Genomic DNA, 55,837 nt, shown 5'->3' on the forward strand with positions numbered 1-55,837 from the left:
TCAAGTTCCAGGACTTCATCCGCTCCCAGAAGCGGCGGCCCGACAACGGCCTGCGCGACAACGACATGCAGTGGGACTTCTGGACGCTGTCCCCGGAGTCCGCGCACATGGTCACGTGGCTGATGGGCGACCGCGGCATCCCCAAGACGTACCGCAACATGAACGGCTACGGCTCCCACACCTACATGTGGAACAACGTGGACGGCGAGCGGTTCTGGATCAAGTACCACTTCAAGACCGACCAGGGCATCGACTTCCTCACCCAGGAGGAGGCCGACCACCTCGCCGGAGTCGACCCCGACGTGCACCGGCGCGATCTGTACGAGGCGATCGAGCGCGGCGAGCATCCCTCGTGGACGCTGTACGTGCAGATCATGCCGTTCGAGGACGCGGCCGATTACCGCTTCAACCCGTTCGACCTGACCAAGGTGTGGCCGCACGGTGACTACCCGCTGATCGAGGTCGGCCGGATGACGCTCAACCAGAACCCCGACAACTACTTCATCCACATCGAGCAGGCGGCGTTCGAGCCCAGCAACCTGATCCCCGGCGTCAGCGTGTCACCGGACAAGATGCTGCTCGGCCGGATCTTCTCCTACCCGGACACCCACCGGTACCGCATCGGTCCGAACTACGCGCAGCTCCCGCCGAACCGTCCGCACGTGCCGGTGCACTCCTACGCCAAGGACGGCCCGATGCGGTTCGACCCCGCGCGAGTGGCCGCCCCCTACACACCCAACTCCAAGGGCGGACCGGCCGTCGACCCCGAGCAGTTCGACCCGGCAGCCGGCTGGGCATCCGCAGGCGAGATGGTCCGCAACGCGTACACCCTGCACCGGGAGGACGACGACTGGGGCCAGCCGGGCACGATGGTCCGACAGGTGCTGGACGACGCGGCCCGGGATCGGCTCGTCTCCAACGTCAGCGGACACCTGAAGCAGGGGGTGTCCCGGCCGGTTCTCGACCGGGCCCTGCAGTACTGGCGGAACATCGACAAGGAGATCGGCGACAGGATCGCCCACAGCGTCGACCGGAGCTGAACCTACGAGATCGCCTATTGCCCATCCCCCGGATCCACCGGATCCAGTGAGACGTCGTCCGTCGGCTTCGTCGTCGGTGGCTAGGTTGGAGTCTTCGAATTTAGGCGGGGTAGTCAGGACGCGACGACGGCTGGGGTGGTCTGTGAACGCGTTTCTCAACGCATGGATCCTTCCGACAGGCAAAGGGGATCTTCCCGCGCCGTACGGCCGCCCCCGCAGCGAGGACAAGACAGAGGCCGCTCACCACGAACAGTGCCACCACGGTGGGCGCAATCCAGGCGGGAACAAGGTTGATGACACCGTGGTCCGTGTGGCGGACCTGGCGGACGGGAAGAAGGGAGACGGCCTCACCATTGTCCCCGAACACCGAGACCACGCCGAACATGTTGATCAGCCAAGCAGCACTCGCAAGGAGCACTGCCACTTCCAGCAGGGCTCCGTAGGCCTCGCTCATCAGTAGAGCTCGCTTGGTCCACGAGATGATGATGACCTTTGCGGTCAGAAGACCGATGGCCAGGACGGTAGTGGCCAAGACGACGACAAGAATGCGGCGTCTCCCTTCATCGAGCAGACCGGGCTCCCGCTGCAGCAGCACGGCCCCGCGGTGCACTTTGGGGAGGTCACCTCCCCTAGCAGCTCGGTGGCCCGGCGGTGGGGTGCCACCCGGCTGAGCACCGGCAAGGTGGTCTGGTTCGAGCTGAACCGGGGCTGAGGACGAGAACGACAACGGGTTGGTCCCAGCGGTGCGGGGACCAGCCCGTTGTCGAAACCCGTCAGACCATGCAGCTGGTTCAGATGCTCAGGACTGCTGCCGGGCAAGGCGTTCGGCGGCACGCTTCCGTGACGGCTGGAGTGGGTCGACGCCGGAACCGGCGCCCTCGCCGGGAGTCCAGTCCCAGCCTCGGATCTTCTCCGCGACCTCCGTCAGCCTGCCGTCACCGGGCTCGACGTCTATGTAGAACAACGCCTCGTCCGGTCGCTTGTCGTCGCCGCCCCACCGGACCACGCCGTCGCACTCGGCGAGGATGTCCCGGATCACCACCGTCTGGTGCGGGAAGAAACCACCCCGCACCCCGGAGGGGTAGAAACCGGGCCGGATCTGCACCGCCGTGCCGGAGGCCTGGTTCGACTCGGCCAGGCCCTTGCGTACCTTCGAGGGGTGGCGCCAGCCGGTGAGGTCGTCCCGGCGCAGTTCGTCGATCTCGTAGTGGAAGCGGCGGATCACATGGACAAGGACGGTTTCGACGTCGCCCATGCGGACCTGAACGCCGTCGACGGGAGTGCCCGGGACGGGTCTTGTGTAGATGTGGCCGCGGTCGTCCGCGATCTTTTCCATCTCCCACCCGTTTGCCGAAGGGATGCCGCTCAGGACTCGCTTGTTGCGTTCCTGCGCTCGTCGTATCGCCTCGCGAAGCTTGTCCGGTTCGGGTGTCCTGGTCGCCGCGTGAACGGGAGGTGTCAATGCCGCTGCGGCGACGGCTGCGCCGGCGGCCACGAAGACGGCACGGCGCAATGCCGTACGACGGGAGATATTCACAGTCACGCAGTTCTCTCCTTGTAGTGGATGTGGGAGCGCGCAGCGAATGCGGTGAGAGCAACAGCGGTCACTGCGGACATTCCTGCCACGGGGTTCACGTAGCCGGGAACAGCGGCTTCGTACGTCCTCCCGCCCTTGACGTGGCACCCGAAGTGCAAGGGGATGAACGAGGTTTCATATCGGTCAATGACAACCTCGGACCTTTTTTCGGGGCCACCCAACACCTGTGTACAGGCGGCGGCTTGAGCGCTTTCGTCCAGCAACAGAAGGTGCAGAACGCCCCATGTGTACATGCCGATCGTCACGACCCACGCCAGGACCGCCGCGCCCTTGAGCAGGCTGCCCAGGGTCTGTTTTGCGGCGGCTCGGATCAACGTCACGACCGCGTAGATTGCAAGCCCCGGTGTGGCGATGAGTCCGGCCAGCGCCAGCAGAAGCACAGCAACGGGGTTGTGGCCTGCGTATGGTTCGTCTCCCGACATGCGTGCAGCCTGTCACGAATTCCGGGCGATGGAGTTGTACTTCTCCATGACCTGATACAGCGCCAAGCGCTGCTTCGCGTGCGCCTTCGCCTCGTCGTTCGTGCCCTGGTATCGCCGCAGAACCTCGTAGATCTCGTTCTCAGTGTAATCCAGGCGCATCGGGCGCAGCGTCGTCTCATTGTTCCCGCTGCCCGGCGCTCCGTCGGCGTTCCAGAGATGGATCAGTGGCACGACCGACAGGGCAAACTGGTTGTCGTCCCGGCACTTGCGCCACGTGCTGTAGAGACTGTCGTCATTGACCGGGTCGATGACGCTGCCGGTGACATATCCCTTTCCAACGGCGTGGTTCCATGCCCGTACCGCCGTGATGCCGAAGATCTGGCAGATACCGGTGGAGGTGTCCTTGAACTTTCCGGTCGTCTCATAGGCCGTGATGACGGCCAGGTCCGCGCTTTCGTCGATCACGTCGACGTGCCTCATCTCCCAGTAGGCGGAAGTCTGGATGAGGGCCTTGCGCATGTTGTAGCGGTAGGCGAGCAGGGTGATGTCTGAGTCGTAGTCGACAACGGTCGTCTGGAAGCACTTCCAGTGCTGCCACTTCCTCGTGCCGCCGTCGTTGGGGAACCCGATCGACTCCATGTACTTGCCGACGTCCGTCATCATGGCTTGCACGAGATCCGGATCGAGGCTGGCGTCAGGAACGACGCCCCTGGGCTGGTTGAAGGATCCCTGACCGGTGTCGCGGCCGGATGCGATGTTGACGTCGATGTTGATCGCTCCGCTTCCGGAGCCGACGGTCTTGGTGACGATCTGGTCGTAGGCCCAGTTCTCAGGGAGCGGGTAGCCGAAGTTCCCCGAGAACCCGGCGGACATGTCGGACACGAACGATGCCGAGGCGTGGCCCGCGTCCGAAACACGCGTACACACGTTACGAGGGCCGTAGACGCCGATGCCGTAACGGCTGCCGTCGTCGCGTATCGCGTCCTCGATGCCCTTGAAGTGGGGCAGGACGTTATCGGTGACTTCGTAGTCGTAGGCGTCGAAGTCGACAGCGAAGAAGATCCTCGTTCCCGACTTGAACCCATGGTCGAGGGCAGCGTTGATCGCTGCCTGACCCGCAGCACGCCCCAGAGGGTAGCTGAAGTCGTCGGCGCCGCGGCCGAAGGTCTGGTAGATGGGGAAGCACCGCAGGCCGTGGTCGGCGATGGTCTGGAGCTCACCGGGCTGGATCTCCTTCTCGGGGACCGTGCCGCCGCCGGGGACCGGGTTGGTCAGATAGCGGCCGACGTAGGTGATGCCCTCGGCCTTGAGGGTCTGTGCCCGCTCCGGGGTGATCTTGGTTACGCCGTCGCAGGCCGCACCCTTGCGGGTCTGGTCGCCGAAGGAGACGAGGAGGGAGGCCCAGGTGGAGTAGTCGCCCAATCCCGTCACGGGGAGCTTGACGAACGACTGGAACGAACGGACCGCGTCGGCGAGGGAGGCGGTGAAGGTGCTGGCGAAGGAGACGGGCCGCTGGTTGAGCAGCATGCCGGCGGTGAACAACTGCACCCAGGTACCGGACGATCCGACCGACAGAGTGTGTTCCTTGAGACCGGCCTGGGTGCCGGGACCGAAGTTGCCGTTGGCGACGCCATCGGCCATCCCGATGGTGTACTGGACCGCGAAAAGCATCGCCTTGGCGACGGTACGGGAGTGATGGCCGTCGCACGGGACGATGAAGAAGTCCCGGCGCTGGACGAACTCACCGTTCATCCACTGCTGGACAGCACGAATCTGGTCCGAGCCGTTGTTAACGGTGATGTACGGGTCCATGTTCAGAAGTCCCTTGAACACCTTCGGGACCACGTCACTGCCGGGGTAGGCAAAGTCGACGCCCATGTCCTTCTTCAGGTTGATCACCGAGGCTTGGACACGCTCGTTGAAGGTGCCGTCGATCTCGCCGCCGTCGTAGCCCTTGCAGTACAGGCCGGATTGGATGATCCGGATGATGTTCTGCGGGGTACCCGCAACGCCGATGCGTGGATACTTCGACTGGAGCGTGGAGAGCGTGGTGGGGCCGAAGTTGTCCGACAGGCCGGTGATACCCAGCTCATACTGGAGCGCCCGAGTGAGGGCGTACATGACGGTCCAGCTCGTCTCTCCGTTTTCGACGAGCCTCGATATGCCCAGCTTCGCACCGTAGTCGTACGTGCCGTTGATGAATTGCTGGGCTCTGCGCACCATCTCATCGGCCATGAGTGTGGCTCTCCTTCAAAAAGGTCGTGTCCGAGTACTGGGGCGTGACAGCACCCCCATCGGTGCGGGACAGGCAAGAGTTGAAGAGTGACGGCCTCACCACGAGGTGAGACAGCTCAAAGGCGTGGCGTGGCAACGCAAGTGCGATGAGGACGCGCGCATGACTGACGGCACTGCGGCATCAGAAGGCCTCCCCCGTGATGATGATGTCCCCGCGATCGTTTGGGGTGCAGGTTCCAGCGGCGTGGTCAGAGCCCCGGGCGTGGTGATCACCATAGGCACAGGGGGAACACGAGGAGCAAGGGCTTACTGCTGAGCCACCTGATGCGATGGCGTGAACACGGCCGTCCGAACGCGCGGTTCCGGAACGAGCGACTGAGCCGCCTCGCTCATGCCATACCTGTGGCGAAGCCATGAAGCGGAATGCCGGGAATGGCATTTTGCGCGCAGTAAAGATGTCCAAAACTGCTACTACGCAATCTACTATTTACGCAGTTGCGCGGCCGGGCGGGGAACGAAGAGCACGCAAAGCAACCGCTTCAGCCTTGCATGACATTGATCACACCTGCGAAATCTCAGCTCAATACCTATGCTGCGAAAGCAAGTTCGAGTTCCGCCCGAGATCATGACCAAGATTCGAGGACGAGACGCCTGATGAAGCGCACGCTCGGTAGAACTATCGCCATCGCTGTCACAGCTGCGGGGATCGCGTTGACGAACACGTCCGCTTACGCGGACGGATCCAACGTCACCGCCTGGACGCAACAGGACAGCAGCGGCAGGTCGGGGGGTGGGGTCACCTTCAAGCCGTACGGGGAACACCTGTACATCGCCGACAACGTCAAGAACGGCGAGTCGGTCGTCGCGCACATACAGTACGGCTCGAAGGACCAGTGGTGGTTCAACAGCGGCGGCGCGGGCACCACGCGGCACCTCGACTTCGATATCGCCGAAGGCACTGAGGTGGCCGTCGCCGCCTGCCGTGGCCACTGGAAGGGCAGCGTCGCGAAGAGTGAGATCTGGGCCTGCGGCCTCTGGAAGGTCACCAAAGCCTGACATCGGTAGCTTGCCCAGTACTTGACGCACGAGAAGGCGCCCGACCTACCGCCGGGCGCCTTCTCGTTGCTATTGGTCGTCGCCGGGTCCACGGTGACGTCGTCCGTCGGTTTGTCCGTCGGTTCCACCGTGGGCTCCTCGGTCGTCGGCGTCTCCGTCGGCTCCTCGGTCGTCGGCTCCTGCGTCGGCGTCCAGGTCGGCTGGACCGCCGCACCCTGGTCGGTATTGAGGTCGAACTCGGCATCCGTCTTCGTCACGCCGAACATGTACGCCGCCCAGATCTCCGCCGGGAAGCCGCCGCCGTTGACGCGGTCGTTGCCGCCCGCGCCGTACATCTTGACCTGCGGGTGCGGAGTCTTGTCGTCCTCACGGAAGCTGAACCTACGAGATCGCCTACTGCCCATCCCCCGGATCCACCGGATCCAGTGAGACGTCGTCCGTCGGCTTCGTCGTCGGCGTCGGGCTCGGGGGCTGGGTTGTCGGCTCCTCCGTCGGTTCCTGGGTGGTCGGGGTCGCGGACGGGGTCTGCGACGGGGGCGCTGTGGTCGGGGCCTGCGTCGTCGGCTGCTGCGTCGGGGTCTGGGTCGGGCGTTGGGTCGGGGTCGGCGTCCGGGTCGGCTCGACCGCCGCGCCCTGGTCGGTGTCCAGGTCGAACTCGGCGCTCGTGGACGTCACGCCGAACATGTACGCCGCCCAGATCTGCGCCGGGAAGCCGCCGCCGTTGATGCGGGGCAGGCCGGCGACCTTGTACAGCGGGACCTGCGCACCGGTCTTGTTGTCCTCGCCGAACAGGCCGACCGCAGTGACCAGGTCGGGCGTGTAACCAGTGAACCAGGCCGACTTGTTGTTCTCGGACGTGCCCGTCTTGCCCGCGACCTCCTGGCCGTCGCGCTTGGCGTTGTCGCGGACGGACGTCCTGGCCGTACCGTCGTCGACCACGCCCGTGAGGACCGAGGTCACCGTGTCGGCGGCCTCGCGGCTGATGACCTGCTCGCCGACCGGGTCCGGGAACTCGACCTTACGGGTGTTGTTCTCGACGGACTTGATGAGGGCCGGGGTGACCTTCTTGCCGTGGTTGTCGAGGGTGGCGTAGACCCCGGCCATCTCCAACGGGCTCGCGCCCATGGTGCCCAGGGTCTGCGCGGGCACCGCCTTCAGGTCGGCGGAGTTCATGCCGAGCTTCTCCGCGACGGCCACCACCTCGTCCATGCCCACGTCGACGCCCAACTGCGCGAACACGGAGTTGATGGACTTGTTCATCGCCGTCTGGACGGTGACGTCGCCGTAGTTCCCGTCGTCCTCGTTCTCCGGGGCGAAGGCGATGTCGCTGCCCTTGACGGGGCGCTTGCTGGTGCCGTCGTAGATCGTGTTCGCGGTGATCGGCTTGCCGGACTGCGTCTTCGCGTTCTCCTCCAGGGCGGCGGCGAGGATCACCGGCTTGAAGGTGGACGCGGGCTGGTAGTCCGTGCGGGTCGCGTTGTTCCTGAAGTGCTGCAGGTAGTCCACGCCGCCGTACATCGCGACGACCGCGCCCGTCTTGGGGTTCACGGACACCGCGCCGGCCTGGACGTCCGCGTCGACCGGCCGCTCTTTCTCGTCCAGTTTGCTGGTGAGCTGTGCCTTGACGGCCTTCGCCAGCGCCGTCTGCTTCTTCTTGTCGATGTTGAGCGTGATGGTCCAGCCGCCGTTCCGGCGCATCACCTCGGCCTGCTTGATGTTCTCGGCGGCGCCCTGGGCGACGAGCCGCTGCTCCAGCGCGTCGTTGGCGGCCTCCACCAGGTAGCCGGTCTGGCCGGCCTTGCCGGGGTCGCCCTTGGGCTTCTCGGGCACCGGGAACTTCATGGCCTGGCGCTCGGACCTGTCCAGCCAGCCCTCCTCGACCATGTTGTTCAGGACGTAGTTCCAGCGCTCCTGCACCAGCTTCCTGCTGGCGTCCGACGCGACCGCCCAGTCGTACTGGCTCGGCGCCTGCAGCAGCGCGGCCAGATACGCGCCCTGCTCGACCTCGAGGTCCTCGGCGTCGACGTGGTAGTAGGCCTGGGCGGCGGCCTGGATGCCGTAGGCGTTGCGGCCGTAGTAGCTGGTGTTGATGTAGCCGGCGAGGATGTAGTCCTTGGACTTCTCGCGGTCCAGCTTCAGCGAGATGACCATTTCCTGCAGCTTGCGGGAGACCGTCTGGTCCTGGGTCAGGTAGTAGTTCTTGACGTACTGCTGGGTGATCGTCGAACCGCCCTGCGCGCCCTTGCCGGAGAGCGTGTTGAGCAGACCGCGCGCGGTGCCCTTGAGGTCGACGCCGGAGTCCTTGTAGAAGGTCTTGTTCTCGGCGGCGACGAAGGCCTGCTGCACCTTCTTGGGCACCTTGGCCAGGGGCACGACCTCGCGGTTGACGGTGCCGTCGCGGGCCAGGAGCGTGCCGTCGCTGTACTCGTAGACGTTGCTCTGCAGCTTGGCGTCGGCGTTCCCCTCGGGGATGTCGATCACCAGGTACAGCACGATGAACGCGCCGATCCCGAGCAGGCAGGCGCCGAGAAACGTGCCGAGGAGCTTCTTCCAGGTGAAGAAGCGGCGTATGCCGCTCTTCCCGTCGCCGGCCGCGCGGCGCCCGGGCGCGGCGCGGTGGCCACCGCGCTGTCGCGCTCGTCTCTCTTCCGCTCGTCCCATGGGTCCGATCCGCTCCGCTTCGTTCATGTGTGCTCACGTGCCACACAGGTTCGCCGCTCAGGTCAGCTCAGAAAGCTAACACCGGGAGTTGTGACAAAGGGCAGCTGATCCAGCCTTTTACGGACGTGAGAATCAGCACCCGTTCCACTGGAACCGACGTATGAGAGGGGTTGAGGGTTGCTGCGGCAGGGTAATCTGATATCACTTAGCTAGACCGAAGCTATGCAGTGCTACGGCTGTACGAGGCCGTACGAGAAACGGGGGATCACCCATGTCCATACGCGATTCGCAGGTCACCGCGGTCACCGCGGACGTACCCGAGATGCCCGCCCCACGCGTGCGTGAGTTCCAGGCGCACAGCATCGGCGGCGGTCTTGCCCTGCTGCTGGGGCTGCTCGGGCTCGCGGCCGGCGTCGGGATGGTGGTGTCCGCCACGGCGGTCTCCGCGACCGGCATCAAGGCCGTGCTGATCGTCGGTGGCATCCTGATCGGGCTCGGCGCCTTCGTCGCGATGTGCGGGCTGAACATGGTGGCACCGGGCGAGGCCCGGGTCGTCCAGCTCTTCGGGCGGTATCGGGGGACGATCCGGCAGGACGGGCTGCGCTGGGTCAACCCGCTGACGTCCCGGACGAAGATCTCGACGCGGGTGCGGAACCACGAGACGGCTGTCCTGAAGGTCAACGACGCCTACGGCAACCCGATAGAGCTCGCCGCGGTCGTGGTGTGGAAGGTCCAGGACACCGCGCAGGCCAGCTTCGAGGTGGACGACTTCCTGGAGTTCGTCTCCACCCAGACCGAGGCCGCGGTGCGGCACATCGCCATCGAGTACCCGTACGACGCCCATGAGGAGGGCGGCCTGTCGCTGCGCGGGAACGCCGAGGAGATCACCGAGAAGCTCGCCACCGAACTGCACGCGCGCGTGGAGGCGGCCGGTGTGCAGATCATCGAGTCACGCTTCACGCACCTCGCGTACGCTCCCGAGATCGCGTCGGCGATGCTCCAGCGGCAGCAGGCCGGGGCGGTCGTCGCGGCGCGGCGGCAGATCGTGGACGGAGCGGTGGGGATGGTCGAGGCGGCACTGGCCCGGATCTCCGAGCGGGACATCGTGGAGCTGGACGGGGAGCGCAAGGCGGCGATGGTGTCGAACCTGATGGTGGTGCTGTGCGGTGACCGGTCGCCGCAGCCCGTCCTGAACACGGGGACCCTCTACCAGTGACGGTTCCCCCCGAGGAGTCCTCGCCCAGGCGGCGGCCGCAGCAGCGCAAGCAGGTGCTGCTGCGGCTGGACCCGCTGGTGTACGACGCGCTGGCGCGGTGGGCGGGCGACGAGCTGCGCTCGGCCAACGCGCAGATCGAGTTCCTGTTGCGGCGGGCGCTGGCGGAAGCCGGGCGCCTGCCGGGCGGGGCGGGGCCGATTCCGCGGCGCGGGCGCCCGCCCGCCGAGCAGGAGCCGGAGGCCTAGGCCGGTCCGGTCGGCCCGGTCCGTGTAGCAGAACCGTGACAATCGGCCCCGACCTGCGCTCCCGCACCCCTGGCCGTGGTCCGCACACGGCGCGTATACACGGCGCGTATACACCCTGTGTACTGTGCTTCCCATGTCCATCGGTCATACCCTTCTGGGACTCCTGGAGTCCGGCCCCTGTCACGGCTACGACCTGAAGCGGGCCTTCGACGAGAAGTTCGGTCACGACCGGCCGCTGCACTACGGCCAGGTCTATTCGACGATGTCCCGGCTGCTGAAGCACGGCCTCGTGGAGGTCGAGGGCATCGAGCCCGGCGGCGGCCCGGAGCGCAAGCGGTACGCGATCACCGAGGCCGGCATCACCGACGTACAGCAGTGGCTGGCGACGCCGGAGAAGCCGGAGCCGTATCTGCAGTCGACGCTGTACACCAAGGTCGTCCTCGCGCTGCTCACCCGGCGCAACGCCGCCGACATCCTCGACACCCAGCGCGCCGAGCACCTGCGCATGATGCGGATCCTCACCGACCGCAAGCGCAAGGGCGATCTGGCGGACCAGCTGATCTGCGACCACGCCCTGTTCCATCTCGAGGCCGATCTGCGCTGGCTGGAACTCACCGCCGCGCGCCTCGACAAGCTGGCGGAGGTGGTGGTCAAGTGACGCCGCCGCCCGGTTCTCTGCTCGCGGCCCAGGAGCTGCGCAAGGCCTACGGGCCGACGGTCGCCCTCGACGGCGCCGAGTTCTCCATCCATCCGGGCGAGGTCGTCGCCGTGATGGGGCCGTCCGGCTCGGGGAAGTCGACCCTGCTGCACTGTCTCGCCGGGATCGTGCCACCCGACTCGGGGTCGATCACGTACAACGGGCGCGAGCTCGCCACGATGAGCGACGCCCAGCGCAGTGCGCTCAGGCGTTCCGAGTTCGGGTTCGTGTTCCAGTTCGGGCAACTCGTGCCGGAGCTGACCTGTGTGGAGAACGTCGCCCTGCCGCTGCGGCTCAACGGGACGAGCCGCAAGGAGGCCGAGCGGACCGCGCTGACCTGGATGGAGCGGCTGGAGGTCGACGACCTGCGCAAGAAGCGGCCCGGTGAGGTCTCCGGCGGTCAGGGGCAGCGCGTCGCCGTGGCCCGTGCGCTGGTCACCAGCCCGCGCATGCTGTTCGCCGACGAGCCGACCGGCGCGCTCGACTCCCTCAACGGCGAGCGGGTGATGGAGCTGCTCACCGATGCCGCCCGGTCCACCAACGCGGCCGTCGTGCTGGTCACGCACGAGGCGCGGGTCGCTGCGTACTCCGACCGCGAGATCGTCGTACGGGACGGCAAGTCCCGGGACATGGAGCGCGTCGTATGAGAGTGCGGCAGTGGGCCAAGGACTTGGCCATGGGGGTGCGGTTCGCCTTCGCGGGCGGACGGGAGGGCTGGGTCCGGGCCCTGCTGACGGCCGTCGGCGTCGGGCTCGGGGTGGCACTGCTGCTGCTGACGACCGCGATACCCAACGTGCTGAACGCCCGGAGCGACCGGGGGAACGCGCGCACCGACATCACGTACAGCGGCACGCAGATACCGAAGGCCGCCAACACGCTGATCGTCGCGAACGTCGATACGACCTTCCGTGACCTGGACGTCCGCGGCCGGGAGCTGGAGATCGAAGGGCCAAAGGCGCCGCTGCCGCCGGGCCTGGAGCGGTTCCCGGCGGTCGGCGAGATGGTGGTCTCGCCCGCGCTGAAGCGGCTGCTGGACTCGGACGGGGGGAAGCTGCTGCGGGACCGGCTGCCGGACCGGATCGTCGGGACCATCGCGGACCAGGGGCTGATCGGCTCGGGCGAACTCGCCTTCTACCGCGGCGGCGAGAACCTCGCGGCGCAGATCGACGGCTACCGGATCACCCGTATCGACCGGTACGGCGATCCGGAGGCGACCAGTGAGGGGTTCGACCCGGTCCTGATCCTGCTGATCCTCGTCGTCTTCGTGGCGCTGCTGATGCCGGTGGCCGTGTTCATCGCGGCGGCCGTGCGGTTCGGCGGCGAGCGGCGCGACCGGCGGCTCGCGGCGCTGCGGCTGGTCGGCTCCGACAGCCGGATGACCCGGCGGATCGCGGCCGGCGAGGCGCTCGCGGGCGCGCTGCTCGGGCTGGTCTTCGGCACCGTCTTCTTCCTGGTCGGCCGTCAGATCGCGGGCACCGTCCAGGTGTACCGGGTCAGCGTGTTCCCGAGCGATCTGAACCCCTCGCCCGCGCTGGCCCTGCTGGTCGGCGCCGCGGTGCCGGCGGCGGCCGTGCTGGTCACGCTGTTCGCGCTGCGCGGGGTGGTGATCGAGCCGCTCGGTGTGGTGCGTACGGCGAGGCCCTCGCGGCGCCGGCTGTGGTGGCGGCTGCTGCTGCCGCTGGCCGGGCTCGCGATGCTCTACACGATGATCGGGCAGGGCCGGGACAACGGCAACTTCAACCGGTACCTCGTCATCGGCGGCGTCCTGCTGTTGCTGGTCGGGGTGACCGCGCTGCTGCCGTGGATCGTCGAGGCGGTCGTCGCCCGGCTCGGGGCGGGCGGACTGGCCTGGCAGCTGGCCGTGCGCAGGCTGCAGTTGAGCAGCGGTACGGCGGCCCGCATGGTCAACGGGGTCGCGGTGGCGGTGGCCGGGGCGATCGCGCTGCAGATGCTGTTCGCCGGCGTGGAGGGCGACTACACCGAGGACTCCGGGTTCGACGTCACGCGGGCGCAGATGCAGGTGTCCGTGCCGAGCGGTGTCGAACTCGACGGCGCCGTCGAGAAGTTCCGGGACACCGACGGCGTCCGCGAGGTCTACGCGTACGCCGAGGGGTACCTGGGTGAGAGCCGCCGGGATCCGGAGCGCGGGTCCGAGTTCACCGTCGGCGACTGCGCGTCGCTGCGGCAGGTGGCCGACCTGCCCTCCTGTCGGGACGGCGACGTCTTCGTCGTACGGGGCGCGGAGCAGGACGAGGACACCGCGGTGCTGGCGAAGCAGCCGGGCCGGACGCTGTACCTCGACCCGACGTACGAGGGCGCGTTGCAGCGGAAGGAGGTCGCCTGGCCGGTGCCGCGGGATCTGAAGGAGGCCGGGACCCGCAAGGACCTGACCGGCTGGGAGCGGGGCGGTTTCCTGGTCACCCCGAAGGCGCTGACGGCCGAGGCCGCGACGGCCCTGGACGGACAGGTCTACATGTCCGTCGACGCGACCGTGCCCGACGTGCAGGACCTCGTCCGGAACACGGCGGCGTCCGTCGACTCCCTCACCTACCCCATGGCGCTGTACTCCACCTCGCAGACCGACCGCTTCGCCTCCATCCGCACCGGCCTGTTCGTCGGCGCCGCCTGTGTCCTGGCGCTGATCGGCGCGAGCCTGCTGGTCTCCCAGCTGGAGCAGCTGCGCGAACGCAAGAAGCTGCTGTCGTCCCTGGTCGCCTTCGGCACCCGGCGCCGCACACTGAGCCTGTCGGTGCTGTGGCAGACGGCGATCCCGATCACCCTGGGGCTCCTGCTGGCCTCGGTGGTCGGCCTGACGCTGGGCACGGTCCTGCTGCGGATGACCGACACGCCGGTACGCGTGGACTGGACGAGCGTCCTGTCGATGACCGGCGTCGCCGCCGGGGTGGTCCTCGTGGTGACCCTGCTCAGCCTGCCACCGCTGCTGCGGCTGATGCGGCCGGACGGGCTGCGCACGGAGTGACGGCGACTGGTTGACGGCCGGAGAATGGTGGACATGTCCCTCGACTCCCTCAAGTCCTCCATACCGGACTACGCCAAGGACCTGAAGCTCAACCTGGGCTCCGTCATCGGCAACTCCGGCCTGCCGGTCCAGCAGCTGTGGGGCACGGTGCTGGCGACCGCGATCGCCTCGCGCTCCCCGATCGTGCTGCGCGAGCTGGCACCGGAGGCGAAGGAGAACCTGTCGCCGGAGGCGTACACGGCGGCGAAGTCCGCGGCCGCGGTGATGGCGGTGAACAACGTCTTCCACCGCACCCGGCATCTGCTCTCCGACCACGAGTACGGCACCCTGCGCGCGGGTCTCCGTATGCACGTCATCGGCAACCCCGGTGTCGACAAGGCCGACTTCGAGCTGTGGTCGCTGGCCGTCTCCGCGATCAACGGCTGCGGGGTGTGCCTGGACTCGCACGAGCAGGTGCTCCGCAAGGCGGGCGTTGACCGCGAGGTCGTCCAGGAGGCGTTCAAGATCGCGTCTGTGATCCAGGCGGTCGGTGTGACCCTGGACGCGGAGGCCGTTCTCGCCGAGTAACCGCGTTTACGGGGCCCTGCTCACCCTTGGTGGGCGGGGCCCTCGGTGTTGCGGTGGGCGTCCCCGGGGGCTGCGCCCCCGGATCCCCCTTCGGCCTGAACGGCCTCGTCCGCAGTCGCCGGACGGGCTGCATGACGCTGACCGGCGCTTCGCAGCTGCTGTTCCTGCGAGTACCACCGCAGGTACCCGACCACCGTGTTCGACACCGCCACCAACGGCACCGCCACCACCGCACCGCCGATACCCGCCACCATGCCGCCCGCCGCGACCGACAGGACCACCGCCAGCGGGTGGACGCGGACCGCGCGGCCGAGGATGAACGGCTGGAGGATGTGGCCCTCGATCTGCTGCACCGCCAGGACGACCACCAGGACCATGACCGCCGTGAAGACGCCCTGGGTGACCAGCGCGACCACCACCGCCAGCGCGCCCGACACCACCGCGCCGACGAGCGGGATGAAGGCGAACAGGAAGATGAAGACGGCGAGCGGGACGGCCATCGGAACGTCGAGGAAGTAGATGCCGAGGCCGATGAAGATGGCGTCGATCAGGGCGACCACCACCGTGCCGCGGACGTAGGCGGTGAGCGTGCGCCAGGCGCGCGGGCCCGCGCCGGCCACGCCGGGCCGGGCCGCCGCCGGGACCAGCTTCAGCGTCCACTCCCAGATGCGGCGGCCGTCGTAGAGCAGGAACAGGGTCGAGAACATCGTCAGGAGGATGCCGGTCAGGGCCTCCACGACGACGGTCACGCCCTCCAGGCCGGCCGAGGTGATCTGGTCGGTGTTCGCGCCGATCGCCTCGCGCAGGTTCTCGGCGATGTCGTTGATCTGCTTGTCGGTGACGTGGAACGGGCTGTTGAGCAGCCAGTTCCGCAGCTCGTCGATGCCGTCCTGGACCTGGTCGGAGAGGTTGTCGATGTTCTCCATGACCTGCCAGGTCACGAACCAGCCGATCAGGCCCATCACGACGAAGCCGAGTATGGCCGTGAGCGCCGTGGCCAGGCCGCGCGGGAAGCCGTAGCGCATCAGCCGGGCGACGGTCGGCTGCAGGATCGCCGTGATGAGCAGTGCGGCCGCGAAGGCCAGCACCAGGAGCTGTACGGCGCTGATGACCCGCATCAGGACCCACACCGTGCCCGCCAGCACCAGCAGCCGCCAGCCGGCCTCGGCGGCCACCCGTACGCCCCAGGGCACCGCCTGCGCGGGGTCGGGGCGGGGTGACGGCACCGCGGGGGCGTAGTCGGGGGGCGGCGGAACCTGCTCGGTGGCGGGGGCCGGGGGCGGGGACGGGGCCGCCTGCCGGTCGGCCACGGCCTGCTCTCGGGCCACTTCCGCGCGGCGTTCGTTCAGCCGCTCGCTCATCTCGGTCAGTCCGGCGCCGATCCGGCCGAGCCACCCTGGCACTCGCGACATGATCCGTCCCTCTCCCCCGTTCTTCCCCACCACTCCCCCCTGGAGCCGTGATGTCCCGACCGTACACGGAGGTGCGCGAAAGCCCCTCACCGAAAGGACGGTGAGGGGCTGCGCAGGGTTGAGCGGCGGCCCGGGGCCGCGGTCGGTCGGCTCAGTACCAGTTGTTGGCCTGCCAGAACGACCAGGCCTCGCACGGGGAGCCGTACCGGCTGTCCATGTAGTTCAGGCCCCACTTGATCTGGGTGGCGGGGTTGGTCCGCCAGTCGTCGCCCACGGACGACATCTTGGAACCGGGCAGGGCCTGGAAGAGGCCGTACGCGCCGGAGGAGGGGTTGACCGCCCGGTAGTTCCAGTCGGACTCGTGGTCCACGATGTTGCTGAAGCACGTCCACTGGTCGCTCGGCACCATCTGCCGCGCCATCGACTGGATCTGCGCGATGGTGTACGAGCTCGCGACGGGGAAGTCGGAGGGGTCCTTGGCGGCCTTCGCCTTGGCCTCGGCTTCTGCCTTGGCCTTGCGTGCCGCCTCCTCGGCGGCTTCCTTCTTGTCGCGCGCGGTCTTGGCGGCCTCCTTGCGGGCCGCCTCCTCGGCGTCCTTCTTGGCGCTCGTGTCGGCGGCAATGGCCTGCACGTTGGCCTGAGCCGTCAGCGACGCGGTCTGCACCTGGGCCTGCTGGCCCGCGGGTATGTCCGCGAGGAGCGTCGAATCGGCTGCCGTCGCCTCGGCGTCGTTGTTCTGCGCGGTGCTGCCCGAGGCAACGCCGACGACGCTTCCGACAGCGGTGACCGCGGTGGCAGAGGCCACTGCGAATCCCCGGACCGAAATCGGACTCACACGGTTTCCTTCCAGCATCGCCCGCTTCGGTGACCCTGGCGGACGCAATCGTGCCCCTGGCGCTGGCCTCCCAACTGCGGGGTCACGGGAGGCACGGACCCGGTGGGCAACTCCCCCAAGGGGAGCGCCGCGTGAAGCTCGGGCGGCATACGACGACGCTGTGGAGTTGGCTGTGGTGTTGCTGTGGTGCCGTACCGCTGGGGGTACAGGTGTGTCGTATGCGGGGCCTGACAGGAGTGAGACTCTGCCGTAACCGGACGCCGCAAGGCAATTCCGAGTTGCGTGTGAAAGCTCACACCTCGTTTGCCTCAGGGGATTCTCGGAAAGCCGCACACGCCAAGGCGCCGCCCGGCTAGGCTCTTGGCCTTTCCGGACGGCGCCAACTGACCTCAGATCACTCAGACATGGCCATCTTCGAGCATTTCGGTCACAAGCGCCGCGATCTGGGACCTCTCGGACCTCGTCAGCGTGACGTGGGCGAAGAGCGGATGCCCCTTCAGCTTCTCGACGACGGCGACCACACCGTCGTAGCGCCCGACTCGCAGATTGTCCCGCTGGGCGACGTCATGAGTGAGAACCACCCGCGAATTCGCCCCGATTCGGGACAGAACCGTAAGAAGTACGTTCCTCTCCAGCGACTGCGCCTCGTCCACGATCACGAACGCGTCGTGCAGCGAGCGCCCGCGGATGTGGGTGAGCGGCAGGACCTCGAGCATCCCGCGCGCGGTGACCTCCTCGATGACCTCGCGGCTGGTGACCGCGGACAGCGTGTCGAAGACCGCCTGCGCCCAGGGGCTCATCTTCTCGGCCTCGGAGCCGGGCAGATAGCCGAGCTCCTGCCCGCCCACCGCGTACAGCGGCCGGAAGACCATCACCTTCTGGTGCTGACGGCGTTCGAGAACCGCCTCCAGACCCGCGCACAGCGCGAGCGCCGACTTGCCGGTGCCGGCCCGGCCGCCCATGGACACGATGCCCACGTCCGGGTCGAGGAGCAGATCGAGCGCGATGCGCTGCTCGGCACTCCGGCCCTTGATGCCGAACGCCTCCCGGTCGCCGCGCACGAGACGGACGTTGCCCTCGGGCGTGACCCGGCCGAGCGCGTTGCCCCGCTCGGACAGGATGGTCAGTCCGGTGTGCACGGGCAGCTCGGCGGCCTCGGGCACATAGGCGTGCCCCTCCTCGAAGAGGATGTCCACCTGCTCGCCGGGCAGGGTCAGTTCGGACATTCCGGTCCAGCCGGAGGAGTCCGTGATGGCGAGCTCGGCGCGGTACTCCTCGGCGAGGAGACCGACCGACGATGCCTTGATCCTGAGCGGGAGGTCCTTCGACACGACCGTGACGTCGAACCCCTCGGCCTGCAGATTGCGGGCCACCGCGAGGATGCGGGAGTCGTTGTCCCCCAGGCGGTAGCCGCTGGGCAGCACGCTGGGGTCCGAGTGATTGAGCTCGACACGGATCGTGCCGCCGAGTTCCCCGATCGGAATGGGGGCGTCGAGGCGGCCGTACCGGACGCGGTAGTCGTCGAGCAGGCGCAGGGCCTGCCGGGCGAAGTAGCCGAGTTCGGGATGGTGCCGCTTGGCCTCCAGCTCGGTGACCACAACGATCGGGAGCACGACTTCATGCTCGTCGAAGCGGTTCATTGCGTGCGGGTCGGCCAGCAGGACGCTGGTGTCGAGAACGTAGGTGCGCCGGTCTGGCTTGTGGCGCTTTGTGCTGGTCACCACGGAAGGACGTACCCCCTCGGATGAGGTCGGGGAGCGACGGAGTGGAGCTGGACCGGAGTTCGGCGCCCTGCACGGGCCGAAAACCGGCCCTCCGCTGCGTCCGTGCTGACCGCACGATCGGGCTGGTGCAAAGGGCCTCCCGGGCGGACGGCCCCGTGCCGCCCGCTGAGATACGACACCCGTGGTTCGGGTGTCGACCTGCTTGGCTTATGCCCTCGAACATGCGATGCCATGCCAGCGCATATGACGGCGCGCTGATGAACTCCTTGTTACTTCCGTCCCGGGACGACCGCCGGACAGGCGCGTGGTCAGCCGCCGTAACGCCGGTGGCGCGCGGCGTAGTCGCGCAGGGCGCGCAGGAAGTCGACCTTGCGGAAGGCCGGCCAGAAGACGTCACAGAAGTAGTACTCGGAATGGGCCGTCTGCCAGAGCATGAAGCCGGACAGCCGCTGCTCGCCGCTGGTGCGGATCACCAGGTCGGGGTCGGGCTGGTCACCGGTGTAGAGGTGACGGCCGATCATGTCGATGTCGACGGCCTCGGCGAGCTCGTCCATCGAGGTGCCCTTGTCCTGCGCGTCGAGGAGCATCGAGCGGACCGCGTCGGCGATCTCCTGACGGCCGCCGTAGCCGATGGCGACGTTGACGACTATCCCGTCGACGTGCGCGGTGGTCTCCTCGGCCTCCTTCAGCGCATTCTGCATCGGGGAGGGCAGCAGGTCGGGGGTGCCGACGTGGTGGACCCGCCAGCGGCCGTCGGTGGCGAGGGTGCGCACGACGTCCTCGATGATCCCGAGGAGGGGGCCCAGCTCGTCCTGGGGGCGGTCGAAGTTGTCCGTCGACAGCAGCCAGAGGGTGACGACCTCGACGTCCGTCTCGGAGCACCAGCCGAGGAACTCCTCGATCTTCTCCGCGCCGGCCCGGTGACCGTGCACGGTGCTGGAACCCGCGGCCTTCGCCCAGCGCCGGTTGCCGTCCATGATGACGCCGATGTGCTTGGGCACCTGAGCGTGGTCCAGGTGGCCTTCCACCCGGCGTGCGTACAGCCTGACCAACAGGCCGCGCAGCATGTCGCGCAGGTTCACGTGATTGTCAGCCCCTCCGTATACGGATGGACAGGCGCGGCCCGAACCCGGCGCTCGGCCGTGGGCGACCCCTGTCCGCATGGCGGTCCCCGCGGGGTCCGTATGGCGGTCCCCCGGAGGCGAAGCCTACCCCCGCGGTACCGAGGCGCCGCCAACGAGTGTCAGGCCCGGGTGAGGGGCCCTTGCACCACTCAAACCGGACGGCAAAGAAAACGGCAAAGAAAACGGCAAAGAAAACGACACAGAAAAACGGGCCGGTCCGTGGGGGGGAGACGGACCGGCCCGAGGGGGGGTTTCCACCATAACCCTTCGTAAGTGCTCCTGCGTACAGCGGCGCGCCATGACTACTCTCCGAAACCGGCCGACGACGGGCCGGTGGCCGCAGAGGGCCCTTTTCGGGGTGCCGCATGGCCGGATCGCGGCGTATTCCCTGGGCAAACGGGTGGGATGCGGAGAGATCCGGAGGGTTTGCCGGATCTTGGGACCCGTTCGGCGTGTTGTCCCCGCCCCCTCCACCGGGCGAGCCGGGCAGTGAACGCCCGGTGGAGGGGGCGGGCGCCTTCCTCACATCGGGCCCGGCCAGGGTGTGATGCGCGTCCAGCAGGGAGTGCACGGCACCGCGCAACCCCCTCCACCGCGCGATGCCGCCACGCAACTTTGCTTACGCGAATTGCCTTGGTCTGAACTCAGGTGAGAGGCGGAACGCAGGCGAGCCGCCCGCGATAACAATGTGGAAGCCGCCTGGAGCCCTTGGAAGCACAGGGGCGATCCGCCCCGCATACACCGATTGCACGGTTTGCAACATGCGCCTTTGAGGCAACCGTGCGACCTTGTTAACAGAGGACAGGATCTGACCTCATTCGGCGCTCACTCGTTGGGCTTGTGGGCCTCGACGAGGTGGCGGGTGCTGTGGGCCACGAAAGGGCCCCTCAGTCTCGATGCGGTCGTGCAGGGCGCGGAGTTGGTGCTCGTACGCCTCGACCGTGAAGCCGGGGACCATCCAGATCACCTTGCGGAGGAAGTGGACGACGGCGCCGATGTCGTGGAACTCCATGCGCAGCCGCTCGGCCCGCAGGTCGACGATCTCGAGGCCGGCGGCCTCGGCGGCGGCGCGTTCACGATCGGGATGACGGTCGCTGCTCCGCTCGGCGGGCAGCGGGCCGAGGAAGTACTCGACGACCTCGTAGGCGCTGCGGGGCCCGACGTGCTGCGCGAAGTACCTGCCGCCGGGCTGCAGCACGCGGACGATCTCCGCCCACCGCGGGCCGACCGGGTGCCGGCTGCTCACGAGGTCGAACGTGTCGTCCGCGAAGGGCAGCCGGGCGTCCTCGGGCGCGGCGACGACCGCGACGCCGCGCGGCCGGAGGAGGGCGGTGGCCTTGGCGGCGTTCGGCGGCCAGCCCTCGGTGGCGACCGTGACGGCCGGGGACTTCAGGGCGCGTCCGAGGGCGAAGTCGAGTACTTCCCCTCCACCCGTCTGGATGTCGAGGGCGGCCTCCGCCCCGGCCAGCCGCTCGGCGAGGGACGTGGCGTATCCCCATGACGGCCGTGCCTCGGTGGCCCGTCCCTCGAACCAGGAGAAGTCCCAGCCCTCGGTGGGGGCGGCGACGGCTTCGGCGACGAGTTCGTCGTAGCGGCGGTGGCTTCGGCCCTGCTGCTCTCCCATGGGCTGATCGTCGCAGAGCACGGTCGGCCACCGCCGCTGATTTTTCTCCGGCGGGATGACGTGTGAGGAAAGGGTCAGGAAGGGGGCGTCAGCTGCTCGGCGGCGCACAGGATGCGTGTCGCCGCCCCGGGGTCGAGTACGCCGGGGACCAGTACGCCCAAGACCGTTCGGGGCGTGCGGCTGAGCGGACTCACTCCTGCTCAGTCCGCAGGAACGGTTACGGGACCAGCGGTCGTACTTCCTGCGCCGCGAAGCGGATGAAGGCCTCGGGGTCGGCTTCGTCCGCCGTCGGCTGGAGGACCACCGTGTCGGCACCGGCGTCCGCGAGCCGCTGGACGGCCTTGGCGACGGCGCCGGCGTCACCGGCGACACCGAGGTCCGGGACGGCGCCCAGGTCCATCTCGGCGAGCTCGGCCCTGAGCCGGGCGGGTCCGTCCGGGCCGGTGGCGGTGAGGAGGTAGACGACGACCTGGTGCGGGTCGGTACGCCCGGCGGACTCCCGCCCCTCGTCGATGAGCTGACGGGCCCTCCGTACGCCCTCGGGCGGTGTGCCGGCGGTGAGTACCGTCCCGTCGGCGGCCTCGCCGGAGAGCCGCAGGGAGCGTGGGCCGGTGGCGCCGGCGAGGACGGGCACGGTGTCGGGGCCGAGGGGCGGCCAGTCCAGGCCGACGTCGTCGAGCCTGACGTACCGCCCCTCGGTGGTGAGCCGCTCCCCGCGCAACAGGGCACGCAGGGCGAGGAGATGCTCGCGCAGCAGCGTCACCGGCGACTCGACCCGCGCCCCGACCTGCCCCATCCAGTCCTGTACGCCGTGTCCTACGCCGACGATCGCACGGCCCGGGAACATGCGGTGCAGCGTGGCGGTCTCCATCGCGGTGACGGCGACGTTCCGCAGGGGCACGGGCAGCAGTCCGACGCCGATCCTGACGCGCTCGGTCCAGGCGAGGGCGGCGGCGGCCGTGGAGATGCCGCCCTCCAGGAAGCAGTCCTCCCAGAGCCAGAGCTCCTCGAGTCCGGTGTCGTCGGCGAGGCGGGCGAGGACGCGCAGTCGTTCGGGGGGCAGTTGCGGACGGAAGACAGCACCGAGTCCAGTCATGACAGCTTCCTATCGAGGTCCGGCTGCCCTCACAACCGCATTACCGGCCCCCGGTGACGTCCTTGTCCTCCTTCTCCCTCTCATAGCGCAGCAGTACGACGCCGTTGCCGAAGGTCCGGGTCTCGACGAGCCGAAGGGCTGTGACGTCCCCGGCCCCAGCCTCGGCTTCGGCTTTGGGGAAGAGCTGCCGGCCGCGGCCGACGAGCACGGGATGGACGTAGATCCGGAACTCGTCGACGAGCCCGTACCGCAGGAAGGTGGCGGCGAGGTCGGCCCCGCCGAGCCCGAGGTCTCCCCCGGCCTGCTCCTTCAGCGCCCGGATCTCCTCGGGGACGACCTCGTGGACGACGGTGGTGTTCCAGTCGGCGTGGTCGAGTTTCCGCGAGTAGACGTACTTCGGGATCTCCCGCCAGATCCCGGCGAACTCGGCCATGGTTGCGGGGATGTCGGGATCGGCGTCGGCGGTGGGCCAGAAGTCGGCCATGAGTTCGTAGGTGACGCGGCCGTGGAGGATGCCGCCCATCTGCCGGACGACGTCGTTGAAGTGCTGGTGCAGTTCGTCGTCGACGCGGTGCCAGGAGATGTCCCGGTCGGGGCCTTCGAAGTAGCCGTCGAGCGACAGGGACATCATCAGCACGATCTTCGGCATCTGCCGGTCACCTCTTTGTGAGCGGTGGGTGGGTGTGCCGGGGCGGGTCTATTGTCACGCCTTGTTGCACGGTGCGGGCGGGAGGCAGGGCCGGAGGTGTCTGGGTATGGCGCGGTGGCGTGATGGGCGGGGCGAGTTGGTGGTGCACGGGGAACAGGGGCGTGTCGTCGTTCCGCTGGAGGTCGCCTCGTCCTATCGGGCCCGCACGCGGGGGCTGCTCGGGCGGGACTCCGTCGACGGGGCGCTGCTGCTCACGCCTGCCGGCCAGGTGCACACCTTTCGTATGCGGATGCCCATCGACGTGGCCTACCTCGATCGCCGTCTCCGTGTCATCGCCGTACGCACCATGCGGCCCGGGCGGCTCGGACTGCCGCGGCTTCGGTCCCGGCATGTGCTGGAGGCGGGGGCCGGGGTAATGGTGGGGTGGGGGTTGCGGATTGGGGTGCGGGTGGAGGTGGAGGTTGCCGGGGGTGGAGTGTGACCCGGGCCCCGGCACCGGGCCACGTCTGTCAGGAGCCGTCGATCAGCTTCTGGACCTCGGGGGGAATCTCCGTGCCCGAGCGGACCGCGACGAACACGACGTCATCGGGTGCCTCGCCCACCGCGATGGCGATGCTGGGGTCCAGGCCCTCGACCGCGTAGGCGGTCGTCACGGCCGGGGCGGTCTCGCCATCGTCGTTGTCGTTCGGGGTGTCGTCGCAGGTGGGGAGGGTGGCGGTGCCGAGCTCGTCCCCCACGGTGAAGTCGACGTTCGCCACGTCGGAGTACGTACGGTTCGCGTACTCGGCCAGGAACACACAGGACGCCGCGGAGTCGCCACCACCACCACCGCTCACCGACGTACAGCCGCCGACGGCCACCGTGACGACGGCCGCCGCCGACAACACCCATGTGAACCTGCCCCGCCTGGCCGCAAGTACCTCTGCCATCACTGCCCACCCACCCCTCAGTCCGGAGATCTGTCCGACCTCTTGAGTACCGACGGAGCAGGCGGGGATTTCGTTCAGGACGTGCGGGGGAAGGAGACCTCCACCCTTCGGTTCTTCTTGCGGCCCGACTCCGTGGCGTTGGAGGAGATGGGGTACTGCTCGCCGTAGCCGCGTACCTCGTAGGTGACGGCCGAGTCGTTCAGCTCCGACTCCAGGACCTTCTGTACGGCGTTGGCGCGCTGCTTCGACAGGACGTCGCCGTGGGCCGAGGAGCCCAGGTTGTCCGTGAAACCGAAGACCCGGATCTTCGACGCGTTCTGCGTCGTGATCTCCTCCGCGATCGCCGCGATACGGGACTTCGCCTCACCGGTCAGCTTCGCGCTGTCCTTCGGGAACAGCACCTCCGACTGGAGCGCGAACTTCACGTCCGCGTTGGTGTCCTCGCGGCGTTCGTCGCCGGTCTGGTCCTCGACGACCTGCTTGATGTCCAGGACCTTCGGCTCGGCGAGGGTGCCGCCCTCGGGGAGCTTCAGGTCGGGGTCGTTGGCGTCCACCTCGACGGGGGCGGAGGCGGAGGCTTCCGTGCCCGGGGGGACGCTGGGGGAGTCTTCGGCGTCCGCCGTTGTGGCGCCGTAGATGTTCGCCGCGACCATGATGGTGGCTGCGGTGAGGGTCAGGGAGAGGCGGGTCATCTTGGCCTCACCCGGAGATCTGGATGGTGGCGGCGGCGAACGTCGGGAGCTGGAAGGTGACTTCGGTTGTGTCGGTGGGCGGGGCCGGGAACTGCATGAACACCGGGATGGAAGCGCCGGCCTTGATCCTCGGCATGCTTGTCGTCGTCAGGGGCCGGCCGTCGGTGTCGCGCAGTACGTAGTAGCGCTTCTTAGTCGCCGAGTCGACCAGGGTTGCGCCGCCCAGCGACGTCCCGTGCCTGATGATCTCGGTCTCGTCGCCCGACACCCGTGCGGAAACCCGAGCCGCCTCGTCTCCGTCGTTCTTCAACTCGCCGCTCACAGTGACGAACCCTCCTGAGTCCCTCTGAGCAGAGGTGATCTGGAGGATCAGGCCGTCCTCGCCCTTGAGCTCGGCCAGCAGCTCGTCCGTCCCCTCCTGAGTACTCGGATCAGACCCACCACGCTTGCCTTGGGAGGCGGAAGCCGATGTCTCCGGTTTCTTGTCTGCGTCGCTTCCACTGCCGCAGCCGGCCACGCCGAGGGCCAGTCCGGCCGCAACGGTCAGTGCGACCATCCCCCTGCGGGCCTTCGTCGTGAACCGAATACTCATGCCTCTGCTTCCTTCGTCACTCGTCGTTCGCTGTCAGTCGGCCAGATGGACGTCGAAGAGGTCCTCGGAGCCCGGAAGAAGAGCATCGGGGCCATTCGGGTCCAGGTCCCAGTTCTTGTCCTCGCAGGTGAGCTGCGGCAGTGGCAGTACGTCGTTCCCGTCGCCCTCGTCGCCCCCGTCGTCTTCGCCGGGGAGTTCGAACGCACAGCGAGGCTCGATCACCGCGGTGGCGGACGCCTTCGCGAACTTCTCCTCCGTGCCGGGGACGATCGAGTCCCCGACGGGGGTGTCCGTCTCGACCTCGACCTCGTAGCCCAGAGGGTCCGTCGGAGCGCAGGCTTCTACGTGGGCGTCGTTCTGCGCCGCGAGTTGATCGGCTCGCCAGCATGACGGGCTCAGTCCATCCACGTTGCCGTCGAAGATGTCCTGCCACTTCATCGGGTCGAGTATGTCCTCCACCCACTGCCCCGCGAGCTGGTCCCGGGCGTCCTGCGCCGCAGCGAGTGCCGCCGCATCGGCTGCCGTTTGGGCGCCGTTGCGATTTGCTGCGGCCTGGCCGACCGCAAGGTACGCGAACGCAAGAAAGAGCAGGCCCCCCACGACCGTGATGTAGATGGGGAAGGCCTGCCCTGCGTCGCCGTACTTGCGGCGCGTGATCATCCGGTGAGCTCGTCGATCTTCTCCACAATCGCGTCGTAGATCTGCTGCCCGATGTCCGTCCCCGTAATAGCCAGCACAATCGCCACCACCACCGCGATGATGCCCAGATACTCCACCGCCGTCTGCCCCTTGTCGTCGCGAGCGGAGCGCCCCCGCAGGTATGCGACGGTGGTGTTGATCCAGTTGCTCATGGTGTTCCCCTCCGGTGTCGGGCGATCGCTGAGCGCTGGGCTCGTAAGTCTCGCGAGGAACGTACGCCAGAACAACCGGAACGTCAGAGGGTCCCTGGGCCCAAATCGGGGCTCCGTCCGAAGATCGGCCGATTGTCATCGCCAGTCTCCCGGGGCCGTGCCCAGCCATTTGGCGGCGGCTTCCGCCCGGCTGGTGCTGTGGAGCTTGGCGAAGATGCGGTTGATGTGGTTCTTGACCGTCTTCTCGGTGATGAAGCAGGCGGCGGCGATCTGCTGGTTCGTCATGCCTGACGCGATGAGGTCCATGATCTCCGCCTCCCTCATGCTGAGTTGGAACCTCGACTGTCCCACACTCGATTGCGATTGCGAAAGCACTTTCCGAAAACTGGGACGTGAAGCGGATGTTCGCGGTGAATTTTCGTGTGCAATCGCATCTTGGAGCCCGAGCCGAGCCCCCGGCCACGAAGCCACCGCCACCTCCGCCGTCGGCGTCAACCGCCGCCTCCCCCGCCGAACCTCCCGCACGGCGTCCACCAACTCCCCCGCCGTGAACTCCCCGTGCACCAGATACCCGACCGCCCCCCGCCGCAGCGCCTCCCGCACCGTCTCCGACTCCCCGCTGTAGGTGAGCATCATGACCGGGGCCAGCCGTACCAGGTGAGGAAGGGCCGTGATGCCGTCCATGCCCGGCATGCGGACGTCCAGGAGGATCACGTCGGGGCGGTGGTGGCGGGCCGCGTCGTGGGCCTCGCGGCCGTCCACCGCCTCCGCCACGACCCTTATGTCCTCGTGGGTGGAGAGGAGCGCCGTGAGGCCGGCCCGGACCACCGGGTTGTCGTCGGCCACCACCACCCGGAGGGGGGCGGGCTGCGGCTCGTTCATGGGGTCGCCTTCGTCGTCGTCAGGGCCGACAGGGCCGCCAGGGGGAGTTCGAGGCGGATCTCCGTGCCTCGGGGGTGGGTGCCCCGGCCTATGTCGATGCGGGCGCCCACGGAGGCGGCTCGCTCGACCATGCCGAGGAGGCCGAAGTGGCCGGTTCGGCGGAGGTGTTCGAGGGTGGTGCCGGGGGGCAGGCCCGTGCCGTCGTCGTAGACCGTGAGCAGGAGGACGTCGTCGCGGACGCCCGCCCGGACGTCGACGCGGGTCGGGTTCGCGTGGCGGTGGGCGTTCTCCATGGCCTCCTCGGTGATGGTGAGGAGCTGGCGGGCGACAGCGGGTGGGACGCGGGGTGCGGCGGTGCTGTCGTCGCCTGTGGGGTGATAGGTGGCCCGTACGCCCGTCCTGGTGCTGAAGTCCTTCACACTGGACGCCAGTTCGGCCAGTACGTCCGTCCCGTGCGCCGGGTCGGATTCGCGGCGCAGGTCCGCCAGGAGTTCGCGGGACTCTGCCGCGGCCTGGCGGGCGGAACGGGCCACCAGCTCCGCCCGTTCCTTGAGCTGGGCCGGGGCCGTGTCGGCGCGGCCCGCCGAGGCGGCGAGGGCGTCGGCGGCCAGGGCGACGCCGTGCAGGGTCTTCGCCACCGAGTCGTGCATCTCGCGGGCCAGCCGGGCCCGTTCCGCGCCGACCGCCTCGGTGACCGCCAGGCGGGCCTGGACCGTCGTCAGGGCCTGGGTGGCCGTGCCGAAGCGGAGCATGAGGCCGCGGAGCGTGGAGCCGACCGCGCCGGTGATGACGCAGAAGCCGGGCAGCAGGAGTTTCTCCGCGACGGTCGCGTTCGCCGCGTCCTGGGCGATCGCGTACACCAGCAGGAGGATCAGCGCCTGGAGGCTGGCGAAGACCGCGGCGCCCCGCCAGCCGTAGACGATGCCGGCGAGGAGGGGGGTGCAGACGCTGACGTAGGCGAGGGTGGTGTCAGGGCCCGCGGAGATCAGGAGGAGCGAGGCGAAGAGGGTGTCCACCGCGAGGAGGGTGGGGTGGCGGAGGAGGAGCGGGCCGAAGCGTTCCCAGTCCCGGAAGAGGACGTAGGAGCCCATGAAGGTCACGACCACCGCCGCTCCCACCAGGCGGGCGCCCAGGCCGGGGGCCGCGTTCAGCAGGGCCGCGGGGGCGGAGAGGGCGATCATGGCCAGGCGGAAGCCGAAGACCTGGCGGCTCATCGCCTGGAGGGCGTTGACCTGGAGGGGTATGGCGGGGGTCGTAGGGTGCTCGGACGGCGTGATGGTCTCCGGGGACTTCGGGCGGGCGCGCAGCACACCGATGCCGCCGCCCCTCGGTGTCTTCGCCCTCATCAACGGCATCGTGCTCACCCGTCCCCCTCTACTCCCCGGTGATGGAGCCGAAGTCCGTCCCCGAGCCGAGCAGCAGCCCCGCCCCGAGCAGGATCATCGTGGCCGGCACCATGAACGTGGTGATCATCATCGTGGCCTTGGGGACGGCCCGCGCGGCCTTGCGGCGGGCGTTCTGGGCGTCCGTGCGGCGCATGTCCTTGGCCAGCGCGACCAGGGTGTCGACGATCGGGGCGCCCAGTTCCTCGCCCTGCTGCAGTGCCGTCACGAACATCGCGACCTGCTCCGAGTCGTTCCGCCGCCTCAGCTCCGCGAAGGCATGGCGGCGGCTCATGCCCAGGTCCATCTGGCGGAGCGTGATCCGGAGTTCGTCCGCCCAGGGGCCCTCGTACTTCGACGCCACCCGGTCCAGCGCCTGCCGGAAGCCCAGGCCCGCGCTCACCACCACCGCCAGGACGTCCAGGAAGTCCGGCAGGGTGCGCTCGATCTCGTCCTTCCTGATCCGGATCGCCGACCAGATGCCGACCTCCGTCCAGAACGCCCCGAAGGCCAGCAGCAGCAGGGCGAGCAGTACGTCGCCGCGCAGCAGGAACACCAGGAAGCCGACCCCGCCGAGGAAGCCGTAGACCGCCCTGCGCGCGGCGTAGCGGTCGATGGTCAGGCCGCCGGGGTTGCCCGCGAGGTCGATCTTGCGGCGGTACCTGGCCACCATCTTGGGGCCCATCAGCCGTAGGACCGCGGGGGCGTAGCGCATGCCCATGCGGTCGATCAGCGAGTCCACCGCGCCCGTGCGGGTCGCGCCGATCTCCAGCGCCAGTGCCAGGTCGCCGGGCAGTTTGGCGTCCGCGCGGTACATGCGGATGCCGGCGAAGACGCCCCAGACGCTCAGGCCCATCACCAGCGCGAGCAGAAGTCCCACTCCCATGACCACTCCCCGCCCCTCAGACGTCGATCCGCGACAGGCGGCGGATGAGGATGAACCCGACCGCGTACAGCGCGAACGCGATGAGCACCGCCGCCTGGCCGACCGGGGAGCCCGTCATCCGGTCCAGGGCGCCGTCCTTCACGCCGTTCATCAGGAACAGGGAGCCCACGCCCAGTACCGGGACCGCGTACGACGTCATGTTCACCTGGGAGAGCTGGGTACGGACCTCGCGCCGGGTCTCCTTCCGCTCCTCCAGCGTCTCCGTCAGGTTGCGCAGCGCGCTGACCACCTGGCCGCCCGCCCGGTTCGAGAGGACCAGCGTGGTCACCAGGACGACCAGTTCGCGGGACGGGAGGCGTTCCGCCAGCTCGTTCAGGGCGTCGTCCATCGAGGCTCCGACCGCCAACTGGTTGCCCACCTTGGCCAGTTCCTCACCCGCCGGGGCCTCCAGCTCTTCCGCCGCCATGCCGATGGCCGTGCGGAGCGCGAGGCCGGCGTGGGCGGCGTTGGCCAGGATGCGGGCCAGTTCGGGGAGCTGGTTGATGAACTTCTCGATGCGCTTCTGGCGTTGCCAGTTGAGGAACTGGACCGCGACCCCGACGCCCAGCAGTCCGGCGATCGGCCCGAAGAAGGGCGCCAGCGACGCCTGGCCGATCAGCCACAGCCCCGCCACCGTCGCCATCATGTAGACGAAGAACTCACCCGGCGTGACGTCCAAGCCGGTTGCCGCGAGCCGTAGTTCGAGCTTCTTGCCCAGTTTCGTACGACGCAGGCGGCGGTCCAGGGTGTGGAAGCGGCGTCGGCGGCCGCCGCCCGTTATCTGGCCGGTGGCGGACAGGCGGTCCACCAGGGCCTGGCGCTGTGCCCTGCCGGACGCGTACGCGTGCAGGCCCAGCACGACCAGGACGCAGGTCAGGAGCGCGATGCCGGTGGTGAGCGTGATGCGGGTCTGGAGTTCCAAAGCAACGGGATCCATGGCAACGGGATCCATGGCAACGGGGTCCATAACAGCGGGGTCCATAACAGCGGGGTCCATAACAGCGGTTCCTACCTGGCTTCTCGGATGGCGAGCTGGTCTGCGGTCCGGGCGATGCCGAAGGCCTGGGGGATCGGCTGGCTCGCCATGTAGAGGCGGTCGGCGGTCCGGCGCGGCAGGGGGTGGTACTCGAAGGCGCCGTGGACGCGGCCGTCCGGCGCCATGGGCTGCGCCTGGAAGCGGGCCACCGACGCCAGGCGGTACGGCTCCGAGCCGTGGCTCTCCAGGATCGCGATCTCGGTGATCCGGCGGGCGCCGTCCGGGAAGCGGGTCAGCTGGATGATGACGTCCACCGCGCTGTTGATCTGGTCGTGCAGCGCCTCGAAGGGGACCGCCACGTCGGACATCGACGCCAGGGTCTTCAGCCGCATCAGCGCGTCCTCCGTGCTGTTGGCGTGCACGGTGGCCAGCGAGCCGTCGTGGCCCGTCGACATGGCCTGGAGCATGTCGAGGGACTCGCCGCCGCGGACCTCACCGACCACGATCCGGTCGGGGCGCATCCGGAGGGAGTTGCGGACCAGGTCGCGGATGGTGACCTGGCCCTTGCCCTCGACGTTCGGGGGGCGGGACTCCAGGCGGATGACGTGTGCCTGCTGGAGCTGGAGTTCGGCGGAGTCCTCGATGGTGATGATGCGCTCGGACTCGGGGATCAGGCCCGACAGCGCGTTCAGCAGCGTCGTCTTTCCGGTGCCGGTCGCGCCCGAGACGATGATGTTGGCCTTCGCCTGCACCAGCCCGGCCAGCAGATACACCATGTGCTCGTCGAGCGAGCCGAGGCCGATCATCTCGTGCAACGTGAAGGAGCGCGGGAAGCGGCGGATCGTGAGGGTCGCGCCGGTGAGGGAGAGCGGCGGGATGATGACGTTCACGCGCTCGCCGGACGGGAGGCGGGCGTCCACCATGGGGTTCGACTCATCGACCCGCCGGTTGACCGTCGAGACGATCCGCTCGATGGTCTGCATCAGCTGGTCGTGGGAGGGGAAGCGGATCGGCAACTGCTCGACCCGGCCCGCCCGCTCGACGAAGATCGCGTCCGGGCCGTTGACCATGATCTCGGTGATCGACGCGTCCTCGAGGAGCGGTTCCAGGATGCCGAGGCCGAGTGCCTCGTCCACGACCCGCCGGATCAGCTGCGAACGCTCGACCGTCGACAGGACCGGTCCCTCACGGCTGATGATGTGCCCGAGCACCCGCTCGAGCCGGGCCCGGCGCTCGGCCGCGGCCAGCGAGGACATCTCCGCGAGGTCGATCTCCTCGAGCAGCTTGGCGCGGTACGAGGCGACCAGATGGCCGTCCTCGCCCTTGCTGCCGTTCTCCTCGGGGGTGTTGATGCGTGCTCGCAGGCTCATGGTGTTCCTCGTTCCCGCGTCAGTGGTCGAGCGGCATGGTGGCGGTCTTCCGGGCGGGGTCGAAGTTCCAGCCGGGGACGATGGACGGGATGTCGATGGTGGCGGTGACCGTCACCGTGTCGTCGCCGTACGCGGCGGGACAGTCGGGGGCCAGCCAGTCGCTCACCGCGTTCGCGCAGCCCTCCGCGGCGCTCTCCTGGAGCGAGGCGGCCCGCGCACCGGCCCGGGCCGCCGTGCCCGCCTGCTGGGCGGTGTAGGCGATCAGCCCGATCTGTACGCCGGCCATGGCGACGAGGATCAGGATCGGGATGAACCCGAGGTATTCGAGTGCGACTTGACCGCGATCGCGATGACTGCGCTGGTACGCCATCTCAGCCCGTCTCCTCCTCTACGGCCCCCGCGTGGCCCTCGACCTCGAACGGGAAGCCGATCGAGCCCGGGAAGAGGACGGGGACCCGGAGCGTGACGTCGGCGGTGACATAGCCGCCGCCGGTGCCGCACGACACCGTGCCGCCCCACGCGTCCGGCAGCTTCTCCAGCCCTGCCGCCTCGCACGCCCCCTCCCGGGCCCCCGGATCGGCCGCGGTAGCCGCCCGTACCGCCTCGTCGGCAGCATTCCCCGCGAGCGTGAACGTGTACCCCAGCAGCACGAACTGCCACAGCAGCACCAGTGTCAGAAGGATCAGCGGCAGCATGCCGAGGAACTCGATGGCGACCTGGCCCTCGTCCCGCCCCCGGCGCGACCGCACCCAACGCGACAGTTCCCTGCGTGACGGTTGCCTGCGTGACAGTCCCCCGCGTAACAGTCCCCTGCGTGAAAGCACGCTCACCCTCGCCTTCGGAAGCTCACAGCGCCCCGGTCCCCCCGGAACTTGGCGTGTTTCTGGGCGCCTTCGGGGGCCTTGACCAGCCCCAGCTCCCCCGCGAGCCCCCACATCGCCTGCTTGACCGCGCCCTTGCTGTCGAGTTCGTGGACGCGGCCGGCGTCCACGGCGCCCTGGAGTTCCTTCCAGTTGGCGGGGATCGCGGTGGCGGCGACGCCCGTGCCGGTGATCTTCTGGATGAGGGCGGGCTGTATCTCCGCACCGCGGGTGTGGCGGTTGACGACGACGGTCGTCTCCTCCGCCTTGCGGATCTGCAGCCGGTCCCACATCCGGACCGTGCGCTTGGCGCCCCGGACCGCGACCACGTCCGGGGTCGTGACCAGCAGGGCCGTGTCCGCCATCTCCACCACGGCCGCGCTCGCCCCGCTCATCTGGGCGCCGCAGTCGACGACGACGACCTCGTAGCGGGAGCGCAGGGCGGTGACGATCTGGCGGGCGGCGCGGTCGGTGACCTCCTCGCCGCGCTCCCCCTCGCCGGGGGCGAGGAGCAGGGCGACGCCGGTGTCGTGGCGGAAGACGGCGTCGGCCAGGACGCGCGGGGAGATGTCGGTGATGGTGGCGAGGTCGGCGACCGAGCGGCGGAACTGGATGTCCAGGTAGGAGGCGATGTCGCCGGCCTGGAGGTCCATGTCGACGAGGGCGGCGGTCCGGCCGGACGCCTGGGCGGCGAGGGCGAGCTGGATGGCGGTGAGGGTGGTCCCCACACCTCCTTTGGCGCCGCTGACGGTGACGACCGTGCCGCCGACCCCGCCGCTGTACACCTCGATACCGGCGCCGAGGTGACGCCGTACGCCCACCGACCACTGGGCGACCGCCTGGACGCGGCTGGCGAGTTCCTCGTAGTTGATCGGGAGCGCGACGAGGCCGCGGGCGCCGTAGTCCATGGCGGCCTGGAAGAGGCCGGGGCCGGCGTCGGAGGTGACGAGGATGACGCCGACGGCGGGGAAGCGCAGCGCGACCTCGCGGATCAGCTCCAGCGCCGGGACCGGGCCGATCCGCTCGTGCACGACCACGACCTCGGGCAGTTCGTCGACCGACTCGGCGGCGAGGCGGGCGAGGGTGTCGACGAGCTGGGTGGAGTCGACGACCGGGGCCACCGGCTCGGCGTCCGGGAGCTGGCTGAGCAGAGTCGTGAGGGACCGGACCGCGTCCGCGTCGCCGACTGCCGGGAGGATCCTCGTGGGCATGCGGGCCTCTCACTTGTCCGTCGCGAGTTCGTACGTACGGTCCTTCTCGGCGATGTCGCTGCCGCCGCCGGGCGCCACCAGCGCGAGCCGCACCTGCTCGGCGAACGACTCGGCGTACGTGATGCGCTGGGCGTCGAGGGTGGAGAGCGCGAAGGTGATCGGGACGGCCTCGGTGAGCTGCCGGCTGCGGTTGCTCTCGGTGGGTTCGAGCGGGGTCAGCTTGCCCACGTCGAGGACCCTGGCGTTGGTGACGATGATCTTCGCCTGGTCGGGGGCGCCGTCGCGCTCGCCCTCGAAGGTGGCGTAGACGTTGACCGTGGAACCCGGGGTGATCTTCCCCGCCACGCCGGTCGCCGCGTCGATCATGATGGCGACCTCCTGTTCGTTCGCCTGGAGCGCGGGCTGGGCCACGATCATGTCGCTCTGCAGCAGGGACCCCGCGCGCAGGGTGGTGACGGCGATCTTGCCCTGGATCTCCCGGAGGTTGGTGACCGCGTTCTCCGACAGCCACCGCTCGGGCATCTCGATCTTCTCGAACTGCCCCGCGCGGAGCGCCGTATAGGGCGTCACGTTCGTCTTGACCCGGTACGCGGTGACCTCGGGGCCGACCTTGGACTTCACGTCACTGATGACGGACAGGACGCCGGCGAAGGCGCCGAGGGCGCAGACGACCGACAGGAGCAGGAGTATCACGCCGCGGCGCTGACGGGAGTTCATGAACCGTGCAACCTCATTGGGGGAATCGGCCGAGAGCGGTCGGGTCGGGGTCGGGGACGGTCAGCCGGTGAGGGCCGGCCGGTCGGGGGCTGGGGGCGGGGTCGCGGAACAGAAGACACAGCGGTCGCCGATGACATCGATGCCGCACCAGTGGCAGACGCCCTGCCGTACAGAGGTCACCAGCTGATAGAGCACGGGCAGGTCGGGCAGATACGCGCAGAACTCGATCAGCTTCGAGGTCCCCCACCAGGCGGCGGACTCGGCGGGCAGGCCGGCCTCGCGCAGCCCCTGGACGTTCCAGGACTTGGCGAGGTGCGCGGTGACCCAGTCGGACTGCAGCTGCCCCTTGGCGACGAGCAGCGAGGTCGCGAACTCCGGCCCCGCGAGGGTGGCGTCGGGGGCGATCCGGACGAGCTGCGGTTCCGGATGTGCGAGTACGCCGAACTGCGCGCCGGGCACCCAGGACTTGGCGTGCGCCTTCAGCCCGACGGGCACCCGGTCGAGCTTTGCCACGGAGCCGAGCAGCGCCCCGGCGTGGATGTAGTGGGTGAGCAGCCGGCCGGCCGAGGCGAGGACGCCCGGGCTGAGGTCGCAGGAAGCCAGCTGTCTCAACTGACGGGCCAGGACGGCGACTCCGAGGGGCGGCAGATCGGGCCGGAACAGGGCGACACGGTCACTCTCGAGAAGGGACCGCACGGTGTGCAGCCGCTGCCGCACGGCCCGGGGTGCCGCCTGTGAACAGACGACGATCACGTGCCCGTGCTGCTCGATCAACCCCTGCATGACGACCAGGGAGTGATCCAACGGCTGCCGGTCCAGGTCCCGCAGCACGACGGCGGGCACGGTTCGCTCATCCTGCGGCGGCAGCGCCAGATCGGCACTGGTCACGGCAATGGCAGTTGGCACGCGCGCTCCCCGCTTCACCGCCCGGTTCGGTCGACCGGCGTCACTCCGACATACCTGTTTGACTTCAGTGCGTGACTCCCGAGAACTGTATCCACGCCTTTGTGACCGGAGAACAGCCTTTCTGCAGCCAGAGGAGAACTGGCGATTCGCAAGACACGCCAAAACAGGGCAGGTTACGCATCTCGCTGGACACGGACGGGGGTTGGGTGGGGTACGACGCTTGACGCGCATTCCGGTCCGGACCTCTTGACAAGGGCATTGGTCTGGACCAACTTGTACGTGCAGCGGTGGCCACCGTCGTCCTCAACTCCTCTCCCCCACCGGAGGCCCCAGTGGACCGCGCGCCAAGACGCCTTTGGGCGGCAGCAGTCACCGCACTACTCACTCTCGGCGGCGTAGGCGTAACCGGCGCGGGTGTGGCATCCGCCGCGGACGTCAACAACGTCAAGAACGCCGGCTACGAGTCCGCCCTGACCAACTGGACCTGTTCCGCGGGCAGCGGTACGACGGTCTCCTCGCCGACGCACTCCGGCTCGGTCGCCCTCAAGGCGACCCCGGCCGGGCAGGACAACGCACGGTGCGCCCAGACGGTCACCGTCCGGCCGAACTCGACGTACACGCTGAGCGCGTGGGTACAGGGCGCGTACGCCTATCTGGGCGTGACAGGCACGGGAACGACGGACGTGTCGACCTGGACCCCGGACTCGACTGCCTGGAAGCAGCTGTCGACGACCTTCAGCACAGGCTCGTCGACGACATCGGTGACGGTGTACACACACGGCTGGTACGGCCAGGCGCCGTACTACGCGGACGACGTGTCGGTGTACGGCCCGGACGGCGGCGGTGGCGGCGACCCGGCACCGACGATCCCGGGCGCGCCGGGTGGTGTGTCGGTGTCGAGTACGACCTCCTCGTCGGTGTCGCTGTCCTGGAACCCGGTGTCGGGTGCGACGGACTACAGCATCTACCGCAACGGCACGAAGGTGACGGCGGTGACCGGAACGTCGGCGACCGTGACCGGGCTGGCGGCCTCGACGTCGTACACCTTCCAGATCACGGCGACGAACGCGGCGGGCGAGTCGGCGAAGTCGGCCGCGGTGACCGGAACGACGACGGCACTGCCCGACGACGGAGGCACAGCCCTCCCGCAGCACGCGGTGACGGGCTACTGGCAGAACTTCGACAACGGCGCGACGGTGCAACGCCTCTCCGCCGTCCAGTCCCAGTACGACATCATCGCGGTGGCGTTCGCGGACGCGACGACGACGCCGGGCGCGGTGACCTTCAACCTGGACTCGGCGGGGCTCGGCGGCTACCCGGTCGACCAGTTCAAGGCGGACGTGAAGGCGAAGCAGGCGGCCGGGAAGAAGGTCATCATCTCGGTGGGCGGCGAGCGCGGCACGGTGACGGTGAACGACTCGACGTCCGCGACGAACTTCGCGAACTCCCTCTATTCGCTCATGCAGACGTACGGCTTCGACGGCGTCGACATCGACCTGGAGAACGGCCTCAACGCGACGTATATGACGCAGGCGTTGCGGGCGTTGTCGGCGAAGGCGGGGCCGTCGATGGTGTTGACGATGGCGCCGCAGACGATCGACATGCAGTCGACGTCGAACTCCTACTTCCAGACCGCGCTGAACGTGAAGGACATCCTCACCGTCGTCAACATGCAGTACTACAACAGTGGTTCGATGCTCGGCTGCGACGGCAAGGTGTACGCGCAGGGCTCGGTGGACTTCCTGACGGCGCTGGCGTGCATCCAGCTGGAGGGCGGGCTGTCACCGTCGCAGGTGGGACTGGGGTTGCCGGCGTCGACGCGGGCGGCGGGGAGTGGGTACGTATCCCCGTCGGTGGTGAACAGCGCGCTGGACTGCCTGACGAAGGGGACGGGGTGCGGGTCGTTCAAGCCGTCCCGGACGTATCCCGGGCTGCGGGGGGCGATGACGTGGTCTACGAACTGGGATGCGGCTGCGGGGAATTCGTGGTCAGGTTCCGTGGGGCCGCATGTGCATGCGTTGCCGTGACGGTTGCTACTTGAGGCTGGTCTCGTGCCCGTGGCCGGCTGGATCGACAGGGCAGTGAAAGATGTTGAGCGTGTAGCAAGACCCCAAGGGATGCCGACCTCATTCATCTCGGGCATGACCAGCCCCACGTGGTGGTGCGGGCGCTTGGGGCTGGTCAGGCGGTGGGAGGGACGCTGGTCCGACGCGCGAGGCCCCGGGCAGGCCCCACCAGCTATTGCCCAGGGGCCGGGGACCGCGCGCGGCGGATCAGCGGCACCTCACCGACCGATCAGCCCGCGCCCGCCCCGGCCCGCCCACGGTGGGCCGGGGTCCTTGATACAAGCAAGGAAACGGCGGGTCGGGCCTGGTGGCGTGGGCCGAGGGTGCCGTGAGCTCTCCGTCTCAATGACCCAGTCAAGCGCCACCGCGCGGCCGGAGCACCAGGGCACGTCGCGGGCACGCGTAGATGAGCTTGGCACGAGCGCGGTGACCGTGAGCCCGGACTGGCGGCTTTGCAGTACGGCGAGCTTGGATCAGACCCGGGTGGCGTTCCGGTCGAGGATGGCCCGCAAGCGGTCGACATCCGGCGGTATCGCGGCGCCGCGCTTGGGGAGGACGACAATGCCGACGCTGTGCTTGTCGGGTGTCATCAGCACGAAGAGCGTGTCATTCTCCGCGTACCGGGTGATCATCGGCCATCGGAACGTCGTCTCGCTGTCTTGCGAGGTCAGCCGCACCCCGGCTTCGCCCACAACAGCCCGGAATTCCCCCTGCGGGGCGACCATCCGGTGTACCTGCCGTGCCTGCAGGGCGGGTACCAGCACGTGCAGACCGATGAGCAGGGCCAGCGCCGCGAGGCAGAGCACCGTCAACCCGAGGTGGGGTCCCTTCGGCAACGTGAGGGTCACGACAAGAGCGCCCAGCACGACGATCGCGCTGGCGAGGATAATCCCGCTCTGCAGCCGCCCCGCCGGTGTGGCCCGCATCCGCGCCCGGAGTGCCCCCGTTGCGTCCGCGGTCGTCGGCACGTAGGCCAACTCCACGGTGCTCGTTTCCTGCACGGTCGCTCCCCAGATCGTCGCGCTGCCGAGCCGCGATCGTAGCGGGGCCCGCCGACAGTTGGGGCCCCAGGGCTACGCCTTGTCGAGCTGGCCTGCTCCTTTGCTGGGGGAGTGATAGATCGGGGCTGGGGCTACTGACTACAGGGCGGCGGAGTGGGCTTTGGCCGGTGTTCTGCCCGGGTTGGGGTCGGGCATGGTCAGGGGGCCCTACGCTGGCCCGGCAACTCGGGCAGGTCTTGATCCTGCCCGCAATGTGCACGAGTGGCCCCCTGGACTTGCCCGACGCGGGCCCCGCCCCGGGGAGGCGGGTAAAGCCCACGGAGCCAACCGACCCCACCGCCGGGCCTGCGCCCGGCCAACTCCCCGCCGTCGCCTCGCTGTCGGCCTGGCACTCGCCGTGCGGGCTCATCCGGCTTTCTCCGCGCTTCCGCTCGTCCGCTGTGCTGTCTCTGCGCGGCCTGGTCGCTGGCCGGCCCGCGGTGGCGGAGCCGAGAGCGGGCCGGGTGGGCGGCCGTGCCGCGCGCGACCCGCGCCAGCGGGTCGCCTTGAAGACGTAGAGAAAGTTTGGACGTATCACGCTTCGGTGGTGCCCGTCAGCTGGTCGTTCGGCTGGGGTGTGGTCGGTCCTGGGGCTGGCGCGTGCGGGGCCTGTGGCCGTCCGGGATGATCGCTGTTCGGCCGGTCCGGGGCCGTGTTGCAGGGGTACCGTCTGAGTGTTACCGCAGAACGGAGTTCGCCGTGTCTCAGAGCATCGAGGAGCACACCGGCGCTCGGATCGCTCGTATCCGGAAACAGCGTGGACTGACGCAGCAAGGGCTGGCGATGCGGGCTCACGTGTCGAAGTCCCTGTTGTCGAAGGCCGAGTGCGGACAGAAGCCCGCCTCTCCGGCTCTCGTTGCGGCCTGTGCCCGCGCGCTGGGTGTTTCCACGTCCGAGTTGCTGGGGCAGCCGTATGCCGACGAATTGCGCCGGGACCGGATGGATGCGCTGATCCAGCCGATCCGTGAGGGGCTGGAGAACTGGGACATCGCTCTGGACTGGGAGACGGCTCCGCGCCCGGCCGCGTTGATCTGGACGGATGTTCAGCGTGCTCTGGAGCAACGCCGTCAGGCGCAGTACACGGACATGGTGCGCGACCTGCCCGTGCTGATCGACGAGTCAGTGCAGGCGGTGCACACCAGTACCGGGGAAGAGCAGCGGCTGGCCTACGAATGTCTGGCGGAGACATTCCGCTGTGTGTTCACCGTGGCGTGGAAGCTCGGCTTCCTCGATCTGGCGACCGTTGCGCTGGACCGGCTCGCCTGGACCGCACCGCGCGCCGACGAGCCGGGGCTGGCCGCCATGCATGCCTTCCTGCGTGCGCAGACCACGATGTCGTCGGGTCGGTACGACGTGGGGCTGCGGGTGGTCGACAAAGGTCTGCGGGACCTCGATGGCCAGGAGTCACGCCGCCCAGCGGGTATTGAGGCGATGCGGGGCATGCTGCATTTGCGCGCCGCGACCATCGCGGGTCGCATGAAGGACAGGGAGCACGCCGACGCCCGCCTGGCCGAGGCCCGTGCCCTTTCCCAGGCCACAGGCGAGTTGCCCGACTTCGGCGTCACCTGGGGGCCGGTGAACGTCGGTGTGCATGCCGTGGCCATCGCCTCGGAGGCCGACGACTTCGGGCGCGCGATCGAACTCGCCGAGAACGTACGCATCCCGCGCGGCTGGACCCGCTCCCGGGCCGGGCACCACTGGATGGACCTCGGCCGGGCTCACGCCTGGTCAGGCCACCCGGAGCAGGCGTTGGACTGCCTGCATCAGGCTCGGCGCATCGCTCCGCAGCAGACCCGCTATCACCCGACTGTGCGGGAGACCGTGCTGGCCATGAAGCGGCAGGAACGGGCGCGTAACGGCTCGCTGGCGCAATACGCGGAGTGGGTCGGGATATAGCGGGTTCCCGGCGAGAGGAGTTGCACCCTTCGATGCAACTGCTGTGCAGCGCCAATCGGCAGGCTGACGTCTCGTCAGGACCCCCGCGACCGGGCGAACGGTCCGGGGGCGTGGCCAACGCTGACAAGGGGCGTCGACATGCCGCACTGTATCGTCCACATCTTCGAGCCGCTGTTGCGGCTGTTGTGGCCCGCACCGGGCCGCCACCGCAGACCTGATCGCCACTCCATGAGCCTCCGTGTGGAGGCATCGACTGAGTGTCCGCCTCGCGTACCCGCTGCCTCGGTGTTGCGCGGTGAGGACATCGGACTGGTCCGCCCGTACCTGGTCGCGCACGAGCAGCGGGAGCGGCAGCGCCGACGGGCACCGCGGCGCGCACTGCGGCTGGCCGTGCACGGCATCGACATCGGGCCCTGGCTGATTGGCAGCGTGGAGGTGCGGGCCTGATGAGCCTCACGAATCAAACCCGCCTGCTCCCCTGGGCCGGGCCGGAAGGAAAACCCTGCTACCTCGCAGGCGACGGGACCGGATACCTGTCACGCCTCGCTGACAACATGGAGTCAGCCCAACTCGGCCTGGCCGGTGAACTCGTTCAGGAGGCACAGCGGGTTCTTGACGGGCGCCAGTGGACGCCGGGCGAACTGCACCTGCTGACAGTCCAGTTGACCGAGGCATTGACGAACGTCCATCGGATCGCGGTGAGCCGAGGCGCGCGCCTGCCCGCACCGGCCTACGACGACATCGGTGCCCTCGACAAGCCGGACGACGAGGACGACGACCAAGACGCCGTGCAGCCTGTCCAGCGCGGCTGACCCGCCCGTCGCCAATCGCCGTTCCTGCCGGATGCCTGCCGCATCCTGGCCGGAGCGGGTTACGCATCAGGAATCCCCGGGGGCTACGGCCGATCCGGGGATTCCTCGTGTTTCCGGATCGACTCAGTCGGCCTCAATCGATCGGCCGGTAGTAGCCGAGGACCGCCGCCAGTTGGCCGAACCACTTCTGCAGGCGGTCCCGGCGTTTGGCGTCGACTGCGCACTCGTAGAACCTGCCGTCGAGGTGGATCACGGCGACCATGACCCCGTTGCCGGTGGGCGCGGCCTGGTAGTGGACGCTGCGGATCTCCTGCCAGGGGAAGTCGGCGGTCAGGCCGTGGTTCTCGAAGGAGACGCCCGTCGCGTCGATGACGACCGCGTTGTGGCGGTCGACGGCGAGGAACTCCGGGCCGGCCGGCTGGACCGGTTGGGGCTGGGGCGGAGCGTACGGGGGCGGAGGTGTCGGCGCGTACTGCGGTGGCGGTGGGCCGAAGCCCTGTGGAGGCTGGCCGTGTGAGGGGTCGTGCATCGTCGGTCTCGGTTTCTCGCGCGTCCGGGGGATCCATGTGATCGGTACCGAAACCTACCTGCTGTACGCCGTCCGGCCGCCATGAAACATTTCCGGGGCCCCACCGCATCAATGAGGTGTAGGCGATGTGAGCAGCAGGCAGGCACAGGCAGGGGGCGTTCATGAGACAGGGCCGCGCGGACGGGTATGCGGAGTTCGCGTCGGCACGTGCCGGGCATCTGTATCGGTCCGCGTGTCTGCTCACCGCGGGGGACACGCACCTTGCCGAGGATCTGGTGCAGGAGACCCTCGGGCGGTTGTACGTGCGGTGGGGGCGGGTTTCGAGAGTGGGGAATCCTGCTGGGTATGCGCAGACCGTTCTGACGCGGACCTTTCTGGCCCATCAGCGGCGGCGGAGCAGTACCGAGCGGGCCACCGATGTGCTGCCCGACCGGGCTGTCTACGGCGGTCATGGTGATGTGTCGCTGCGGCTGACCCTGCTCGAGGCGCTCGGGCGGCTGCCGGCCAAGGACCGGGCCGTGGTGGTGCTGCGGTACTGGGAGGACCGGTCCATCGAGGAGACCGCAGATGCGATGAACGCGAGTTCCGCGGCGGTGCGGACCCGGTGTTCCCGTGCGCTCGGGCGGCTTCGGGAGCTGCTCGGTGAGGATCTCGGCGAGTACGCCGCCCACTGAGCCGCTGAGCCACTGAGCCCTTTCGCTCCCCCCAAGGGACTTCAACAGACTTCGAGAACAGAAACGGTGGTGTGTCATGCCCGTCGAACACGATGAGGACCGCTTCGAGGGGCGGCTCAGTCACGCCCTCCGGCAGGCCGGCAGTGACTTCGACACCGATCAGGGCGCGCTCGTCGCCGCCGGCCGGGCGCGCGGGCGGCGGCTGTGGTTGCGGCGGCGGGCCGCCGTTATGGGGGGTGCGGCCGGGGTCGCGGTCGTGGGGGTGGGTGGGGCCCTCCTCGTGCCGTGGGGCGGTACGCCTGCCCCGAGCCCGTCCTCCGTGGCGTCGAAGCCTTCGCCGACGCCTACGCCCTCCGAGCCCACGCCCATCTCCGACGCCGCCCTCATCCGCACGCTCGAAGTGCTGCTCCCCGAGGGGGAGTTCAGCGGTCGGCAAGGGCGTGGAGTCAGCGACAAGTCCGGGCCGTACGCACAGGTCGTGTTCGACGACGGTGAGGGGCCCGCGGCCGTGTCCATCGCGATGGGGCGGGTCGAGCCTGGCAGCGATCAGGCCCGTCAGGTCGTCGAGTGCCCGGACAAGGTGTACACCCCGCACGACAGTTGCGAGACCTCCCGGCTGGCGGACGGCTCCGTGCTCAAGCTGTTCAAGGGGTACGAGTATCCCGACCGGCGCGTGGACACCAAGTTGTGGACCTCGGATCTGGTCACCCCGAAGGGGCAGCACATCCACGTCTCCGAGTGGAACTCCGCGGCCGAGAAGGACCAGCCCATCAGCAGGCCCCGACCTCCGCTCTCCAGCGCGCAGTTGACGGAGCTCGTCTCGGCCGACGTGTGGCGCCGGGTCGTCGACGCCATTCCCGAGGATCCGAAGAAGCCGTCCGCGGAGCCGGTGCCCGACCGCGACCCTGAACCCGTCGGCGGCTCCGTCCCGGCCACGCTCACCACGCTGCTCCCCAAGGGGCTCAACGTGGTCGGCAAGGGCGGCGAGGGCGAGTTCGGGTACCTCGTCGTCGACGACGGCAAGGGGCAGACCCTCGTCCAGGTCAACGTGCAGTCCGGCATGGGGGACGTCGAGAAGCAGTTGTTCGGCGAGGACTCCGAGACCCTGCCCGACGGTACGAAGGTCACCACCCGGCAGGGGCCCGGCGAGAAGGGCGGTCAGGGGGTTGTGATGTGGACCGCCGACACCCTTCGGACGGACGGCACGCGTGTGGTGATCAGCGCCTTCAACACCGGTTCCCAGAATGCCGCCGCCACCCGCGAGACGCCCGCCCTGACCATCGCACAGCTCCGGGACATCGCCCTCGACCCGAAGTGGCTCATCTGACACCCAGAAATCAGAAGAACTCCGACCACGGCTGGTCCCAGATCTGCTTCAGGCACAGCACCAGGAACAGCAGCCCCGCGATCGCGAGCATCGCGTTGCTCAGCGGGCCGTTGCGCCATTCCCTCGGTGTGCGTGCGGAGTTGAGGAGCCAGATCAGGGTGCCGGCCAGGAAGGGCATGAAGGCCGCGCCCAGGACGCCGTAGAGGATGATCAGGCGGAAGGGCTGGCCCTGGAAGAGCAGGACGATGGGCGGGAAGGTCAGCCAGAGCAGGTACGCGCGGAACGGCCACGACCGCTCCCGCTCCCCCGCGGCGACCTCCTCGCCCTTCGCCTCGCCACTCGGGGCCCGGTAGCGGGCCACGAAGTCCGCGAACATCAGGCTCACGCCGTGCCAGACGCCGATGAGGGAGGTGAAGGACGTGGCGAAGAAGCCGATCAGGAAGAACTTGGACGTCGCCGTGCCGTACTCGTCCGCCAGGATGTCGCCCAGCTGGATCAGGCCCTTGTCGCCGCTCGCGAGGGCGATGTTCGCGGAGTGCAGCAGCTCCGCGCCGACGAAGAGCATCGCCACGACGAAGATGCCGGTCGTGGCGTACGCGACCCGGTTGTCGAGGCGCATGACATTCATCCAGCCGGTGTTGGTCCAGCCCTTGGCATTGACCCAGTAGCCGTACGCGGCGAGCGTGATGGTGCCGCCCACGCCGCCGATCAGGCCCAGGGTGTTGAGGATCGAGTCCTTCTCGTCGGGGAGGACGGGCAGGAGGCCCGCGAAGGCGTCTCCCAGGTTGGGCGTGACTCTGATCGCCAGGTACACCGTCACCACGAACATGACGCCGACCAGGATCGTCATGACCTTCTCGAAGACGGCGTACTTGTTGAACCAGACGAAGACCAGGCCCACCAGGCCGGTGGCCACGCCCCACCACTCGAGGTCCATCACGTCGGGGAACAGTGCCTGCAGCGGCAGGGCGCTGGACGACATCGCCGCCGCGCCGTAGACGAAGCCCCAGATCACGGCGTAGATGACGAAGAAGTACGTCGTCCAGCGGCCCAGGCTCGCCCAGCCGTCGAAGAGGGTGCGGCCGGTGGACAGGTGCCAGCGGCCCGCCGCCTCGGCGAGGGAGATCTTGACGAGGCAGCCAAGGACGGCGGCCCACAGGAGGGTGTAGCCGAAGTTGCTGCCCGCGATGAGTGTGGCGACCAGGTCGCCGGCGCCGACGCCGGTCGCGGCGACGACGATGCCGGGGCCGATGTACTTCCAACTGGACTTGCGGGGGCCGGAGTGCGATGCGCTCGCTGTCGTTGCCTCAGTGTTTCCCGTGGTGTCCGCCATGAGGCTCAAGAAAGCCCAAAGGCGCGGGCGGGACAAGAGGGCGTACGCGATCTCCACCCGATGTGCTCACGGCAGGCGGTACGAGGTACGTCGACGTACGCGCACACCTGCCGGGCGAAGCACAGCCAGCCTCTGCCCCCGGCTCCGGCTCGTCGCGCGTACACCGCGCGGCTGATTTTCGAACGGTTCACGCCATCATGGCTTGGCACGGACTTGACCTGCTCATGCCATACCCGGACGATGAGCGCCACACCCGCACCGGCACGTCGCAGAACCACCCCCCGCTCCACTCCCCACTTCCGGAGACCCCGGAATCCCTGGAGAACCTAGGAGACTTCATGCGACTTCGCATACGAGGCTCAGGCGCCCGCAGCGGCAAACGCACCGCCGCTGTCGCCGCCCTCCTCGCCCTCACGCTCGCGGCACCCCTCTCCGCGAACACCGGCAGCGCGAACGCCGACAGCGCGACGAAGGCGGCACCCTCGGCGGAGGACATCCGCCAGTACGAGGTGCACATGCACTCGGACTCCAAGTCGCGCACCGCGCTGCAGCGGTCCGGCGTCACCGTGGACGACGCCGACGACCACACAGTCTTCATCTCCGGCCGCGCGGACCAGGTCAAGAAGCTGCGCCAACTCGGCTACGAGGTCACGCCGTTGGGCGCGGCTCCCGACCGGATGGCAGAGGACGAGATCCGGCTCTACGACTTCCCCTCCGCCGACTCGCGCTATCACAACTACACCGAGATGACGACGGAGATCGACCAGCGGCTGGCCGCCTACCCGGGCATCATGAGCAAGCGGGTGATCGGCAAGTCGTACCAGGGCCGGGACATCGTCGCCATCAAGATCAGCGACAACGTGGCGACCGACGAGAGCGAGCCCGAGGTCCTGTTCACCCATCACCAGCACGCCCGTGAGCACCTCACGGTGGAGATGGCGCTGTACCTGATCCGCGAACTCGGCGCCGGCTACGGCTCCGACTCCCGGGTCACCAGCATGGTGAACAACCGTGAGATCTGGATCGTCCCGGACCTCAACCCGGACGGCGGCGAGTACGACATCGCCAGCGGTTCGTATCGCTCCTGGCGCAAGAACCGGCAGCCCAACTCCGGTTCCTCGTACGTCGGTACGGACCTCAACCGCAACTGGAACTACCGCTGGGGCTGCTGCGGCGGTTCGTCCGGGTCGACGTCCTCGGACACCTACCGGGGTACCGCCGCGGAGTCGGCGCCCGAGGTCAAGGTCGTCGCCGACTTCGTGCGCAGCCGGGTGGTCGGTGGCGTCCAGCAGATCAAGGCGGGCGTCGACTTCCACACGTACAGCGAGCTGGTGCTGTGGCCCTTCGGGTACACCACGGCGAACACGACCACCGGCATGACCGCCGACGACCGGAACGCGTTCGCCACCGTCGGGCAGAAGATGGCCGCCAGCAACGGTTACACGCCGGAGCAGTCCAGTGACCTGTACATCACCGACGGGTCGATCGACGACTGGCTGTGGGGGAACCAGAAGATCTTCGGGTACACCTTCGAGATGTATCCGGGGTCCAGTGGGGGTGGTGGGTTCTACCCGCCCGACGAGGTGATCGAGCGGGAGACCGCACGCAACCGGGACGCGGTGCTGCAGCTGCTGGAGAACGCGGACTGTATGTACCGGTCGATCGGGAAGGAATCGCAGTACTGCAGTTAGGGGCTGCTGGGGCGGGGGCCGTCGCTGGGCGAGTTACGGCCCCCGCCGCTCACGTGACGGTCAGCTCGGCCATGGACAGCGCTCCGCCGAGCAGCGCGAACAGAGTCAGCAGCAGGGTGGTGCAGGTGACGCCGACAGCAACGTCCTCGACCGCGTGGCCGCCGATGAACCACCAGGCCGTCACACCGGCCGGCACGAGCAGATGGTTGCCGCGCTCGCCGAGCAGCCGCATGCCCGCCCACAACAGGACCGGCATCGCCACCAGACCCGTGGCGCTGGCCGGCATCCCCTCAGGCCAGCCGGCGCCCACCGCCCCCGGATCGGCCGCGGCCACGTCGCCCGCCCACTCCCGCAGCCGCTCCCAGCCCGCGTGGCAGACGACGGCGGCCACCGCCGACACGAGCGTGCCCTTGGCCCAGCGGGTGGTCCGGCTCCCGGTCATGGCCTCACCGTGTCACGGCGTGACGACGGGGGCCTGAGTACGGGTACTCAAGTGCCGCCCGACGGTCAGTCGGCGTCGGCCTCGGTGACCTTGGCCTTCGTGTCCGCGTCCTTGGCGACCTCAGCCTCGGAGTCCGCGTCCTTGGTGACCTCAGCCTCGGGGTCCGCGTCCTCGCTCTCCGCCTCGCCGTCCTCGAAGTAGGCGTCCAGGACGGCGTCCAGCTGCGTCTCCCACTCGGCGAACCGCGCCCTGGCCGTCGCCTCGATCTCGATCGGGTACCAGCGGCGGTCGGGGGTGTGGACGGTGATGGTGAACCGCTTGCCGAACCGGGGGGACTCCGTCTCCACGGCACCGATCTCGTCCCAGCGGAACTCGCACGCCTGGTCGTCCAGGGCGAGCCGTACGCCCTTGTGGTCGGCGACGATCTTCGCGCGGCGGTCGGAGGCCTCGAAGACGGGACCGTCGGGGGCTTCGTCCTCCTCGGCCTCTTCCTCGGCCTCCTCCTCTTCGACCTCCTCGACAGAGGGCTCCTCGGGCGCCTCGGCCTCGACCGGGGCGGCCTCGTCGACCTCCACCACATCGTCCGGATCGACGTCCTTGGCGTCCTCCGTCTCGCCGGACACGGGTGAGGTGAGCCCGGGGATGAAAGCCGGGTCGGACCCGGCGCCTTCCAGGGGCTGGCTGCTCGAACCTATGCGCTGCTCCACAGCGGGAAGTATGGCGGACGAAGCTGTGCCGTGGGGCGCCGGGGGCGGAGGAGTCTCGGGAGACGGACGGGACGGGCACTCAGGCCAGGGGGCCGTCGGAGGCGTACGAGAGGAAGTCCGTCCAGGCGGTGGACGGGAAGGCGAGGCGGGGACCGGCGGTGTTCTTGGAGTCGCGGACGTGGATCGTGCGGGGCGCTACCGCGATCTCGACGCAGGAGTCACCTTCGCTGCTGCTGCTGTAGCTGCTCTTGAACCACACCAGGCCCGAGACGTCGCGGATCATGTTTCCCCCAGCAGTTGCTCGATAAAGGCCAGCGACTCACGGGGCGTGAGAGCCTGAGCCCGGATGATGCCATACCGCAGTTCAAGGATACGGAGCTGCTTGAGCTCGGAGACCGGTCGGCCGTTGGCCACTGCCGGTGAACGTCCCACGGCCGAGCCGTCCTCGAACTTCAGCACCTCGATGCCACCCGCCAGCCCCGCGTGCTCCTCCCGGTCCATCGGCATCACCTGAAGTTCGACGTTCCGCAACTGCCCCACTTCCAGCAGGTGTTCCAGCTGGCGGCGCAGCGCTGTCCTCCCTCCGAGCGGGCGCCTCAGCGCCCACTCCTCCAGGACGAAACTGAGTTCAGGCGCCGGGTCCCGTTCGAAGACGGCCTTACGGGCCACGCGTGCGGCGATGAACCGCTCCACCTCGTCCTCGGTGTACGCGGGCCGCCGCATCAGCAGAAGCCCCCGTGCGTACTCGGGCGTCTGCAACAAGCCATGGACGTTCAGGGGATCGTAGAGCTGAAGCTCGACCGCCTTTGCCTCAATCTGCGCGAGATCCCGCACCTTCTTCGGGTACCGGACCTTCTTCACGTCCTCCCACGTCGCCGCGATGAGCCCGCCGGCCCCCAACACCTCGTCGGCCTTGTCCAGATACTCCTGCCGGGGAATCCGCTTCCCGCCCTCGATCTTGTAGACCAGGTCCTCCCCGTAGCCGACCGCCACCCCGAAGTCGGCGGCCCTCATCCTCACCGACTCCCGCCGCAGCTTCAACTGCCGCCCCACCGTGGCGATGACCGCGACTCCCCACTCGTCGTCGGGGTCCACCTCCCAACCCGGCTCGTCCGCCTCGGTCTTGAGTCGCCCCGCCTCGTTGTCCACCGACATCCCGCACCCCTCCGTCGTACGACCGTGCCGCGACGCCCTACCCGTACGCCCGCCCCCGACAGCCCGGACACCACCGGACAACCTCCGGACAGTCACCGTACGCAACGGCGTCGTCACTGTTCACGGTAGGCATGCACGGCCACGCTGAGTGACGTGATCCAAGAAACCGGCATCCGTAACTTCAGCGTGCTCCTGTCCCCCACATCTCGTGGAGCCCGCCTCGCCCGTTTGTTCGCGACCGAGCAACTCCGCTCCTGGGGCCTGCCGTTGGACCCGGCGGAGCACCTCGTGGCCGAGCTGGCGGCCAACGCGGCGACCCACGGCCGCGTGCCGGGACGCGACTTCCGCCTGACGCTCTACGTCGTCGGCGACACCCTCCGCATCGAGGTCACGGACACGCGCGACGACCGCGTACCGCACCCCCAACACCCCGCCTCCGATGCCGAGTCGGGTCGCGGACTCCTCCTCGTGGATGCGCTGGCCAACCGCTGGGGCATCTCGCCGGGACTGCGTCCTCGTAAGACCGTGTGGGCCGAGGTCGCTCTCCCACCGGACTTCAGAAACCCGTGCTCCGGTGCCGGGGGCGACCTCCCCCAAGGACCGCGAGAGGGAAAGGACCCCACCAAACCCCACCCCTCCCTCCCGCCCGCCCGCCCGCCCGCAGCGCAAACTCACCCTCGCGAGTGAACATCACCAACTCAGCTGGATTTCGGCCTGGTTGCCTGTCCTACGCTCAGCGCAACACAACCGCAGACATGCAACGGCCCTCGCCGGGACTGCAATCCCAGTGCGAGGGCCTGACCACCAAGGAAGACGGAACCTTCCCGATGGACACCCAAAACCCTAGCGCGCCCTCGCGCGCCCAGTCCCGTATCGCGGGCAAAAACCACCCCCACTCCGGCGGCCTCGAACACGACCACACCCGCCACACCACCCGCTTCACGGTGATCGGCAACCACCTCGCCCAGCACCCATCGCTGTCAGGCCTCGCCATCGGACTGGCCGTCTACACCCAGTCGCTCCCCAAGGGCGCCCGCGTCGACATCAAGACCCTCGCCGCCCGCTTCCCGGAGGGCACGACCCGTCCTACCGACCGACCTCACCGAGACGCGGCCCGTCGAACGCCGCGTGGACACGCTGCTGCGCTTCGACTTCGACGGCGAGGACTCGCTTCTGCTGGCCATCGAAGCGCAGGGCAAGAAGGTCCCGGACAAACCGTCCAGTTGGGCCTACTACCTGTCCTTCCTCAGCACCAAGTACAAGCTCCCGGTCCTGCTGCTGGTCATCTGCCAGGACCGGGCCACGGCCGAGTGGGCTGCCCGGCCGGCCTCTCTGGGTCCCCGGCAGTGGCCCGCGCTCACCCTGCGCCCCCTTGTGGCGGGGCCGCACAACATGCCGGTGATCACCGACCCGGCGGAGGCCCGCGCCGACCTGCCGCTGGCGGCGCTGGCGGCCATCACTCACGCGAAGAAACCGGTCGTCGATGCGATACTCAAAGCACTGTCCGCCGCGCTGCGGGACGAACCGGAAGCCGTCGTAGACCCCATCGTCGAATTCATCTCGCAAGGTATCGGCGGCAACCGCCGGGCCGCAGAAATCTGGAGGAACCTGGTGGCCGTGGACCTCTCCTTCTACAAGTCGTGGCTCGCTGAAGAAATCCGGGACGAAGGGCGCGTCCAGAAAGGTGCCGAGGCCGTCCTGCTCGTACTGGAGGCGCGCGGCATCGACGTTCCCGACGAAATCCGCGAGCGGATCACCAGCTGCACGGACCCAACGCTCCTGGACACCTGGCTCACCCGCGCCGCCATCGCGACGGCCGCCACAGAACTCTTCGACGGCGAGTGATCACGGCCATGGACCGCCCCCGCGGCGTGGATCGCGCCCTCGAAATGCTCGACGAGCTCGAAGAGCGAGGACGCAGACAGGGCCGCATCCAGGGCGCCCGGGAGGCCATTGTGACCGTCCTGGAAGCGCGTGGCATTGAAGTTCCCTTCTTTGTCCGCCAGCGGATCTGGACCTGCGGCAGCCTCGGGCTCCTGGAGACCTGGCTGACCCGTGCCATCACCGCCACCTCCGCCGGAGCGGCCATCGGAAACGAATAGCCGCAACCGACGGGACATGGGACCGGGCCGGTGAGAGGGCCACCGCCTCCCTCACCGGCCCGGTCGGGCGACGTAGCGCCTACACGAACAAGCTCAGCACCGCCGCCACCAAGAACCCCGCCACCGACAGCACACTCTCCAGCACGGTCCACGTCCTGAGGGTGTCCCGTTCGCTGATGCCGAAGTACTTGGCGACGATCCAGAAGCCGCCGTCGTTGACGTGTGAGGCGAAGATCGAGCCTGCCGAGATGGCCATGATGACCAGGGCGACGAAGGCCTGGGAGTGGTCGCCCTCGGTGAGGAGGGGTGCCACGATGCCCGCCGTCGTCACGATCGCCACCGTCGCCGAGCCCTGGGCCACCCGGAGGACCACCGAGATCAGGTACGACAGGACGATCACCGGGAGGCCGACGTCGTTGAAGGTGTCGGAGAGTGCCTGGGCGACGCCGCTGGCCTTGAGGATGGCGCCGAAGATGCCGCCCGCGCCGACGACCAGGAGGATGTTGCCGACGGGCTTGAGCGACGAAGTCGACACCGTTTCGAGGGACTTGCGGGACCAGCCGCGCCTGATGCCCAGCAGGTAGTACGCGAGGAGCAGGGCGATCGTCAGGGCCACGAACGGGTTGCCGAAGAACTCGATCACCGAGCGGAGTGTGGACGGGTCCAGCGCGATCGACGAGAAGGTCGCCGCGAGGATCAGCACCAGCGGCGTACCGATGATGCCGAGGACCGTGCCCAGCGGCACCGGCGTCTCCCGGGGCTCGACGCCCGCGGCCCGCTGCTCGTCGATGACGGCGAGCCTGGCCTCCGCGGCTGCCTCGACCATGTCCTGCGGTACGGCGACGAAGATGCGGCGGCCGATCCACGCGGAGTAGGCCCAGGCGGCCAGCACCGCCGGGATGCCGCAGACGACGCCCATCAGGATCACCCAGCCGAGCTGGACGTGCAGGAGGCCTGCGGCCGCCACCGGACCCGGGTGCGGCGGCAGGAAGGCGTGGGTCATCGACAGGCCGGCCAGCAGCGGCAGGCAGTACAGCAGGATCGACCTGCCGGAGCGCTTGGCGGCGGCGTAGACGATCGGCGCGAGGACGAAGATGCCGACGTCGAAGAAGACCGGGATGCCGAAGATCAGGCCGGTGAGGCCCATGGCGAGGGGCGCGCGTTTCTCACCGAAGAGGTTGAGGAGCCTGGACGCCAACACCTCCGCCCCGCCGCTTACTTCGAGGATCGCGCCGAGCATCGTGCCGAGGCCGATGATGATCGCGACATGGCCGAGGATGCCGCCCATGCCGGACTCGATGGTCGACACGGCGTCGCTTCGCTGGACTGTGCCGAAGAGTTCGGTGACCGAGAGGCCGGCCATCAGACCGACGGCTATGGAGACGGCGAGGAGGGCGACGAACGGCTGGAGTCGCGCCTTGATGATCAGGAACAGGAGCAGGGCGATACCGATGGCGGCGACCGTGAGGAGGCCCGCCGTGCCGTCGATGAGGAGGAGCAGTCCGCCGGTGTGGGGTGAGGCTTCGGGGGTGGGGGATGCCGCGAGCGGATGGGACATTCGGGGGTCCTCTACGTGAGCACAACAGCTTTCGGGCAGGGGGGATCGCGACACGGCGCCCGGTGGGTGGCGCCGTGCCGGTTACGGCGTGCGGGAGTTGAGGGGGGGAGCGTCAGCCGAGGACGGCGAGCGCGTCGATCTCGATGAGGAGCCCGGCGGGGAGGCCGACGTAGACGGTCGTACGGGCGGCCGGAGGCGCGGTGAGAGCCTGCTCCTCGAAGTAGGTGTTGTAGATCTGGTTCATCTCGGCGAAGTGGGCGACGTCCGTCAGATAGACACGGATCATCATCACGTCGTCCCAGCTCGCGCCGCCCTCTTCCAGGATCGCCTTGACGTTGGCGAGGGTCTGGAGGGTCTGCTCGCGCAGGGTCGGGCCGGCGGGCGTGGGCGGTTTGCCCTCCTCTGCGGGCAGGAAGCCGACCTGGCCGGCGACCTGAAGGACGTTGCCCTTCTTGACGCCGTGGGAGAACTTCGCGGGCGGGGTCGTGTGGGTCTTCGGGGTGAGCGCGATCTTCTCGGTCATACGGTGCCCTTCGGTGAGGTTCTGCCGGAGTACTCGCCGCTGATCGCGTCCGCGGTACGGCGGACCAGCGGAAGCAGGGTGAGGAGTTCGTCGGCGGTGACGACGACGTTCGGCGCGGAGACCGACATCGCGGCGACGACACGGCCCTCGGCGCCGCGGATCGGTGCGGCGACGCAGTTGATGGACTCCTCGTGGCCGCCGAGGTCGGTGGCCCAGCCCTGTTCGCGCACCTTGTCCAACTCCCGCAGGAAAGCGGGGGCGTCGGCGGTCGAACGGGTCGTGTACACGGGGTAGTCGAGCTTGTCGGCGAGGGCGCGGCGTTCGGGCTCGGGGAGATCGGCGAGGAGGAGTTTCGCGACGGCGGCGACGGTGATGGCGACGGGCTTCCCGATCCGGGAGTACATCCGCACCGGGTACCGGCTCTCCACCTTGTCGATGTACAGCACCTCGTCCTCCTCGTACACGGCGAGGTGCACGGTGTGCCCGCACTGCTCGTTCAGTTTTACGAGGTGGGGGTGGGCGATCTCGCGGATGTCGAGGTTCTCCATCGCCTCCTGGGCGAGGGCGATGAGGCGGGCGCCGAGGCGGTAGCGCTGGTCGGACTGGCGGTAGACGAGGCCGTGCTCGTGCAGGGTGCGCAGCAGACGCAGTGCCGTGGACTTGTGGACGCCCAGGCGGTCGGCGACCTGGCCCAGGTCGGCGGGGCCCTCGGCGAGCAGCGGCAGGATGCTGAGCGCGCGGTCGACGGTCTGGCTCATGGGGTGCGTACCTCCTCGTCAGCCCTTACTACGGCCTGTGTCCAGCCGGGGCCGAGTCGAAGTCTCCCCCACGCGGTGTCATCGAGGGCGACCAGGCGGTCGGCGTGGTCACGGGCGGGGGGCGGGGCGAGGTCGCCGGAGGCGGTGAGGGCGGCGGCGGCCCAGAGGTGGGCGTGGCGCAGACGGTCCCTTGCGGGGAGGTCACGCAGGGTGGAGGACAGAAACCCGGCGGCGAAGGCGTCACCGGCACCGACGGCCGCGACCACGTCGACCCGGGGGGCGCGGACGTGGGTGGAGGTGCCGTCGGCGTCCTCCAGTCCCTCGGTGTCCTTGTCGAAGGCGACGGCTCCGCCCGGACCCTGCTTGACGACCACGATCTCCGGCTCCGGCAGCGCGTCCACGATCGCCGGCCCACCGTGCAGTCCCCACGCCGCCCGCGCCTCGTCGGCCCCCACGAAGACGATGTCGGCCCGGCGGGCCAGGTCGAGCAGGACACGGGGGCCGTCGACGTCGGGCCATAGTCCCGGCCGGTAGTTGACGTCGAAGGAGACGAGCGGCCGCCCCGGCCGGGGTTCGGTCAGCTCCCACATGAGGTCGAGACACTCACCGGACAACGCCGCCGTGATCCCGGACAGGTGCAGCACCCGCCCCGCCCGCACCGCCTCCAGATCCACATTCCCCGCGGCCATCGCCGACGCCGCCGACCCCGCCCGGTAGTACGCCACCTCGTGCGCGTCCGTCGCCCGGTCCCCCGCCGTCCGGAAGTACACGCCCGTCGGACGCTCCGGATCCCGTCGTACGGCCGAGACGTCGACGCCGTACCCCCCGATCGCCTCGACGAGATGGTCACCGAACCCGTCCGCGCCGACCCGGCTGACCCACCGCACGGAATGCCCCGCCGCCGCCAGCGCGCACGCCACGTTCGACTCCGCACCCCCGATCCCCCGCTCGAACGACGGAACGTCGGCCAGCCGCCCCGGCTGCGACGGCAGAAACGTGACCATGGACTCGCCGAGCGCGACGACGTCCACGACGTCGGGGGCGTTGCAGGGTCCGGTGTGGGTCACGATCGTCATAGCTCCTCGGCGATCAGCGCATCGGCGGGGTGTGGCGGCTCCGTTGACCCCGCGTTGGCCGAGATGTTAGACAGCAGTAAGCGATATACGCAATGAACGTTGCACAGAATGCAACGGATGCAACGCACCGACCAGGGAGGCTCCATGACAGCCGACAGCCCCTCCGAAGCCCTCGCCCGTCTCGCTGAGGAGCGTGTCGACCACCGCTTCAAGGGCCTCCCGCCGGACGCCGACGGCCACACCGTCGCCGAGCTGGCCGCCCAGCGCCGCAACCTCTTCACCGGCGGCTTCGCCACCCCCGTGCTCGCCCTCTCCGCCGACCGCCTGGAGCACAACCTCGAGCTCATGGAGACGTACGCCACCCGCCACGGCCTCGCCTTCGCCCCGCACGGCAAGACCTCCATGGCGCCGCAGCTCTTCCAGCGCCAGATCGAGCACGGCGCGTGGGGCATCACGCTCGCGGTGCCGCACCAGGTGCGGGTGGCCCGCGCCTTCGGCGTCCAGCGCGTCTTCCTCGCCAATGAACTCGTCGACGCCGCCGCGCTGCGCTGGATCTCCGCGCAGCTCGACACCGACCCCGGCTTCCGCCTCGTCTGCTACGTCGACTCCGTGCGCGGCGTCGAGCTGATGGACGCCGCCCTGCGGGGCGCCTCCCGCCCGCTGGACGTGGTCGTG

57 protein-coding genes and 2 pseudogenes (2 of these 59 running past the window's edge) are annotated in these 55,837 nt (G+C 68.9%); 20 read left to right on the plus strand and 39 right to left on the minus strand.

The window, feature by feature from the left end; translation table 11 throughout:
- Positions 1-1,040 carry the 3' portion of a catalase gene (locus AQJ91_RS06895; RefSeq protein WP_067017461.1) on the plus strand. Its footprint begins 424 nt before the window's first position, so only the last 1,040 of its 1,464 coding nucleotides appear in the window; its start codon lies off the left edge, out of view; the stop codon is at positions 1,038-1,040.
- Positions 1,041-1,140: 100 nt separating this feature from the next.
- On the opposite strand, the gene AQJ91_RS06900 is transcribed toward AQJ91_RS06895, so the two are convergent.
- The 6 genes from AQJ91_RS06900 to AQJ91_RS06925 form a co-directional block, all read right to left on the minus strand.
- Complete coding sequence (locus AQJ91_RS06900; RefSeq protein WP_159054501.1) at positions 1,141-1,635, minus strand: hypothetical protein; 495 nt, start codon at positions 1,633-1,635, stop codon at positions 1,141-1,143.
- A gap of 204 nt (positions 1,636-1,839) precedes the next feature.
- The gene (locus AQJ91_RS06905) at positions 1,840-2,583 is read right to left on the minus strand and encodes a hypothetical protein (protein WP_067017465.1); all 744 of its coding nucleotides are present in this window, start codon (positions 2,581-2,583) and stop codon (positions 1,840-1,842) included.
- Entirely contained in the window at positions 2,580-3,059 is a 480-nt protein-coding gene (locus tag AQJ91_RS06910; RefSeq protein ID WP_067017467.1) for a hypothetical protein, read from the minus strand. The genes AQJ91_RS06905 and AQJ91_RS06910 overlap by 4 nt, the downstream gene beginning before the upstream one ends.
- A gap of 12 nt (positions 3,060-3,071) precedes the next feature.
- Complete coding sequence (locus AQJ91_RS06915; RefSeq protein WP_067017469.1) at positions 3,072-5,294, minus strand: glycoside hydrolase domain-containing protein; 2,223 nt, start codon at positions 5,292-5,294, stop codon at positions 3,072-3,074.
- A 728-nt stretch (positions 5,295-6,022) separates the two neighbouring features.
- Positions 6,023-6,754: a hypothetical protein gene (locus tag AQJ91_RS58135; protein WP_067017474.1), complete on the minus strand. Its 732-nt coding sequence runs from the start codon at positions 6,752-6,754 to the stop codon at positions 6,023-6,025.
- Positions 6,744-9,011: a transglycosylase domain-containing protein gene (locus tag AQJ91_RS06925; RefSeq protein WP_067018027.1), complete on the minus strand. Its 2,268-nt coding sequence runs from the start codon at positions 9,009-9,011 to the stop codon at positions 6,744-6,746. Before AQJ91_RS06925 ends, AQJ91_RS58135 begins: the two co-directional genes overlap by 11 nt.
- Before the next feature lie 271 nt (positions 9,012-9,282).
- On the opposite strand from AQJ91_RS06925, the gene AQJ91_RS06930 reads away from it, so the two are divergent.
- From AQJ91_RS06930 to AQJ91_RS06955, 6 genes are all read left to right on the plus strand, one after another.
- Positions 9,283-10,227: an SPFH domain-containing protein gene (locus AQJ91_RS06930; protein ID WP_067017476.1), complete on the plus strand. Its 945-nt coding sequence runs from the start codon at positions 9,283-9,285 to the stop codon at positions 10,225-10,227.
- Positions 10,224-10,472, plus strand: a complete 249-nt coding sequence (locus tag AQJ91_RS06935; RefSeq protein ID WP_067017478.1) for a type II toxin-antitoxin system antitoxin — start codon at positions 10,224-10,226, stop codon at positions 10,470-10,472. The genes AQJ91_RS06930 and AQJ91_RS06935 overlap by 4 nt, the downstream gene beginning before the upstream one ends.
- Positions 10,473-10,605: 133 nt before the next feature.
- Complete coding sequence (locus AQJ91_RS06940; RefSeq protein WP_067017479.1) at positions 10,606-11,130, plus strand: PadR family transcriptional regulator; 525 nt, start codon at positions 10,606-10,608, stop codon at positions 11,128-11,130.
- Positions 11,127-11,816, plus strand: a complete 690-nt coding sequence (locus AQJ91_RS06945; RefSeq protein WP_067017481.1) for an ABC transporter ATP-binding protein — start codon at positions 11,127-11,129, stop codon at positions 11,814-11,816. The genes AQJ91_RS06940 and AQJ91_RS06945 overlap by 4 nt, the downstream gene beginning before the upstream one ends.
- Complete coding sequence (locus AQJ91_RS06950; RefSeq protein WP_067017483.1) at positions 11,813-14,149, plus strand: ABC transporter permease; 2,337 nt, start codon at positions 11,813-11,815, stop codon at positions 14,147-14,149. The genes AQJ91_RS06945 and AQJ91_RS06950 overlap by 4 nt, the downstream gene beginning before the upstream one ends.
- Before the next feature lie 33 nt (positions 14,150-14,182).
- Positions 14,183-14,716, plus strand: a complete 534-nt coding sequence (locus AQJ91_RS06955) for an alkyl hydroperoxide reductase (protein ID WP_067018030.1) — start codon at positions 14,183-14,185, stop codon at positions 14,714-14,716.
- A 20-nt stretch (positions 14,717-14,736) separates the two neighbouring features.
- Here AQJ91_RS06955 and AQJ91_RS06960 read toward each other — a convergent pair whose 3' ends face one another.
- From AQJ91_RS06960 to AQJ91_RS06990, 7 genes and pseudogenes are all read right to left on the minus strand, one after another.
- Complete coding sequence (locus AQJ91_RS06960) at positions 14,737-16,128, minus strand: AI-2E family transporter (RefSeq protein WP_079084734.1); 1,392 nt, start codon at positions 16,126-16,128, stop codon at positions 14,737-14,739.
- 151 nt (positions 16,129-16,279) lie between these two features.
- Positions 16,280-16,963: an aggregation-promoting factor C-terminal-like domain-containing protein gene (locus tag AQJ91_RS06965; RefSeq protein WP_079084735.1), complete on the minus strand. Its 684-nt coding sequence runs from the start codon at positions 16,961-16,963 to the stop codon at positions 16,280-16,282.
- A gap of 398 nt (positions 16,964-17,361) precedes the next feature.
- The gene (locus AQJ91_RS06970; protein ID WP_067017489.1) at positions 17,362-18,687 is read right to left on the minus strand and encodes a PhoH family protein; all 1,326 of its coding nucleotides are present in this window, start codon (positions 18,685-18,687) and stop codon (positions 17,362-17,364) included.
- A gap of 308 nt (positions 18,688-18,995) precedes the next feature.
- A complete protein-coding gene (locus AQJ91_RS06975; protein WP_067017491.1) occupies positions 18,996-19,769 on the minus strand; it encodes an isoprenyl transferase in 774 nt (257 codons plus the stop codon).
- Between the two features lie 867 nt (positions 19,770-20,636).
- A pseudogene (locus AQJ91_RS06980) lies at positions 20,637-21,435 on the minus strand (methyltransferase domain-containing protein).
- Between the two features lie 217 nt (positions 21,436-21,652).
- Positions 21,653-22,531 carry an LLM class flavin-dependent oxidoreductase gene (locus tag AQJ91_RS06985; RefSeq protein ID WP_067017493.1) on the minus strand — a complete coding sequence of 293 codons (879 nt, stop codon included), beginning with the start codon at positions 22,529-22,531 and terminating at the stop codon, positions 21,653-21,655.
- 40 nt (positions 22,532-22,571) lie between these two features.
- On the minus strand, positions 22,572-23,180 hold the full coding sequence (locus AQJ91_RS06990; RefSeq protein ID WP_067017495.1) for a dihydrofolate reductase family protein: 609 nt from the start codon (positions 23,178-23,180) through the stop codon (positions 22,572-22,574).
- Between the two features lie 106 nt (positions 23,181-23,286).
- Here AQJ91_RS06990 and AQJ91_RS06995 point away from each other — a divergent pair, with 106 nt between their 5' ends.
- Positions 23,287-23,661, plus strand: coding sequence for a DUF192 domain-containing protein (locus AQJ91_RS06995; protein WP_067017497.1), 375 nt, complete (start codon positions 23,287-23,289; stop codon positions 23,659-23,661).
- A gap of 28 nt (positions 23,662-23,689) precedes the next feature.
- Here AQJ91_RS06995 and AQJ91_RS07000 read toward each other — a convergent pair whose 3' ends face one another.
- From AQJ91_RS07000 to AQJ91_RS07070, 15 genes are all read right to left on the minus strand, one after another.
- Positions 23,690-24,109, minus strand: coding sequence for a DUF6281 family protein (locus AQJ91_RS07000; RefSeq protein WP_067017499.1), 420 nt, complete (start codon positions 24,107-24,109; stop codon positions 23,690-23,692).
- A gap of 74 nt (positions 24,110-24,183) precedes the next feature.
- On the minus strand, positions 24,184-24,801 hold the full coding sequence (locus tag AQJ91_RS07005; protein ID WP_067017501.1) for an OmpA family protein: 618 nt from the start codon (positions 24,799-24,801) through the stop codon (positions 24,184-24,186).
- A gap of 7 nt (positions 24,802-24,808) precedes the next feature.
- A complete protein-coding gene (locus AQJ91_RS07010; RefSeq protein ID WP_067017503.1) occupies positions 24,809-25,393 on the minus strand; it encodes a hypothetical protein in 585 nt (194 codons plus the stop codon).
- 33 nt (positions 25,394-25,426) lie between these two features.
- The gene (locus tag AQJ91_RS07015; RefSeq protein WP_067017505.1) at positions 25,427-26,053 is read right to left on the minus strand and encodes a pilus assembly protein TadG-related protein; all 627 of its coding nucleotides are present in this window, start codon (positions 26,051-26,053) and stop codon (positions 25,427-25,429) included.
- Positions 26,050-26,244: a Flp family type IVb pilin gene (locus tag AQJ91_RS07020; protein WP_067017507.1), complete on the minus strand. Its 195-nt coding sequence runs from the start codon at positions 26,242-26,244 to the stop codon at positions 26,050-26,052. The genes AQJ91_RS07015 and AQJ91_RS07020 overlap by 4 nt, the downstream gene beginning before the upstream one ends.
- Positions 26,245-26,379: 135 nt before the next feature.
- A complete protein-coding gene (locus AQJ91_RS07025) occupies positions 26,380-27,126 on the minus strand; it encodes a response regulator (protein WP_067017509.1) in 747 nt (248 codons plus the stop codon).
- Positions 27,123-28,481: a sensor histidine kinase gene (locus AQJ91_RS07030; protein ID WP_079084769.1), complete on the minus strand. Its 1,359-nt coding sequence runs from the start codon at positions 28,479-28,481 to the stop codon at positions 27,123-27,125. Before AQJ91_RS07030 ends, AQJ91_RS07025 begins: the two co-directional genes overlap by 4 nt.
- A 19-nt stretch (positions 28,482-28,500) precedes the next feature.
- Positions 28,501-29,388: a DUF5936 domain-containing protein gene (locus AQJ91_RS07035; protein WP_107122372.1), complete on the minus strand. Its 888-nt coding sequence runs from the start codon at positions 29,386-29,388 to the stop codon at positions 28,501-28,503.
- 22 nt (positions 29,389-29,410) lie between these two features.
- Positions 29,411-30,370, minus strand: a complete 960-nt coding sequence (locus tag AQJ91_RS07040; RefSeq protein WP_107122363.1) for a type II secretion system F family protein — start codon at positions 30,368-30,370, stop codon at positions 29,411-29,413.
- Between the two features lie 71 nt (positions 30,371-30,441).
- Entirely contained in the window at positions 30,442-31,779 is a 1,338-nt protein-coding gene (locus AQJ91_RS07045; protein WP_067017515.1) for a TadA family conjugal transfer-associated ATPase, read from the minus strand.
- A gap of 19 nt (positions 31,780-31,798) precedes the next feature.
- Entirely contained in the window at positions 31,799-32,149 is a 351-nt protein-coding gene (locus AQJ91_RS07050) for a TadE/TadG family type IV pilus assembly protein (RefSeq protein WP_067017517.1), read from the minus strand.
- Between the two features lies 1 nt (position 32,150).
- The gene (locus tag AQJ91_RS07055) at positions 32,151-32,474 is read right to left on the minus strand and encodes a pilus assembly protein (protein WP_234381911.1); all 324 of its coding nucleotides are present in this window, start codon (positions 32,472-32,474) and stop codon (positions 32,151-32,153) included.
- 131 nt (positions 32,475-32,605) lie between these two features.
- Positions 32,606-33,850, minus strand: a complete 1,245-nt coding sequence (locus AQJ91_RS07060) for a CpaE/TadZ family protein (RefSeq protein ID WP_067017521.1) — start codon at positions 33,848-33,850, stop codon at positions 32,606-32,608.
- A gap of 9 nt (positions 33,851-33,859) precedes the next feature.
- Positions 33,860-34,567 (minus strand): Flp pilus assembly protein CpaB, encoded by a 708-nt coding sequence (gene cpaB / locus AQJ91_RS07065; protein ID WP_067017523.1) that lies wholly within the window; start codon positions 34,565-34,567, stop codon positions 33,860-33,862.
- A 60-nt stretch (positions 34,568-34,627) separates the two neighbouring features.
- Positions 34,628-35,473 (minus strand): hypothetical protein, encoded by an 846-nt coding sequence (locus AQJ91_RS07070; RefSeq protein WP_199847869.1) that lies wholly within the window; start codon positions 35,471-35,473, stop codon positions 34,628-34,630.
- Between the two features lie 332 nt (positions 35,474-35,805).
- Here AQJ91_RS07070 and AQJ91_RS07075 point away from each other — a divergent pair, with 332 nt between their 5' ends.
- Positions 35,806-37,500, plus strand: a complete 1,695-nt coding sequence (locus AQJ91_RS07075; RefSeq protein ID WP_107122364.1) for a chitinase — start codon at positions 35,806-35,808, stop codon at positions 37,498-37,500.
- 512 nt (positions 37,501-38,012) lie between these two features.
- Here AQJ91_RS07075 and AQJ91_RS07080 read toward each other — a convergent pair.
- The gene (locus tag AQJ91_RS07080; protein WP_159054502.1) at positions 38,013-38,522 is read right to left on the minus strand and encodes a YcxB family protein; all 510 of its coding nucleotides are present in this window, start codon (positions 38,520-38,522) and stop codon (positions 38,013-38,015) included.
- Positions 38,523-39,278: 756 nt separating this feature from the next.
- Between AQJ91_RS07080 and AQJ91_RS07085 the strand changes: the two genes are divergently transcribed.
- The 3 genes from AQJ91_RS07085 (at position 39,279) to AQJ91_RS07095 (ending at position 41,287) form a co-directional block, all read left to right on the plus strand.
- Positions 39,279-40,475: a helix-turn-helix domain-containing protein gene (locus AQJ91_RS07085; protein WP_067017531.1), complete on the plus strand. Its 1,197-nt coding sequence runs from the start codon at positions 39,279-39,281 to the stop codon at positions 40,473-40,475.
- A gap of 138 nt (positions 40,476-40,613) precedes the next feature.
- The gene (locus AQJ91_RS51885) at positions 40,614-40,922 is read left to right on the plus strand and encodes a hypothetical protein (protein ID WP_067017533.1); all 309 of its coding nucleotides are present in this window, start codon (positions 40,614-40,616) and stop codon (positions 40,920-40,922) included.
- Positions 40,922-41,287 (plus strand): hypothetical protein, encoded by a 366-nt coding sequence (locus AQJ91_RS07095; RefSeq protein ID WP_067017535.1) that lies wholly within the window; start codon positions 40,922-40,924, stop codon positions 41,285-41,287. The genes AQJ91_RS51885 and AQJ91_RS07095 overlap by 1 nt, the downstream gene beginning before the upstream one ends.
- A gap of 133 nt (positions 41,288-41,420) precedes the next feature.
- Here the strand turns inward: AQJ91_RS07095 and AQJ91_RS07100 are convergent, their stop codons facing one another.
- Positions 41,421-41,816 carry a hypothetical protein gene (locus tag AQJ91_RS07100; RefSeq protein WP_067017537.1) on the minus strand — a complete coding sequence of 132 codons (396 nt, stop codon included), beginning with the start codon at positions 41,814-41,816 and terminating at the stop codon, positions 41,421-41,423.
- A 161-nt stretch (positions 41,817-41,977) separates the two neighbouring features.
- Between AQJ91_RS07100 and AQJ91_RS07105 the strand changes: the two genes are divergently transcribed.
- Both AQJ91_RS07105 and AQJ91_RS07110 read left to right on the plus strand, forming a co-directional pair.
- On the plus strand, positions 41,978-42,490 hold the full coding sequence (locus AQJ91_RS07105; protein WP_067017539.1) for a SigE family RNA polymerase sigma factor: 513 nt from the start codon (positions 41,978-41,980) through the stop codon (positions 42,488-42,490).
- 76 nt (positions 42,491-42,566) lie between these two features.
- Positions 42,567-43,817: a hypothetical protein gene (locus AQJ91_RS07110; RefSeq protein WP_067017541.1), complete on the plus strand. Its 1,251-nt coding sequence runs from the start codon at positions 42,567-42,569 to the stop codon at positions 43,815-43,817.
- Positions 43,818-43,827: 10 nt separating this feature from the next.
- Here the strand turns inward: AQJ91_RS07110 and AQJ91_RS07115 are convergent, their stop codons facing one another.
- On the minus strand, positions 43,828-45,150 hold the full coding sequence (locus AQJ91_RS07115; protein WP_067017543.1) for an Nramp family divalent metal transporter: 1,323 nt from the start codon (positions 45,148-45,150) through the stop codon (positions 43,828-43,830).
- Positions 45,151-45,488: 338 nt separating this feature from the next.
- On the opposite strand from AQJ91_RS07115, the gene AQJ91_RS07120 reads away from it, so the two are divergent.
- Entirely contained in the window at positions 45,489-46,841 is a 1,353-nt protein-coding gene (locus tag AQJ91_RS07120; RefSeq protein ID WP_067018034.1) for a M14 family metallopeptidase, read from the plus strand.
- Positions 46,842-46,890: 49 nt separating this feature from the next.
- Here the strand turns inward: AQJ91_RS07120 and AQJ91_RS07125 are convergent, their stop codons facing one another.
- From AQJ91_RS07125 to AQJ91_RS07140, 4 genes are all read right to left on the minus strand, one after another.
- Complete coding sequence (locus tag AQJ91_RS07125) at positions 46,891-47,283, minus strand: hypothetical protein (protein WP_067017545.1); 393 nt, start codon at positions 47,281-47,283, stop codon at positions 46,891-46,893.
- Between the two features lie 65 nt (positions 47,284-47,348).
- Positions 47,349-47,990 carry a hypothetical protein gene (locus AQJ91_RS07130; RefSeq protein WP_067017547.1) on the minus strand — a complete coding sequence of 214 codons (642 nt, stop codon included), beginning with the start codon at positions 47,988-47,990 and terminating at the stop codon, positions 47,349-47,351.
- Between the two features lie 79 nt (positions 47,991-48,069).
- Positions 48,070-48,273, minus strand: a complete 204-nt coding sequence (locus AQJ91_RS07135) for a DUF397 domain-containing protein (RefSeq protein WP_067017549.1) — start codon at positions 48,271-48,273, stop codon at positions 48,070-48,072.
- The gene (locus tag AQJ91_RS07140; RefSeq protein WP_067017551.1) at positions 48,270-49,145 is read right to left on the minus strand and encodes a helix-turn-helix domain-containing protein; all 876 of its coding nucleotides are present in this window, start codon (positions 49,143-49,145) and stop codon (positions 48,270-48,272) included. Before AQJ91_RS07140 ends, AQJ91_RS07135 begins: the two co-directional genes overlap by 4 nt.
- A 153-nt stretch (positions 49,146-49,298) precedes the next feature.
- On the opposite strand from AQJ91_RS07140, the gene AQJ91_RS07145 reads away from it, so the two are divergent.
- The 4 genes and pseudogenes from AQJ91_RS07145 (at position 49,299) to AQJ91_RS07155 (ending at position 51,247) form a co-directional block, all read left to right on the plus strand.
- On the plus strand, positions 49,299-49,832 hold the full coding sequence (locus tag AQJ91_RS07145) for an ATP-binding protein (protein ID WP_067017553.1): 534 nt from the start codon (positions 49,299-49,301) through the stop codon (positions 49,830-49,832).
- A 140-nt stretch (positions 49,833-49,972) separates the two neighbouring features.
- Positions 49,973-50,230, plus strand: a pseudogene (locus AQJ91_RS55240) (helix-turn-helix domain-containing protein); the annotation flags it as partial.
- 43 nt (positions 50,231-50,273) lie between these two features.
- Positions 50,274-50,990 carry a hypothetical protein gene (locus AQJ91_RS54350; protein WP_067017555.1) on the plus strand — a complete coding sequence of 239 codons (717 nt, stop codon included), beginning with the start codon at positions 50,274-50,276 and terminating at the stop codon, positions 50,988-50,990.
- An 8-nt stretch (positions 50,991-50,998) separates the two neighbouring features.
- Positions 50,999-51,247 carry a hypothetical protein gene (locus tag AQJ91_RS07155; RefSeq protein WP_067017557.1) on the plus strand — a complete coding sequence of 83 codons (249 nt, stop codon included), beginning with the start codon at positions 50,999-51,001 and terminating at the stop codon, positions 51,245-51,247.
- Positions 51,248-51,326: 79 nt separating this feature from the next.
- On the opposite strand, the gene AQJ91_RS07160 is transcribed toward AQJ91_RS07155, so the two are convergent.
- The 4 genes from AQJ91_RS07160 to AQJ91_RS07175 all read right to left on the minus strand — a co-directional run bounded on the left by AQJ91_RS07160 (position 51,327) and on the right by AQJ91_RS07175 (position 55,162).
- Complete coding sequence (locus tag AQJ91_RS07160) at positions 51,327-52,805, minus strand: GntP family permease (RefSeq protein WP_067017559.1); 1,479 nt, start codon at positions 52,803-52,805, stop codon at positions 51,327-51,329.
- A gap of 112 nt (positions 52,806-52,917) precedes the next feature.
- Positions 52,918-53,328 carry a RidA family protein gene (locus AQJ91_RS07165; protein WP_067017560.1) on the minus strand — a complete coding sequence of 137 codons (411 nt, stop codon included), beginning with the start codon at positions 53,326-53,328 and terminating at the stop codon, positions 52,918-52,920.
- On the minus strand, positions 53,325-54,086 hold the full coding sequence (locus tag AQJ91_RS07170; RefSeq protein WP_067017562.1) for an IclR family transcriptional regulator: 762 nt from the start codon (positions 54,084-54,086) through the stop codon (positions 53,325-53,327). Before AQJ91_RS07170 ends, AQJ91_RS07165 begins: the two co-directional genes overlap by 4 nt.
- Positions 54,083-55,162 carry a sugar kinase gene (locus AQJ91_RS07175; RefSeq protein ID WP_067017564.1) on the minus strand — a complete coding sequence of 360 codons (1,080 nt, stop codon included), beginning with the start codon at positions 55,160-55,162 and terminating at the stop codon, positions 54,083-54,085. Before AQJ91_RS07175 ends, AQJ91_RS07170 begins: the two co-directional genes overlap by 4 nt.
- Before the next feature lie 144 nt (positions 55,163-55,306).
- Between AQJ91_RS07175 and AQJ91_RS07180 the strand changes: the two genes are divergently transcribed.
- Positions 55,307-55,837, plus strand: partial view of an amino acid deaminase gene (locus tag AQJ91_RS07180; protein WP_067018036.1) — the 5' end (the start) only. The gene runs 747 nt beyond the window's last position; 531 of the gene's 1,278 nt are visible here — the first part of the coding sequence; it begins with the start codon at positions 55,307-55,309; its stop codon lies off the right edge, out of view.

Origin of the sequence: Streptomyces dysideae (genome assembly GCF_001514305.1) — a bacterium.
GTDB lineage: Bacteria > Actinomycetota > Actinomycetes > Streptomycetales > Streptomycetaceae > Streptomyces > Streptomyces dysideae.

Coding starts and splice junctions, on each gene's coding strand:
- AQJ91_RS06910 (WP_067017467.1), bottom strand. CDS start 3,059: ATGTCGGGAGACGAACCATACGCAGGCCACAACCCCGTTGCTGTGCTT.
- AQJ91_RS06915 (WP_067017469.1), bottom strand. CDS start 5,294: ATGGCCGATGAGATGGTGCGCAGAGCCCAGCAATTCATCAACGGCACG.
- AQJ91_RS58135 (WP_067017474.1), bottom strand. CDS start 6,754: ATGGGCAGTAGGCGATCTCGTAGGTTCAGCTTCCGTGAGGACGACAAG.
- AQJ91_RS06925 (WP_067018027.1), bottom strand. CDS start 9,011: ATGGGACGAGCGGAAGAGAGACGAGCGCGACAGCGCGGTGGCCACCGC.
- AQJ91_RS06930 (WP_067017476.1), top strand. CDS start 9,283: ATGTCCATACGCGATTCGCAGGTCACCGCGGTCACCGCGGACGTACCC.
- AQJ91_RS06940 (WP_067017479.1), top strand. CDS start 10,606: ATGTCCATCGGTCATACCCTTCTGGGACTCCTGGAGTCCGGCCCCTGT.
- AQJ91_RS06950 (WP_067017483.1), top strand. CDS start 11,813: ATGAGAGTGCGGCAGTGGGCCAAGGACTTGGCCATGGGGGTGCGGTTC.
- AQJ91_RS06955 (WP_067018030.1), top strand. CDS start 14,183: ATGTCCCTCGACTCCCTCAAGTCCTCCATACCGGACTACGCCAAGGAC.
- AQJ91_RS06960 (WP_079084734.1), bottom strand. CDS start 16,128: ATGTCGCGAGTGCCAGGGTGGCTCGGCCGGATCGGCGCCGGACTGACC.
- AQJ91_RS06985 (WP_067017493.1), bottom strand. CDS start 22,531: ATGACTGGACTCGGTGCTGTCTTCCGTCCGCAACTGCCCCCCGAACGA.
- AQJ91_RS06990 (WP_067017495.1), bottom strand. CDS start 23,180: ATGCCGAAGATCGTGCTGATGATGTCCCTGTCGCTCGACGGCTACTTC.
- AQJ91_RS06995 (WP_067017497.1), top strand. CDS start 23,287: ATGGCGCGGTGGCGTGATGGGCGGGGCGAGTTGGTGGTGCACGGGGAA.
- AQJ91_RS07000 (WP_067017499.1), bottom strand. CDS start 24,109: ATGGCAGAGGTACTTGCGGCCAGGCGGGGCAGGTTCACATGGGTGTTG.
- AQJ91_RS07005 (WP_067017501.1), bottom strand. CDS start 24,801: ATGACCCGCCTCTCCCTGACCCTCACCGCAGCCACCATCATGGTCGCG.
- AQJ91_RS07010 (WP_067017503.1), bottom strand. CDS start 25,393: ATGAGTATTCGGTTCACGACGAAGGCCCGCAGGGGGATGGTCGCACTG.
- AQJ91_RS07015 (WP_067017505.1), bottom strand. CDS start 26,053: ATGATCACGCGCCGCAAGTACGGCGACGCAGGGCAGGCCTTCCCCATC.
- AQJ91_RS07020 (WP_067017507.1), bottom strand. CDS start 26,244: ATGAGCAACTGGATCAACACCACCGTCGCATACCTGCGGGGGCGCTCC.
- AQJ91_RS07025 (WP_067017509.1), bottom strand. CDS start 27,126: ATGAACGAGCCGCAGCCCGCCCCCCTCCGGGTGGTGGTGGCCGACGAC.
- AQJ91_RS07030 (WP_079084769.1), bottom strand. CDS start 28,481: ATGCCGTTGATGAGGGCGAAGACACCGAGGGGCGGCGGCATCGGTGTG.
- AQJ91_RS07040 (WP_107122363.1), bottom strand. CDS start 30,370: ATGGATCCCGTTGCTTTGGAACTCCAGACCCGCATCACGCTCACCACC.
- AQJ91_RS07045 (WP_067017515.1), bottom strand. CDS start 31,779: ATGAGCCTGCGAGCACGCATCAACACCCCCGAGGAGAACGGCAGCAAG.
- AQJ91_RS07050 (WP_067017517.1), bottom strand. CDS start 32,149: ATGGCGTACCAGCGCAGTCATCGCGATCGCGGTCAAGTCGCACTCGAA.
- AQJ91_RS07055 (WP_234381911.1), bottom strand. CDS start 32,474: ATGCTGCCGCTGATCCTTCTGACACTGGTGCTGCTGTGGCAGTTCGTG.
- AQJ91_RS07060 (WP_067017521.1), bottom strand. CDS start 33,850: ATGCCCACGAGGATCCTCCCGGCAGTCGGCGACGCGGACGCGGTCCGG.
- cpaB (WP_067017523.1), bottom strand. CDS start 34,567: ATGAACTCCCGTCAGCGCCGCGGCGTGATACTCCTGCTCCTGTCGGTC.
- AQJ91_RS51885 (WP_067017533.1), top strand. CDS start 40,614: ATGCCGCACTGTATCGTCCACATCTTCGAGCCGCTGTTGCGGCTGTTG.
- AQJ91_RS07095 (WP_067017535.1), top strand. CDS start 40,922: ATGAGCCTCACGAATCAAACCCGCCTGCTCCCCTGGGCCGGGCCGGAA.
- AQJ91_RS07100 (WP_067017537.1), bottom strand. CDS start 41,816: ATGCACGACCCCTCACACGGCCAGCCTCCACAGGGCTTCGGCCCACCG.
- AQJ91_RS07105 (WP_067017539.1), top strand. CDS start 41,978: ATGAGACAGGGCCGCGCGGACGGGTATGCGGAGTTCGCGTCGGCACGT.
- AQJ91_RS07110 (WP_067017541.1), top strand. CDS start 42,567: ATGCCCGTCGAACACGATGAGGACCGCTTCGAGGGGCGGCTCAGTCAC.
- AQJ91_RS07115 (WP_067017543.1), bottom strand. CDS start 45,150: ATGGCGGACACCACGGGAAACACTGAGGCAACGACAGCGAGCGCATCG.
- AQJ91_RS07120 (WP_067018034.1), top strand. CDS start 45,489: ATGCGACTTCGCATACGAGGCTCAGGCGCCCGCAGCGGCAAACGCACC.
- AQJ91_RS07125 (WP_067017545.1), bottom strand. CDS start 47,283: ATGACCGGGAGCCGGACCACCCGCTGGGCCAAGGGCACGCTCGTGTCG.
- AQJ91_RS07135 (WP_067017549.1), bottom strand. CDS start 48,273: ATGATCCGCGACGTCTCGGGCCTGGTGTGGTTCAAGAGCAGCTACAGC.
- AQJ91_RS07140 (WP_067017551.1), bottom strand. CDS start 49,145: ATGTCGGTGGACAACGAGGCGGGGCGACTCAAGACCGAGGCGGACGAG.
- AQJ91_RS07155 (WP_067017557.1), top strand. CDS start 50,999: ATGGACCGCCCCCGCGGCGTGGATCGCGCCCTCGAAATGCTCGACGAG.
- AQJ91_RS07160 (WP_067017559.1), bottom strand. CDS start 52,805: ATGTCCCATCCGCTCGCGGCATCCCCCACCCCCGAAGCCTCACCCCAC.
- AQJ91_RS07165 (WP_067017560.1), bottom strand. CDS start 53,328: ATGACCGAGAAGATCGCGCTCACCCCGAAGACCCACACGACCCCGCCC.
- AQJ91_RS07170 (WP_067017562.1), bottom strand. CDS start 54,086: ATGAGCCAGACCGTCGACCGCGCGCTCAGCATCCTGCCGCTGCTCGCC.
- AQJ91_RS07175 (WP_067017564.1), bottom strand. CDS start 55,162: ATGACGATCGTGACCCACACCGGACCCTGCAACGCCCCCGACGTCGTG.